The 57,671-nt window shown below is 52.6% G+C and carries 53 protein-coding genes (1 of these 53 only partly in view); 11 read left to right on the forward strand and 42 right to left on the reverse strand.

What is annotated here, in order from left to right; translation table 11 throughout:
- The first annotated feature begins 230 nt into the window (after window positions 1-230).
- A complete protein-coding gene (locus tag H0248_RS08235) occupies window positions 231-1,127 on the forward strand; it encodes a PhzF family phenazine biosynthesis protein (protein WP_180785515.1) in 897 nt (298 codons plus the stop codon).
- A 13-nt stretch (window positions 1,128-1,140) separates the two neighbouring features.
- On the forward strand, window positions 1,141-1,701 hold the full coding sequence (locus H0248_RS08240) for a GNAT family N-acetyltransferase (protein ID WP_180785516.1): 561 nt from the start codon (window positions 1,141-1,143) through the stop codon (window positions 1,699-1,701).
- A 616-nt stretch (window positions 1,702-2,317) separates the two neighbouring features.
- On the opposite strand, the gene elaB is transcribed toward H0248_RS08240, so the two are convergent.
- From elaB to lrhA, 15 genes are all read right to left on the reverse strand, one after another.
- The gene (gene elaB, locus H0248_RS08245) at window positions 2,318-2,629 is read right to left on the reverse strand and encodes a stress response protein ElaB (protein WP_010295366.1); all 312 of its coding nucleotides are present in this window, start codon (window positions 2,627-2,629) and stop codon (window positions 2,318-2,320) included.
- Window positions 2,630-2,875: 246 nt separating this feature from the next.
- Entirely contained in the window at window positions 2,876-4,333 is a 1,458-nt protein-coding gene (gene nuoN, locus H0248_RS08250) for an NADH-quinone oxidoreductase subunit NuoN (protein ID WP_180785517.1), read from the reverse strand.
- Between the two features lie 6 nt (window positions 4,334-4,339).
- Entirely contained in the window at window positions 4,340-5,875 is a 1,536-nt protein-coding gene (gene nuoM / locus H0248_RS08255; protein ID WP_180785519.1) for an NADH-quinone oxidoreductase subunit M, read from the reverse strand.
- 100 nt (window positions 5,876-5,975) lie between these two features.
- On the reverse strand, window positions 5,976-7,823 hold the full coding sequence (nuoL, locus tag H0248_RS08260; protein WP_180785521.1) for an NADH-quinone oxidoreductase subunit L: 1,848 nt from the start codon (window positions 7,821-7,823) through the stop codon (window positions 5,976-5,978).
- On the reverse strand, window positions 7,820-8,122 hold the full coding sequence (gene nuoK, locus H0248_RS08265; RefSeq protein ID WP_005969835.1) for an NADH-quinone oxidoreductase subunit NuoK: 303 nt from the start codon (window positions 8,120-8,122) through the stop codon (window positions 7,820-7,822). The genes nuoL and nuoK overlap by 4 nt, the downstream gene beginning before the upstream one ends.
- Complete coding sequence (gene nuoJ / locus H0248_RS08270) at window positions 8,119-8,679, reverse strand: NADH-quinone oxidoreductase subunit J (protein WP_010278881.1); 561 nt, start codon at window positions 8,677-8,679, stop codon at window positions 8,119-8,121. Before nuoJ ends, nuoK begins: the two co-directional genes overlap by 4 nt.
- Before the next feature lie 9 nt (window positions 8,680-8,688).
- Entirely contained in the window at window positions 8,689-9,231 is a 543-nt protein-coding gene (gene nuoI / locus H0248_RS08275; protein WP_010278884.1) for an NADH-quinone oxidoreductase subunit NuoI, read from the reverse strand.
- 17 nt (window positions 9,232-9,248) lie between these two features.
- Entirely contained in the window at window positions 9,249-10,223 is a 975-nt protein-coding gene (nuoH, locus tag H0248_RS08280) for an NADH-quinone oxidoreductase subunit NuoH (RefSeq protein WP_010278889.1), read from the reverse strand.
- Window positions 10,220-12,946, reverse strand: a complete 2,727-nt coding sequence (gene nuoG, locus H0248_RS08285; protein WP_180785523.1) for an NADH-quinone oxidoreductase subunit NuoG — start codon at window positions 12,944-12,946, stop codon at window positions 10,220-10,222. Before nuoG ends, nuoH begins: the two co-directional genes overlap by 4 nt.
- Before the next feature lie 186 nt (window positions 12,947-13,132).
- Window positions 13,133-14,482, reverse strand: a complete 1,350-nt coding sequence (gene nuoF, locus H0248_RS08290) for an NADH-quinone oxidoreductase subunit NuoF (protein ID WP_138255989.1) — start codon at window positions 14,480-14,482, stop codon at window positions 13,133-13,135.
- Window positions 14,479-15,024 carry an NADH-quinone oxidoreductase subunit NuoE gene (gene nuoE / locus H0248_RS08295; RefSeq protein WP_102117725.1) on the reverse strand — a complete coding sequence of 182 codons (546 nt, stop codon included), beginning with the start codon at window positions 15,022-15,024 and terminating at the stop codon, window positions 14,479-14,481. Before nuoE ends, nuoF begins: the two co-directional genes overlap by 4 nt.
- Window positions 15,025-15,026: 2 nt before the next feature.
- A complete protein-coding gene (nuoC, locus tag H0248_RS08300) occupies window positions 15,027-16,826 on the reverse strand; it encodes an NADH-quinone oxidoreductase subunit C/D (protein ID WP_039484051.1) in 1,800 nt (599 codons plus the stop codon).
- Between the two features lie 98 nt (window positions 16,827-16,924).
- A complete protein-coding gene (locus tag H0248_RS08305; protein WP_005969846.1) occupies window positions 16,925-17,599 on the reverse strand; it encodes a NuoB/complex I 20 kDa subunit family protein in 675 nt (224 codons plus the stop codon).
- 17 nt (window positions 17,600-17,616) lie between these two features.
- Entirely contained in the window at window positions 17,617-18,057 is a 441-nt protein-coding gene (locus H0248_RS08310) for an NADH-quinone oxidoreductase subunit A (protein ID WP_010278904.1), read from the reverse strand.
- A gap of 677 nt (window positions 18,058-18,734) precedes the next feature.
- The gene (gene lrhA / locus H0248_RS08315; protein WP_102117791.1) at window positions 18,735-19,685 is read right to left on the reverse strand and encodes a transcriptional regulator LrhA; all 951 of its coding nucleotides are present in this window, start codon (window positions 19,683-19,685) and stop codon (window positions 18,735-18,737) included.
- 501 nt (window positions 19,686-20,186) lie between these two features.
- On the opposite strand from lrhA, the gene H0248_RS08320 reads away from it, so the two are divergent.
- A complete protein-coding gene (locus H0248_RS08320) occupies window positions 20,187-21,401 on the forward strand; it encodes a pyridoxal phosphate-dependent aminotransferase (protein WP_102117723.1) in 1,215 nt (404 codons plus the stop codon).
- A 142-nt stretch (window positions 21,402-21,543) separates the two neighbouring features.
- Complete coding sequence (gene yfbR / locus H0248_RS08325; protein ID WP_116156196.1) at window positions 21,544-22,143, forward strand: 5'-deoxynucleotidase; 600 nt, start codon at window positions 21,544-21,546, stop codon at window positions 22,141-22,143.
- A gap of 29 nt (window positions 22,144-22,172) precedes the next feature.
- Here yfbR and H0248_RS08330 read toward each other — a convergent pair whose 3' ends face one another.
- The 4 genes from H0248_RS08330 to yfbV all read right to left on the reverse strand — a co-directional run bounded on the left by H0248_RS08330 (window position 22,173) and on the right by yfbV (window position 26,120).
- Window positions 22,173-24,005, reverse strand: coding sequence for an SLC13 family permease (locus H0248_RS08330; RefSeq protein WP_102117721.1), 1,833 nt, complete (start codon window positions 24,003-24,005; stop codon window positions 22,173-22,175).
- A gap of 321 nt (window positions 24,006-24,326) precedes the next feature.
- The gene (locus tag H0248_RS08335; RefSeq protein WP_102117720.1) at window positions 24,327-24,983 is read right to left on the reverse strand and encodes a sugar phosphatase; all 657 of its coding nucleotides are present in this window, start codon (window positions 24,981-24,983) and stop codon (window positions 24,327-24,329) included.
- Between the two features lie 21 nt (window positions 24,984-25,004).
- Window positions 25,005-25,499, reverse strand: coding sequence for a YfbU family protein (locus tag H0248_RS08340; RefSeq protein ID WP_010295396.1), 495 nt, complete (start codon window positions 25,497-25,499; stop codon window positions 25,005-25,007).
- Window positions 25,500-25,664: 165 nt separating this feature from the next.
- A complete protein-coding gene (gene yfbV, locus H0248_RS08345) occupies window positions 25,665-26,120 on the reverse strand; it encodes a terminus macrodomain insulation protein YfbV (protein WP_116162631.1) in 456 nt (151 codons plus the stop codon).
- Between the two features lie 458 nt (window positions 26,121-26,578).
- Between yfbV and ackA the strand changes: the two genes are divergently transcribed.
- A complete protein-coding gene (gene ackA, locus H0248_RS08350) occupies window positions 26,579-27,781 on the forward strand; it encodes an acetate kinase (RefSeq protein WP_116166183.1) in 1,203 nt (400 codons plus the stop codon).
- Window positions 27,782-27,860: 79 nt separating this feature from the next.
- Window positions 27,861-29,999 carry a phosphate acetyltransferase gene (gene pta / locus H0248_RS08355; protein WP_180785525.1) on the forward strand — a complete coding sequence of 713 codons (2,139 nt, stop codon included), beginning with the start codon at window positions 27,861-27,863 and terminating at the stop codon, window positions 29,997-29,999.
- Window positions 30,000-30,106: 107 nt separating this feature from the next.
- Here pta and yfcD read toward each other — a convergent pair whose 3' ends face one another.
- Complete coding sequence (gene yfcD, locus H0248_RS08360; RefSeq protein WP_180785527.1) at window positions 30,107-30,775, reverse strand: NUDIX hydrolase YfcD; 669 nt, start codon at window positions 30,773-30,775, stop codon at window positions 30,107-30,109.
- Between the two features lie 123 nt (window positions 30,776-30,898).
- Complete coding sequence (gene yfcE, locus H0248_RS08365; protein WP_180785529.1) at window positions 30,899-31,450, reverse strand: phosphodiesterase; 552 nt, start codon at window positions 31,448-31,450, stop codon at window positions 30,899-30,901.
- 262 nt (window positions 31,451-31,712) lie between these two features.
- Between yfcE and yfcG the strand changes: the two genes are divergently transcribed.
- The 3 genes from yfcG (at window position 31,713) to H0248_RS08380 (ending at window position 33,761) form a co-directional block, all read left to right on the forward strand.
- Window positions 31,713-32,339, forward strand: a complete 627-nt coding sequence (yfcG, locus tag H0248_RS08370; protein WP_039503743.1) for a GSH-dependent disulfide bond oxidoreductase — start codon at window positions 31,713-31,715, stop codon at window positions 32,337-32,339.
- 125 nt (window positions 32,340-32,464) lie between these two features.
- On the forward strand, window positions 32,465-32,836 hold the full coding sequence (folX, locus tag H0248_RS08375; RefSeq protein WP_010278945.1) for a dihydroneopterin triphosphate 2'-epimerase: 372 nt from the start codon (window positions 32,465-32,467) through the stop codon (window positions 32,834-32,836).
- Between the two features lie 19 nt (window positions 32,837-32,855).
- The gene (locus H0248_RS08380) at window positions 32,856-33,761 is read left to right on the forward strand and encodes a TIGR01777 family oxidoreductase (protein WP_180785531.1); all 906 of its coding nucleotides are present in this window, start codon (window positions 32,856-32,858) and stop codon (window positions 33,759-33,761) included.
- Between the two features lie 178 nt (window positions 33,762-33,939).
- Here the strand turns inward: H0248_RS08380 and hisP are convergent, their stop codons facing one another.
- The 14 genes from hisP to pdxB form a co-directional block, all read right to left on the reverse strand.
- Complete coding sequence (hisP, locus tag H0248_RS08385; RefSeq protein ID WP_010278951.1) at window positions 33,940-34,713, reverse strand: histidine ABC transporter ATP-binding protein HisP; 774 nt, start codon at window positions 34,711-34,713, stop codon at window positions 33,940-33,942.
- 16 nt (window positions 34,714-34,729) lie between these two features.
- Window positions 34,730-35,446 (reverse strand): ABC transporter permease, encoded by a 717-nt coding sequence (locus H0248_RS08390; protein WP_014916041.1) that lies wholly within the window; start codon window positions 35,444-35,446, stop codon window positions 34,730-34,732.
- The gene (locus tag H0248_RS08395) at window positions 35,439-36,128 is read right to left on the reverse strand and encodes a histidine ABC transporter permease HisQ (protein ID WP_180785533.1); all 690 of its coding nucleotides are present in this window, start codon (window positions 36,126-36,128) and stop codon (window positions 35,439-35,441) included. The genes H0248_RS08390 and H0248_RS08395 overlap by 8 nt, the downstream gene beginning before the upstream one ends.
- Before the next feature lie 140 nt (window positions 36,129-36,268).
- Window positions 36,269-37,048: a lysine/arginine/ornithine ABC transporter substrate-binding protein gene (locus H0248_RS08400; protein ID WP_180785535.1), complete on the reverse strand. Its 780-nt coding sequence runs from the start codon at window positions 37,046-37,048 to the stop codon at window positions 36,269-36,271.
- A 413-nt stretch (window positions 37,049-37,461) separates the two neighbouring features.
- Window positions 37,462-38,034 carry a UbiX family flavin prenyltransferase gene (locus H0248_RS08405; RefSeq protein ID WP_010285043.1) on the reverse strand — a complete coding sequence of 191 codons (573 nt, stop codon included), beginning with the start codon at window positions 38,032-38,034 and terminating at the stop codon, window positions 37,462-37,464.
- Between the two features lie 215 nt (window positions 38,035-38,249).
- Window positions 38,250-39,767: an amidophosphoribosyltransferase gene (gene purF, locus H0248_RS08410; RefSeq protein ID WP_010285044.1), complete on the reverse strand. Its 1,518-nt coding sequence runs from the start codon at window positions 39,765-39,767 to the stop codon at window positions 38,250-38,252.
- Between the two features lie 21 nt (window positions 39,768-39,788).
- A complete protein-coding gene (cvpA, locus tag H0248_RS08415) occupies window positions 39,789-40,289 on the reverse strand; it encodes a colicin V production protein (RefSeq protein ID WP_180785537.1) in 501 nt (166 codons plus the stop codon).
- A gap of 315 nt (window positions 40,290-40,604) precedes the next feature.
- On the reverse strand, window positions 40,605-41,384 hold the full coding sequence (gene dedD / locus H0248_RS08420) for a cell division protein DedD (protein ID WP_180785539.1): 780 nt from the start codon (window positions 41,382-41,384) through the stop codon (window positions 40,605-40,607).
- The gene (gene folC, locus H0248_RS08425; RefSeq protein ID WP_180785541.1) at window positions 41,374-42,642 is read right to left on the reverse strand and encodes a bifunctional tetrahydrofolate synthase/dihydrofolate synthase; all 1,269 of its coding nucleotides are present in this window, start codon (window positions 42,640-42,642) and stop codon (window positions 41,374-41,376) included. Before folC ends, dedD begins: the two co-directional genes overlap by 11 nt.
- 104 nt (window positions 42,643-42,746) lie before the next feature.
- Window positions 42,747-43,664, reverse strand: a complete 918-nt coding sequence (accD, locus tag H0248_RS08430; protein ID WP_039471294.1) for an acetyl-CoA carboxylase, carboxyltransferase subunit beta — start codon at window positions 43,662-43,664, stop codon at window positions 42,747-42,749.
- A gap of 224 nt (window positions 43,665-43,888) precedes the next feature.
- Entirely contained in the window at window positions 43,889-44,551 is a 663-nt protein-coding gene (locus H0248_RS08435) for a DedA family protein (RefSeq protein ID WP_180785754.1), read from the reverse strand.
- Between the two features lie 210 nt (window positions 44,552-44,761).
- Window positions 44,762-45,613 (reverse strand): tRNA pseudouridine(38-40) synthase TruA, encoded by an 852-nt coding sequence (truA, locus tag H0248_RS08440; RefSeq protein ID WP_180785543.1) that lies wholly within the window; start codon window positions 45,611-45,613, stop codon window positions 44,762-44,764.
- The gene (locus tag H0248_RS08445; protein ID WP_180785544.1) at window positions 45,613-46,623 is read right to left on the reverse strand and encodes an aspartate-semialdehyde dehydrogenase; all 1,011 of its coding nucleotides are present in this window, start codon (window positions 46,621-46,623) and stop codon (window positions 45,613-45,615) included. The genes truA and H0248_RS08445 overlap by 1 nt, the downstream gene beginning before the upstream one ends.
- A 112-nt stretch (window positions 46,624-46,735) precedes the next feature.
- Window positions 46,736-47,872 carry a 4-phosphoerythronate dehydrogenase PdxB gene (gene pdxB / locus H0248_RS08450; RefSeq protein ID WP_180785545.1) on the reverse strand — a complete coding sequence of 379 codons (1,137 nt, stop codon included), beginning with the start codon at window positions 47,870-47,872 and terminating at the stop codon, window positions 46,736-46,738.
- A gap of 313 nt (window positions 47,873-48,185) precedes the next feature.
- Between pdxB and flk the strand changes: the two genes are divergently transcribed.
- Window positions 48,186-49,445 (forward strand): flagella biosynthesis regulator Flk, encoded by a 1,260-nt coding sequence (gene flk, locus H0248_RS08455; protein ID WP_180785546.1) that lies wholly within the window; start codon window positions 48,186-48,188, stop codon window positions 49,443-49,445.
- A 159-nt stretch (window positions 49,446-49,604) separates the two neighbouring features.
- Here flk and fabB read toward each other — a convergent pair whose 3' ends face one another.
- Window positions 49,605-50,822, reverse strand: coding sequence for a beta-ketoacyl-ACP synthase I (gene fabB / locus H0248_RS08460; protein WP_039532308.1), 1,218 nt, complete (start codon window positions 50,820-50,822; stop codon window positions 49,605-49,607).
- Between the two features lie 173 nt (window positions 50,823-50,995).
- On the opposite strand from fabB, the gene mnmC reads away from it, so the two are divergent.
- Complete coding sequence (gene mnmC, locus H0248_RS08465; protein WP_180785548.1) at window positions 50,996-53,023, forward strand: bifunctional tRNA (5-methylaminomethyl-2-thiouridine)(34)-methyltransferase MnmD/FAD-dependent 5-carboxymethylaminomethyl-2-thiouridine(34) oxidoreductase MnmC; 2,028 nt, start codon at window positions 50,996-50,998, stop codon at window positions 53,021-53,023.
- A gap of 88 nt (window positions 53,024-53,111) precedes the next feature.
- Here the strand turns inward: mnmC and H0248_RS08470 are convergent, their stop codons facing one another.
- The 6 genes from H0248_RS08470 to prmB form a co-directional block, all read right to left on the reverse strand.
- Entirely contained in the window at window positions 53,112-53,396 is a 285-nt protein-coding gene (locus H0248_RS08470) for a YfcL family protein (RefSeq protein WP_014916053.1), read from the reverse strand.
- 33 nt (window positions 53,397-53,429) lie between these two features.
- Window positions 53,430-53,975 (reverse strand): elongation factor P hydroxylase, encoded by a 546-nt coding sequence (locus H0248_RS08475; RefSeq protein WP_180785755.1) that lies wholly within the window; start codon window positions 53,973-53,975, stop codon window positions 53,430-53,432.
- A gap of 27 nt (window positions 53,976-54,002) precedes the next feature.
- On the reverse strand, window positions 54,003-54,803 hold the full coding sequence (locus tag H0248_RS08480) for a sulfite exporter TauE/SafE family protein (RefSeq protein WP_039465019.1): 801 nt from the start codon (window positions 54,801-54,803) through the stop codon (window positions 54,003-54,005).
- 32 nt (window positions 54,804-54,835) lie between these two features.
- Window positions 54,836-55,681: a penicillin-insensitive murein endopeptidase gene (gene mepA / locus H0248_RS08485; RefSeq protein ID WP_039284826.1), complete on the reverse strand. Its 846-nt coding sequence runs from the start codon at window positions 55,679-55,681 to the stop codon at window positions 54,836-54,838.
- Window positions 55,682-55,687: 6 nt separating this feature from the next.
- Complete coding sequence (gene aroC, locus H0248_RS08490; RefSeq protein WP_180785550.1) at window positions 55,688-56,773, reverse strand: chorismate synthase; 1,086 nt, start codon at window positions 56,771-56,773, stop codon at window positions 55,688-55,690.
- A gap of 75 nt (window positions 56,774-56,848) precedes the next feature.
- On the reverse strand, window positions 56,849-57,671 hold the 3' portion of the coding sequence (gene prmB, locus H0248_RS08495; RefSeq protein WP_102117696.1) for a 50S ribosomal protein L3 N(5)-glutamine methyltransferase. It continues 110 nt past the right edge of the window; only the last 823 of its 933 coding nucleotides appear in the window; its start codon lies beyond the right edge, outside the window; its stop codon occupies window positions 56,849-56,851.

Raw genomic sequence — 57,671 nt, forward strand, 5'->3', positions numbered from 1 at the left:
TGAAGGTATGAAGGTATGAAGGTAAAGTCTTACCGCAACAATCACCAACAAAGTAGAGTAAAAAGAAATTATTATATATGAAACTGCATGGTGATATTGTTGGTACTTAACACAGCACTTATACTCGAGTCGGAATGTGATTTGGCGCGCATTATGCCACAAGCGCGCGATAGGATCGCGGTTAGTTTTGAGTAATATTTAAGCGATAGCGCATACAGGAGAGAAATGCGATGCCGATAGTACGTCGTTTCAAACAGGTCGACGTTTTCACCCAGCAGTCTTTCAAGGGCAATCCGCTTGCCGTCATTATGGAGGCGAAGGGATTAACCGATGCGCAAATGCAGGAGATCGCTCGCTGGACAAACCTGTCAGAAACCACGTTTGTCCTGCCAGCCACCGATCCTTTAGCGGATTACCATGTTCGTATTTTTACGCCAGAATCGGAAATGCCGTTTGCCGGACACCCTACGCTAGGCACCGCGCATTCCCTGCTGGAAGAAGGGTTGCGCCCTAAATCCCCAGGTCAGTTAGTGCAACAGTGCGGCGTTGGCTTAGTGCCAATTAATATTAATGATGACGGCAGTCTGGCTTTTCACGCGCCGCAGGCCACCATGGTTCCGTTTGGTGATGAGCATGCGCCACTGCTGGAAAAAACGCTGGGCATTACTGGTTTGGGTAGTGCCGCTATCGATAACCGCTACCCGCCCACCGCGGTACACATGGGCATTCGCTGGCTTGTGATTCGCGTCGACAGCGCCGACACTTGCCTGAACATCACACCGGATGCTGAAGCACTCTCAACCTTGCAAAACCTCAGCCAGACCAACGGCATCGCCATCTATGGCCCCCACGATAATGCGACGCCAGCCGATTATGAAGTTCGTGCGTTCTACATTGAACGTGGCCATCTCAAAGAAGATCCGGTTACCGGCAGTGCCAACGCCTGTCTGGCAGCGCTGCTTCGCCAACAGCATTCTATCAATAACGTCACCGCGCCACTCAGCTACCTTGCGCGACAGGGCACCATGCTGCAACGCGATGGCCGCATTACTGTCACTTACCTGAACGATGAACCGTGGATCGGCGGGCACAGCGTCACGATCGTTGACGGTACGTTGCAGCGGTAAAGGGAGCGATTTTATGGAAGCGCCATTTGTCGATACGTCATTTACAGATGCACTGTATGAATTGCGTCATCAGCCCCACCTGCGCCTAGCGATCCAGGAAGAACGCGATGCAGATACGCTTTTTACCCTGATTCAGCAGGAAAAGGCGCGCTTACGGCGTACTTTACCCTGGCCGGATTCCGTCAAAAGCGTCGATGACACGCGTGAAACCATTCGCGCCAACCGAAAGGCCTTCTTCTATAAAACGGCCGCCGTGTACATTATTCGCTGGGACGACGCGCTGGCTGGCATCGTCTCCTTCAACACGATTCAGGATAAAGAAGGCGTCATCGGCTATTGGATCGCCGAAACCTTTGAAGGCAAAGGCATCGTTTCTCAGGCTGTCAGTACACTGATAGCCGCCTATACCGATGCAAACCTCGTTGAGCGCAGCGTCATCAGAGCCTCAGCCGCCAACACGCGTAGCAACGCTGTCGCTCAACGGCTTGGCTTCCGCTTTCACCACACGGAGAAAGACGCTGAGCAGATTGGCGAGCAGTGGTTCGATCACAATATTTATCACTATCCCGCCTGATATGACCTCGCATGCTTTCTACTACCTGATGCGCTGACCTTCCTGCTGCGTATCAGGTTCTTTCGCTCCACGACGTGTTTCATTTATCGTGTCGTTATGTTTTTGTGACTAACGTCACAAAAATGTTGAAATCCGATCTCATCTTCGCTACCATTAAAAACGTGATGAACATCACATTTAACTAACCCGTTAGAGGAGTCTGATAATGAAAACTTTTCGCAAAATCAGCAAATTCTTTAAAAGAATGGGAGATGTTTATGTCAGTTACTGCGAACGTATTGGGTCAATCATCAGCCCGTTCTGATTGTGATATAAACAATCTCTAAAGCCGCCTCCTACAGGCGGCTTTTGTTTTTTCAGCTTCTCTTTCACCATGCTCATCCTCCTTTCCTTTTTGTCTACCTACACGTCGCAGATTGGTGCAGCACGCCGCATGCCTGAACATTCTCTTTTAAAAACAGCTCAATGCATTTTCCTTTCACGGCAAAACCATCTATTGGGTACAAGGAATACCGGACAAAGAGGATAAGATTCAGGACTAAGGGAAATCGAGAGATGTAGCGGGTAACCCCGCTACATTATTCCCAGAAATTCAATTACCAGAAACTAGAAGGAACTAGCGCTTAGCCAGCAGTAACCCTAATACCAGCCCCACGGTGGCACCAATACCGATACCGTGCCAGGGTTTGTCATGCACATAGACGTCGGCTTTGTCGGCCACCTGCTTGGCGCGGGCATAATAACTGTCAGTTACGCCAATACGGGCTTTGACTTCCAGCAGCGCTTTTTCAGCGCCCTTCTTCAAATCAAGGTAGGCTTGGTCTGCCTGATCGCCCGTATAGCGCAATACCTCATCCAGCGTTTCAGACAGAAGTTTTAAATCATCATCGACACGAATTTCTTCAGGCTGTTTTTTGGTCGCTGCCATAAAGTGCTCCCTTCTGTTATGAAAAGTCATGAGTTATAAATCGTTGCCTGATTAACTATAGACAATTTTGCGCCGTTCCTACGGTTTCAACAGACCAGATCATTCCTAAAACGTATTTGGCTTCCATAAAAAAATGCACGTCGCTTGCGACGGCCCGAAGGGTGGCGAGCAGGAAGCTCGCCATAAAAAAACGCCGTTGATTCTCATCAACGGCGCTTCATTACTCAAGCAGACTCTCGTCAGTGGTTACATCATTGGCTGCGCCAATTGCACCAGAGAAATAAGCGGCTGCGGATACAAACCAAAGAACAGTACTGCGATGGAGGAGATCAATACGACTACACCACCAGCAGTTAAAGCCCAGTTGTTTGGCGTATCACGCTGCAACACCTGCGGCGCATTCAGGAACAAACTGACCATCACGCGCAGATAGTAGTACAGGCCAATGGCGCTACCCAGCACGACCGCACCAGTCAGCCACCACAGCTCAGCGTTAACACCGACAGCCAGTACGTAGAATTTACCGAAGAAGCCCAGCGTCATCGGAATACCCGCCAGAGACAGCATCATCACCGTCATCACCGCAGACAGAATCGGTTTATGCCAGAACAAGCCACGGTAAGAGAACAGTGAGTCGGCATCTGGGCCACGGTACGGGCTGGACATCAGGCTAACCACACCAAACGCGCCCAGGCTGCTGAACAGGTAACCCACCAGATACACGCCTACGGTTTCCAGTGCCAGTTGATGACTCTGAACCGCAATCAGGGCAACCAGCAAATAGCCCAAATGCGCGATGGAAGAGTAGCCGAGCAGACGTTTGATGTTGGTTTGCGATACCGCCATCACGTTACCGAACAGGATCGACGCGAATGCGATGACGCCCAGCACGATTCTGACAGATTCGCTGTCAGCCATCGGCGCATACAGGAACAAACGCATGACTGCACCGAAAACGGCAATTTTACCGGCCGTCGCCAGAAACGTAGACACAGGTGCAGGCGCGCCCTGATACACATCAGGCGTCCAAAGCTGGAACGGAACCAGAGACAGTTTGAAGCCCAGACCGACAATCATCATCCCCAAGCCTGCCAGCAACAGCGGCTCATGGATTTGGTGATCGCTCAGGCTCTTACCGAGGCTGGCAAAGCTCATATCGCCTGATTCAGCATAAATCAGCGCCATACCAAACAGCAGGAAGGAAGACGCCGCCGCCGACAGCAGCATGTATTTAATACTGGCTTCCAGCGAACGTTTCAGGCGGAAGGCATAACCGACCAGACCAAACAGCGGGAGAGAAAGCAGTTCAATCCCGATGAACAGCGATGCCAGATGGTTAGCGCTCGCCAGCAGGATCCCACCTAACGCAGCAATCAGAACCAGCAGGTAGAACTCATCACGGTTGTCTGGGTAGCCTTGCAGCCACGGATAGGCAAACGTGCTGGTTGCCAGACTGGCAACCAGAACCAGTCCGGTATAGAACATCGAGAAGCCATCAACACGCAGCAGCGGCGTCACGTCCGTTGGGCCAACCTGGCCGACAAAGTACAGTGACAGCAACGCAATATTCAGGCCGATAACCGTCATGGTTGCGTTGACAAAATGGTTGCGTCGCCACGCAATGCACAGCATCACAACCACTACCGTCAATCCGACGATCAACAGCGGCGATAGCGCAATTAGTTGTTGAAGAGTTATTGTCATGGCGAATTACGGCCTTGTTGTTGAAATAATTGAATCTGGAGCAGACGACATAAACCACTGCTGGATATTTGACATCGCGGCACTGGAGGTATCCAGAATCGGTTGCGGGTAAACCCCTAACAACACCAGTAATACCACCAACAGCATCACGATAGACAATTCGCGGAGCGACATACTCTTCAATGGTTCATCAGATTTAGGCGTACCGTAATAAGCACGCTGAATCATGATCAGTGAGTAGACCGACGCGAATACCAGACCGAAGGTTGAGATCACCGTAATCACCGGCACAACCTGATAGCTGCCGAACAGAATCATGAATTCGCCGACAAAGTTACCCGTGCCCGGCATACCCAAGGTTGCCACAGCAAAGAACAAAGACAGCGCAGGCAGGAACTTCAGACGCGACCACAGGCCGCCCATTTCACGCATGTCACGGGTATGCAGACGCTCGTACAGCTGACCACACAGAATGAACAGACCGGCAGCGGACAAGCCGTGCGCAATCATCTGGATCACCGCGCCCTGATAAGCCAGTTGATTACCGGAATAGATGGCAATCATCACGAAGCCCATGTGGGACACAGAGGTATAAGCAATCAGACGCTTGATATCCGTCTGTTTAAACGCCAGCCAGGCACCGTAGAAGATACCAATCACGCCCAGCCACATGGCAATCGGTGCAAAGGCATGGGAAGCATTCGGGAACAGCGGCAGGCTGAAACGCAGCAGACCATAGGCCGCCGTTTTCAACAGTATCCCTGCCAGGTCAACAGAACCCGCCGTTGGCGCCTGACTGTGTGCATCCGGCAACCAACCGTGCAACGGCACGACAGGCATTTTTACAGCAAATGCGATGAAGAAGCCCAGCATCAGCAGATATTCAACACCGTATGACATCGGCGTCTTCAGCAGGTCTTCATAGTTGAACGTCCACACGCCGGTGGCATTGTGATGCACAAAGACCAGCGCCAGAATCGCGATCAACATGATCAGGCCACTTGCCTGGGTATAAATGAAGAACTTGGTTGCCGCCGTAATTCTGGTTTTACCGTCGGAGCCTTTATGCCCCCACAGTGCAATCAGGAAGTACATCGGTACCAGCATCATCTCCCAGAAGAAGAAGAACAGGAACATGTCGATGGCAAGGAACACACCGATAACGCCGCCCAGAATCCACAGCAGGTTCAGGTGGAAGAAACCCTGATAGCGCTGAATTTCATTCCAGGAACAGAGGATTGCCAACACGCCCAGCAGCCCCGTCAGCACGACCATCAGCAGCGACAGGCCATCCAGCGCAAGATGGATACCGATGCCGAAGCGTGGAATCCATGGCACATAAAACTCGGATTGCCATTGTGGCACGCCTGTCGGCGCCGTCAGAGAGTAACCGCCTTGCAACCACAGTTGCAGAGACAGTGCGAGTGTCAGCCCCATTGCAATCAACGCTATCCAGCGCGGTACTTTCGTACCAAAACGCTCTAACTGCCAGCACAGCAGACCGCCGATAAAGGGGAGAAGAATTAGCCAAGGTAGTAGCATGGCGTTTTGTGTCCCTAAATTAAAGAAATCTGAAAACTTGCCGTGGCGGGCATCCCTATCTGCGGAATGCCCTACCTTTTATACGTTACCGGATACTGCCTTAGACCAGCAGTAACAAGGCCAGCACCAGCACGGCACCAAAGCCCATAGAAGCAACGTACCAGCGCAACTGACCATTCGCACTGAGCGCCAGCCCACGGTTACCCCAACGGGTGATCGTAGCCGGAAGCGTCATCAATGCATTTAACGGATCACGCTGCAACAGCTTCGCGATAGCCAGATACGGTTTCACAAAGACATGGTCGTACAACCAGTCGAAGCCCCACGCGTGGAACCACCAGGTCGAGAAGAAACGACCTGGAGCACTCTTCGCGATGCTGCTCACCGCCTGACGTTTACCCAGCCACAGCACAGCAGCAAGCAGAATACCGGCAATCGCCACCATGCCAGAGGTAATTTCCAGCGTCATCAACTGGCCGTGTTCAAGCTCTGTCGTCGCTGGTAATACACCGTGCAACGGCGGAACAATCATCGCACCAATAAAGGTGGACAGAATCATCAGCACAACCAGCGGTAAGTGGTGAGAAATGCCTTTTCCTGCATGCGCTTTGGTTTTCTCTTCACCGTGGAACACGATGAAAATCATACGGAACGTATACAGCGAGGTCATGAAGGCACCGGCCAATCCAGCCACCATCAGATTGACGTGACCATTTGCCCATGCGCCAGCCAGAATCTCGTCTTTACTGAAGAAGCCTGCGGTAACCAACGGCAGTGCAGCCAACGCCGCGCCCCCGACCAAGAAGCAAACATAAACCAGCGGAATCGTTTTACGCAGGCCGCCCATCTTGAAGATGTTCTGCTCGTGGTGGCAGGCCAGAATCACCGAACCAGACGAGAGGAACAGCAGCGCTTTAAAGAACGCGTGCGTCATCAGGTGGAAAATCGCGGCATCCCATGCCTGAACGCCCAGCGCCAGGAACATGTAACCAATCTGACTCATGGTAGAGTAAGCCAAGACGCGCTTGATGTCGGTTTGAACCAGAGCGGCAAAACCCGCCAGCACCAGCGTTACTGCACCCACAATCCCTACCAGATGCAGAACATCCGGTGCCATCAGGAAGAGGCCGTTTGTACGCGCAATCAGGTAAACACCCGCGGTAACCATCGTCGCGGCGTGGATCAGTGCAGATACCGGAGTTGGACCGGCCATTGCATCCGCCAGCCAGGTTTGCAGCGGAAGCTGTGCCGATTTACCGACCGCACCACCCAGCAACATCAGCGTAGCCCAGGTGATTTCCGGTGAACCCTCAGCCAGTTTCTGCGGTGCCAATACCATCAGCTCGCGGAAGTTAAGCGTACCCAGTTCTTTGTAAAGGATGAACAGGGCAAAGGCGAGGAAGACGTCACCCACACGCGTAACGATGAAAGCTTTCATCGCCGCCGCGCCGTTCTTCGGATTGGTGTAGTAGAAACCGATCAGCAGGTAACTGCACAGCCCCACCCCTTCCCAACCGAGGTACATCAACAACAGGTTATCCGCCAGTACCAGAATGACCATACTCGCGATGAACAGGTTGGTGTAGGCGAAGAAGCGGGAATATCCCTCTTCCCCACGCATGTACCAGGAGGCAAACAGGTGGATAAAGAAACCAACGCCCGTTACAACGGACAGCATCGTCACCGAAAGGCCATCGAGCGTCAACGTTACGCTGATGTCGAAGTTGCCAACGGCCATCCATGTCCACAAATGCTGATTAAAGAAGGTCACGCCACCGTGCTGTTGGCCCATGAAATCGACCACAACCCAAGCGGTAACCAACGCTGCCAGACCAATCGAGCCAACACCGACAGTCGCGGACGTATTTTCCGACCAGCGACCGCGAGAAAATGCCAGCAACAGAAAGCCGAGCAGCGGGAAGAGTATTGTTAAATAGAGTAAGTTCATCCGCGCATCTCACTGACTGTATCAATATTCAGGGTCTGACGACGACGATACATTTGCAGCAACAGTGCCAGACCAATACTGGCCTCAGCCGCTGCCAACGTAATCGCCAGAATGTACATCACCTGACCATCCGGCTGCTGCCAGTAACTGCCTGCGACGACAAAAGCCAGCGCGGCAGCATTGATCATAATTTCGAGACTGATCAACATAAACAGCAGGTTACGGCGAATCAACAGACCAGTCAGCCCCAGAACAAACAGGATAGCGGCTAAAATTAACCCATGTTGTAACGGAATCATGCGCGTTCCCCCGTTATTTTCTTCTCAACGTCCTGGTTCGCGCCTTCTTTACTGACAACGTCACCACGTTTATCTTCACGACCAATGTGGAAAGCGACAACCAATCCCGCCAGCAGCAGCATTGATGCCAATTCAACAGCCAGAACATAAGGACCAAACAGGCTGATACCCACGGCTTTCGCCTCAACTGGCGTACCCGTTATGCCCTGCTCTTTCAGGCTAAGGATGGCATTGACGACAATCACCAGTAACGCCAGTGAAAGAATGCTCGGACCGATCCAGACGCTAGGCTTCAGCCAATTCCGCTCTTGTTCTTCTACGGAATTACCGAGGTTGAGCATCATGACCACGAATACGAACAGCACCATGATGGCACCTGCATACACGATGATGCTCAGCGCGCCGGCAAAATTAGCCCCCAGCGAGAAAAATACGCCCGCAATCGCCATAAGCGAGGTGACCATATACAACAATGCATGCACAGGATTGGTATGCGTAATGACGCGCAATGTCGCCAGTATCGCAATCAAGCCTGTGGTATAAAAAGCGAATTCCATGCTAGCTCCTTAGGGCAACAGGCCTTTGACATCAATGGGTTTGGCTTCGTTTTCAGCTTCGCCTTTGTCTTTCCCATCGATTGCCATACCAGCCATCCGGTAGAAATTGTATTCCGGATATTTACCCGGCCCCGATATCAGCAAATCTTCTTTCTCGTACACCAGATCCTGACGTTTGTAGTCGCCCATCTCGAAATCCGGCGTCAGTTGGATAGCGGTTGTAGGGCACGCTTCTTCGCAGAAGCCACAGAAAATGCAGCGCGAGAAGTTGACGCGGAAGAACTCCGGATACCAGCGACCATCTTTGGTTTCCGCTTTCTGCAATGAGATACAGCCGACCGGACAGGCCACCGCACACAGGTTGCAGGCAACGCAACGCTCTTCACCATCAGGATCACGCGTCAGCACGATACGACCACGATAGCGCGGCGGTGGATTCACAGGCTCTTCTGGATACATTCTGGTTTCGCGCTTCTTAAAAGCATTCGATCCCACCATACAGATACTGCGTATCTGGGTGCCGAAACCAACCACTAACTCTTTCAATGTCATGGTTTATTCACCCCTTCTTAAGCGTTGTACAAAATGACGGCCGCTGTCGCCAGCAGATTCAAAAGCGTTATCGGCAGACAGACTTTCCAACCGAAAGACATCACCTGGTCATAACGCGGACGGGGTAACGAAGCACGAATCAGGATGAACATCATCATGAAAAAGCCTGTTTTCAGCGCAAACCAGACAAACGGAGGCAGGATTGGACCATGCCAGCCACCGAAAAATAAGGTCACCATCAGCGCGGAAACAGTCACGATCCCGATATATTCCCCGACAAAGAACAGACCGAATTTCATACCGGAGTATTCAATGTGGTAACCATCTGCCAGTTCCTGTTCAGCTTCAGGCTGGTCAAACGGGTGACGGTGACACACCGCCACGCCTGCGATGGCAAACGTAATAAAGCCGAAGAACTGCGGAATCACGTTCCACAGGTGTTCCTGAGAATCGACGATGTCACGCATGTTGAACGAGCCCGCTTGCGCGACAACCCCCATCAACGACAGGCCGATGAACACTTCGTAGCTTACGGTTTGAGCAGAAGCACGCACCGCACCCAGCAGCGAGTATTTGTTGTTACTTGCCCAGCCAGCAAACAGCACCGCGTAAACGGCCAAACCCGCCATCATCAGGAAGAACAGGATACCGATGTTCAGATCGGCGACACCCCAGGTTGGCGTGATCGGCACAATCGCAAAGGCAATCAGCATTGACGTAAACGCGATCATCGGTGCCAGCGTGAAGATCACCTTATCGGTGAAATTCGGCACCCAGTCTTCTTTGAAGAACATTTTGATCATGTCAGCGACAAGCTGCAATGAACCGCCCCAACCTACCCGGTTCGGTCCATAACGTCCCTGGAAGAGGCCGAGCAGTCGACGTTCACCCATACTCATGAATGCGCCACAGGTCACCACAACCAGCAGAATCACGATCGCTTTTCCGACGGAGATCAGAATTTCGATTAATTCCGGTGTTAACCAACTCATTGTGCGGCCTCCCGCAGATTTTCAACGGTTGCACCCGCCAGCACCGGTGCAATACCCGGTAAGCCCAGCGGTAAACCAACCTGTCCCTGACTCAATGCCGCACTTAAGCGCAGTGGCAGACGTAACGTTTGTCCTGCACAGGTCAACTCCAGCAACGCACCGGCGTTAACGCCCAGCGTTGCCGCATCAGCAGGGTTCACCATCACGTAAGGCTCTGGCATACGCTGCTGAATCACGTCAGAACGCTGTGACATTTCATCACTACCAAACAGGTGATAATACGGCGCAACGCGCCATTGACCCTCTTGTGGGACGAAAGCCGCAGGAATGTTATCGAAATACGCCAGCGAACCTTCTCCGGCTTCGATCATACGCACACCCGGATCGCCATGACGCAAATGTCCGCCCACTTCGTCCTGGAATTTGTTCCAGGCTTGCGGTGAGTTCCAGCCTGGTGCCCAGGCAAACGGAATCTGCTGACGATTAGCTGTCGGGCTGTTGTTCCCTTCCATTGAGAAGGCAAACATAGTGTCTTTATCGACGGGCTGACGCGGTTCATGCACGCTGATATTGGCACGCATCGCAGTACGGCCGCTGGAGCGAATCGGTGAACGCGACAGTTTCTGACCACGAATACGGAACGAGGCGTCAGGCGCAGCATCTTTAATTGCAGCCAGTTGCGGCAATTCAGCAACACACGCATCAATCACGTTATCCAACTGCGTCCAGTCAACCTGACGGCTGTTATAGGTGATATACAGCGAGTGCAGCCAGCGCCAGCTTTCCAGCATCACTATCTTATCGTTGTAGTACGTTGGGTCATAAACCTGGAAGAAACGCTGAGCGCGGCCTTCCTGATTGACCAACGTACCATCGCTTTCAGCAAAGCTGGCGGCAGACAGAATGATACTGGCCTTATCCATGATGCGAGTACGCTGATGGTCAACCACAATCAGGTTCTCCGCTTTTTCCAGCGCGGCATCAACGCGAGCGATGGGGGCATGACGGTAGAGATCGTTCTCCAGCACCACCACGCTGTCGGCGTCACCGTTTTCCAACTGCGCCAGCGCGTCATCCAGCGAACCGCCACCCATGATTGACAGCCCGATGCTGTTAGCAGCAGAAGCAACAAAGGTGATACCGACGTCAGAACCGCGATTTTTCAGCGCCTTGGCAACGTTTGCCGCCGCAGAGATCACTTCCTCGCTACCTGAATTGGTACCGGAGATGATGAGTGGTTTTTTCGCACCGGCCAGCGCCTGTACGATGATATCGACTTTCTGGTCGAGGCCCGCAGCCAGATCGGTAACTGCTGGCGCGCTGCTATCCAGACCGTGTGCAATGGCGAAGCCAAGACGAGCCTGATCGGCAACCGGCGCACGGTAGTTCCATGCGGCGATGTCGTCCAGACGGGTGTTGTCAACGTTGGTGACAAACAGCGGATGCTTGGCATGCTGACCGATGTTCATGATTGCCGCAATCTGCCAGTCAGCCACTTTCTGTGCGGCTGCCATTTCGCGAGCTTTACCTTTAACGGCCTGGCGAACAGCCAGTGCGATACGCGCACCCGTCTGCGTCAAGTCTTCACCCAGAATCAGAACCGCATCGTAGCCTTCGATCTCACGCAGCGCCGGTGTTCTCACACCGCTTTCGCGCAGCACTTTCAGGATCAGTTGCAGACGATTTTGTTCTTCCTGCGCGATACCGGTGTAGAAGTTTTCAGCACCAACTAACTCACGCAACGCGAAGTTGCTTTCAATGCTGGCACGCGGTGAACCGATACCGATCGTTTTCTTCGCCTGACGCAGCACATCCGCCGCACCTTGCAATGCCTGATCGGCATTCAGCGCGATCCAGTCATCACCACGACGTTGCAGCGGCTGGTTCGGACGGTCTTTCTGGTTGACATAGCCGTAACCAAAACGGCCGCGGTCACACAGGAAATAGTGGTTTACGCTACCGTTGAAACGGTTTTCGATACGACGCAGTTCGCCATAGCGTTCACCGGGGCTGGTATTACAGCCGATGCTGCACTGCTGGCAGACGCTCGGTGCAAACTGCATATCCCATTTACGGTTATAGCGCTCAGAGTGCGTTTTATCGGTGAATACACCGGTAGGACACACTTCAACCAGGTTACCGGAGAACTCGCTTTCCAGCGTGCCATCTTCTGGGCGACCGAAGTAGACGTTGTCGTGAGCACCGTAAACGCCGAGATCTTTGCCATCCGCGTAATCTTTGTAGTAACGCACGCAGCGATAGCACGCGATACAGCGGTTCATCTCATGAGAAATGAACGGCCCGAGATCCTGATTGCGATGGGTACGTTTGGTGAAGCGATAGCGACGGAAGTTCTGCCCCGTCATCACCGTCATATCCTGCAAATGACAGTTACCGCCTTCCTCACATACCGGACAATCGTGCGGGTGGTTGGTCATCAGAAACTCAACTATCGTCTTACGGAATAGCTTCGCTTCTTCATCTTCAATCGCGATGAACGTTCCTTCGGTTGCTGGTGTCATACAAGACATCACCAGACGACCGCGGGTGTCTTCCGCGTTTTGGTACTGTTTTACCGCACAGAGGCGGCAGGATCCGACGCTCCCGAGCGCGGGGTGCCAGCAAAAGTAAGGAATATCAAGTCCCAGAGTCAGGCAAGCTTCCAGAAGGTTGTCTGCTCCGTTTACTTCATACTCTTTGCCGTCTACATGAATAGTAGCCATAGTCAGCATGCTTCCATAATGGCCCGTGTTACCACGAGCGCTAATCAAAAATTCTGTATACCCTCACTTTCAAATCGCAAATGCGTTGGCTACCTGCGTCTTGAAATCTATTGGGTTTATGAGGGGGGCTTATTTGCGCCACCCTGCGGATACATTCACTGCATCTCGCACGTGTTGAGCGATATCTTACCAGCGCTCTTTCAACAGGTTAGGCTGAATACCGCCAATCGCTTTGACATTGCCTAAATACTGTTTAGAGATACCCGCTTCGAATTCTTCCCGGAAATACTTGATGGCGCTTTGCAAAGGTTCGACCGCACCCGGCGCATGCGCACAGAAGGTGTTACCCGGTCCGAGGAAACGGCAAAGTTGCTCCAGCGTTTCGATATCGCCAGGCTGGCCTTCTCCCTTCTCCAACGCACGCAGAATCTTCACACTCCACGGCAGACCATCGCGGCACGGCGTACACCAGCCACAAGATTCACGGGCGAAGAATTCTTCGAGATTGCGGGTCAGCGAAACCATATTGATTTCGTGATCGACGGCCATCGCCAGCGCGGTCCCCATACGGCTACCCGCTTTCGCAATGTGCTCAAAATCCATCGGCAGATCGAGATGACTTTCCGTCAAGAAATCCGTACCGGCACCACCCGGTTGCCAGGCTTTCAGCTTCAGACCATCGCGCATACCGCCCGCGTAGTCTTCCAGAATTTCACGCGCAGTCGTACCGAACGGCAGTTCCCACAGGCCCGGATTCTTGACGCGGCCGGAGAAGCCCATCAGTTTCGTGCCTGCATCTTTACTTTTACCCGCAGACAGCCCTTGATACCACGCCGCACCGTGCTCAATAATTGCCGGTACGTTACACAGCGTTTCCACGTTGTTGACGCAGGTCGGTTTGCCCCACACACCCGCAGACGCCGGGAACGGCGGCTTAGAGCGAGGGTTAGCACGACGGCCTTCCAGCGAGTTAATCAGTGCTGTTTCTTCACCGCAGATATAACGCCCAGCACCGGTATGCACGAACAGCTCGAAATCAAACCCGCTGCCCAGAATATTTTTACCCAGCAGGCCAGCCGCTTTCGCTTCTTCGATTGCGCGACGCAGGTGAACGGCAGCTTCGATGTATTCACCGCGCAGGAAGATGTAGCCGCGGTAGGCTTTCAGCGCAAAGGCGCTGATCAGCATGCCTTCAACCAGCAGATGAGGCTCTTGCTCCATCAGCAGGCGGTCTTTATAAGTACCAGGCTCCATCTCATCCGCGTTACATAGCAGGTAGCGGATATTCATGCTTTCGTCTTTCGGCATCAAGCTCCACTTCAAGCCTGTCGAAAAACCCGCGCCGCCACGCCCTTTCAGGCCAGCGTCTTTAACCAGTGAGACCACTTCATCCTGCGCCATGCCGGTTAACGCTTTTTGCGCGGCGACATAGCCGTTTTTGCTGCGATATTCATCCAGCCATACTGGCTGTTTGTCTGCACGTAAACGCCAGGTCAGAGGATGCTGCTCAGCAGTCAGAACAATGTCTTTACTCATTGATACTGCTCCAATAACGATTCAATACCTTCCGGCGTCACATGGCTGTGGGTATCATCGTCAATCATCATTGACGGCCCCTTGTCGCAGTTCCCCAGGCAGCAGGTCGGCAACAGCGTGAAACGTCCATCGAACGTTGTCTGTCCCGGTTTGATGCTGAGCTTACGCTCAAGCGCAGCCTGAACGCCCTGATAGCCATTGATGTGGCACACGACGCTGTCGCAATAGCGAATAACATGACGCCCGACAGGCTGACGGAAAATCTGGCTATAGAACGTTGCCACGCCTTCCACGTCACTGGCCGGGATACCCAGCAGATCGGCAATCGCGTGGATAGCCCCATCCGGCACCCAGCCACGTTCTTTTTGCACAATTTTCAGTGCTTCGATTGACGCGGCGCGTGCATCTTCGTAGTGATGTTTTTCGTGCTCAATAGCGTCACGTTCGGCGTCAGTCAATACAAAAGCAGTGTCTTTTGTCAGCGAATCGGCAGCAGGCTGTCCCTGAGCGTCAATATGATCGTGATTGTTGTGATCATGCATAATTAGCGGTCCACATCTGACATTACGAAATCAATACTGCCGAGGTAAACGATCAGGTCGGATACCAAACATCCGCGAATGACAGAAGGAATCTGTTGCAGATGCGCATAGCTCGGCGTGCGAATACGGGTACGATAGCTCATCGTGCCGCCGTCACTGGTCAGGTAATAGCTGTTGATGCCTTTCGTTGCCTCGACCATCTGGAATGATTCATTGGCAGGCATAACCGGTCCCCAAGAAACCTGAAGAAAGTGGTTGATCAGCGTATCGATATGCTGCAACGTGCGCTCTTTTGGCGGCGGCGTCGTCAGCGGGTGATCTGCTTTGAACGGGCCTTCAGGCATGTTCTTGAGGCACTGATCCAGAATACGTAAGCTCTGGCGCAGTTCTTCAACTTTCAGCATCACGCGGCTATAGCAATCGCTGATGCCGTCGCCTACTGGCACTTCAAAGTCAAAGTTTTCATAGCCGGAATACGGACGCCATTTACGTACGTCGAAACCGATACCAGTAGCACGCAGACCTGCACCCGTTACGCCCCATTCCAATGCTTCTTTCGCATTGTAGGCAGCAACGCCCTGAGTACGGCCTTTTAGAATGGTGTTCTGCAATGCAGATTTGACATAGGTATCCAAACGCGCTGGCATCCAATCAAGGAATTCACGCAGCAGACGTTCCCAACCGCGTGGTAGATCGTGTGCCACACCGCCAATACGGAACCACGCTGGGTGCATACGGAAGCCGGTAATCGCTTCAACCAAATCGTAAATTTTCTGGCGGTCTGTAAACGCAAAGAACACCGGTGTCATCGCACCGACGTCCTGAATATAGGTACTGATGTACAGCAGGTGGCTATTAATACGGAACAACTCAGACAGCATGACGCGAATCGTTTTGACGCGATCCGGCACCTCAATACCTGCCAGTTTTTCCACGGCCAGTACGTACGGCATTTCGTTAACGCAGCCGCCGAGGTATTCAATACGGTCAGTATAAGGAATGTAGCTGTGCCAGGATTGGCGCTCGCCCATTTTCTCCGCACCGCGATGGTGGTAACCCACATCAGGCACGCAGTCGACGATTTCTTCGCCGTCCAATTGCAGGATAATACGGAAGGCACCGTGTGAAGACGGGTGGTTCGGACCGAGGTTGAGGAACATGAAGTCCTCGTTTTCAGTACCGCGCTTCATTCCCCACTCTTCCGGTTTGAACGTCAGCGATTCCATCTCCAGATCTTCTTTCTGCTTGGTCAGCTCGAAAGGATCGAATTCGGTCGCACGCGCCGGATAATCTTTACGCAACGGATGCCCTTCCCACGTCTGCGGCATCATGATGCGCGTCAGGTGCGGGTGACCATCAAAGGTCATACCGAACATCTCCCACGTTTCCCGTTCATACCAGTTGGCATTCGGGAACAGTTTGGTCACGGTCGGCAAATGCATATCATTTTCAGCCAACGCGACTTTCAGCATGATATCGCGGTTACGCTCAATGGAAATGAGGTGATAAAAGACGGAGTAGTCGGCGGCAGGTAAACCCTCACGATGGGTGCGCAGGCGCTCATCCATACCGTGCAGGTCAAACAGCATGACATAAGGCTTCGGCTGTTTTTTCAGGAATGCGACAACATCCAGTAATTGCTCACGTTTGACCCACACAACAGGGATACCTGTGCGGGTTGCCTGTACAGTAAATGCATCTGGTCCAAAACGGTTACACAGTTCGCCAACGACCGGATCGTTAAGATGATCGCGGGTTTGCCAGCCTGGCTGAGCGAGATCGTGTGTCGTTAAATCTGTCATAAATATGTCACCACATTAAATGTGCTATTTCTGTAGCTGATAATGACCGCACACTATTATCGAGGTATTACACGGCCACCGGGTTTATCATCTACAGGTCAAATCTCATCAGGCGAACGCAGGTTGGTCACAGCGATTCGCTCGCCGCGTTTGCGCTCACGCTCAGATTGCATGTTGGCGCGGTAAACGCCCTGTTCACCCACCACCCATGACAGAGGGCGGCGTTCTTTACCGATGGATTCTTTCAGCAGCAACAGCGCTTGCATGTAGGCTTCAGGACGCGGAGGGCAGCCCGGAATATACACATCAACAGGCAGGAATTTATCTACGCCCTGAACGACGGAATAAATATCGTACATACCGCCGGAGTTAGCACATGCGCCCATGGAGATAACCCACTTAGGTTCCAGCATTTGCTCGTACAGACGCTGAATCACAGGGGCCATTTTGGTAAAACAGGTTCCCGCGACTACCATGAAGTCAGCCTGACGTGGCGACGCACGCAGAACCTCAGCACCAAAACGCGCGACGTCATGGACGGCGGTAAATGATGTCACCATTTCTACGTAGCAACAGGACAGGCCAAAGTTGTACGGCCACAGGGAGTTCTGACGACCCCAGTTCACCGTATCGTGTAATGCATGTTCCAGTTTGCCCATGTAGACACTGCGGTGAACATGTTGCTCCAGAGGGTCGGAAACGATCTCCTGACGTTGCAGGGGATAACGGTCATTCTCACCGTCCGGCTCTATGCGGGTGAGCGTATAGTCCATCTTAAAATGCCTCGCTGTTACTGCGGATGATTGTTGGTAGTGTTGATGATGTCTGATTTAACGACTTGTCTCTTGGAACGTACTGGGGTCCAGTCAAGTGCCCCAACGCGAACCAAGTAAATCAAACCAGCCAACAGCACCAAAATGAAAATGGTTGCTTCAATGAAGCCAATCCAGCCGCTTTCTTTGATAGACACAGCCCAAGCGTAGAGATAGAGGGCTTCAACGTCGAAGATAACGAAGAACATAGCGACAAGATAAAATTTAGCAGACAGGCGTAACCGTGCTGAACCTACGGAGTCGATACCGGATTCATAAGGTACGTTTTTGGCCCTGCCTTTTGCTCTTCCCCCCAGCAAGAACCCACCGGTCAGCATAAAGACACAAAGGCCTACGGCAATGATAAGGAATAGCCCAAATGCCCAATGATGGGCGAGGATTTCAGTAGTTGTTGACATTCTCTTTGCTTACTCATCAAAAGTGGCGGGTAACATCTCTGCTCTATTATCGGCAGTTAATGCGCCACATCGATTAAAAGGAAGGATTAATAACCACAAAAAAGCACGGAAACGTATCAGGTAAGCCTTGCTTGGTATGGTTGAGCCCCTAAATTTGTAACCTTTTTTTCAACCTTACTAAAAATAACAGTACATTACTTTACATGCACGCTGTTTTGTTAACATTTTGTGTTCTCATCCGCAGCTAAATCGAATCAGTACTTTTGTCAGTTAACCAGTGTGCAGCAGCACAGGAAGCAAGTTCACTACGTCACTATACCATTTTCACAGAAAATGCCTGTTCCCCCATGTGGTTATTAGGGGTATTTTTTGATCCAGCACACATTTTTACCAATTTAGTTAGTAAAAAAATCAAGCTGATGCTGAACAAGGTTTGATGCTATTTTCCATAACATTATTTTAAAAAAATAGAACCGGTGTTTTATAAACTGGAAGGGATCATTAATCTCCGCACACCTAGCCTATTGATGTGAAATGGGAAACGCAAAGTGGGATCGGCGTGAAGAAATCAGGCCAAGAAGGCGCTGCCGATTTCGGTTTAACACGTTAGTCATAAATCATCATCATTCGGGGTGCATCCCTACCCTCCCCGAATGATAGTTAACTTCCCATTACGATTAGATCGCGTCCTTCAGTGACGGATCAGAAGACAGTTTTGCATTCGCGCTGTTTGCTAACAGGCTGACAGGCGTAATGTGAGAGGGCTTCCCTGATTCAATCACATTGAAAATTGCCGTCGCCAGTTCGTTCTCCTGGTTAGGGTTCTGGCAGAGGAAATAACGTGTTTCAGGCAATCTCGGCAACCCCTCCTCTTCACCCAACACCCGCAGTTCTGGGCTCATCATTTCTACTGAACGTACGGTGATACCCATGCCAGCCTTCACCGCAGCACGTACCGCAGACAGCGTTGAAGCCACATAAGCAATTCGCCAAGGGATCCCCGCAGCCGTCAGTTGCTGCATAGCCAGCGTACGGAAAGGGCTCGGTTCATCCAGAACAACCAGAGGCACGGGTTCTTGCGCTCGGAACTGATAATCCGCGGCGCAGTACCATAGCGTCGGAGAACTACGCAATAACACATGAGGAAACACCACACCGTTCATTGTGGTAATGACCAGATCTATTTTTCCCTCATTCAGCATCTCCATCATTTCAGCGCTACGCTTTACGCTGACATTGACGGAGAGTTTAGGAAATACAGATGTCACTCGGTGTAAAATATAAGGAAGGATAGTGTCTGCAGTATCATCAGACGCTCCAATGGTCAACATACCCTGAATATCGCTGTACATTAATGAAATACAGGCTTCATCATTGAATTGTAATATTTTTCTGGCATAACCCAGAAACTGAACACCATGTTCGGTCAGCAATTTATTGCGCCCGTGCCGAGCAAATAGCTCCTTTCCGATGAGTTGCTCCAGCCTCTGCATCTGCTGGCTGACAGCCGATTGAGTTCGATTAACTGCGGCCGCCGCAGCTGCAAACGTATTTAAATCTGCAACGGCGACAAACGTCCTCAGTAAATCAAGATCGAGATTAAGTACTGGTCGATTTGCACTGGTCATACGATTTTTCACTTATCTATTTTAATTTTAACAAAATATTCCTGGTGTTTTATTACATGTACAGGTAATGACCGATACATTTAAAGACACTATCGCAGACGCACGATAAGGGCAAAAAAATACTTATATTTCGTTACCCCTATCGCCTTTCCATTGGTAAGACATCATATAATTAAATGGCTCACCAGCCTTAATCCTTAATTCAATAAAAACGGCACCTTCCCTTTATTTCACCTTGCGAAATAAATACGCTCCACACTTAAATAAACGCGATCTCCCTGTCACCCTATTTTGGCGCTAAAAAAGTGCGACATGAACAGTCGTCCGCCCCCTACCATATCGCACCATCCAACGAGTACACAACCATATAGTGCAGATGCGCAATCATTTGCAGCGAAAGCGATAATCATTCTTCAAAAGGTACTATAGGAGGAGTACATTAAGCAGGTTATGCTATTCCGTCTGGGAATATGCGCTCTCTGCAAAAGGTTCGTACTATTTATGTCTCCGATTGAAAAATCCAAGAAGCTGGAGAACGTATGCTATGACATCCGTGGCCCAGTCTTAAAGGAAGCCAAGCGGCTTGAAGAAGAAGGTAATAAAGTCCTTAAACTGAATATTGGCAACCCTGCCCCTTTCGGCTTCGAGGCACCGGACGAAATTCTGGTCGATGTCATCCGTAACCTGCCAACGGCACAGGGCTACTGTGATTCCAAAGGCCTCTATTCCGCTCGCAAAGCCATTGTTCAGCACTATCAGGCGCGGGATATGCGCGATATGACGGTTGAAGACGTCTATATCGGTAACGGTGTTTCCGAACTCATCGTGCAATCCATGCAGGCTCTGCTTAACCCAGGCGATGAAATGCTGGTACCTGCACCGGACTACCCGCTTTGGACCGCGGCAGTTTCCCTGTCTAACGGCAATGCCGTTCACTATCTCTGCGATGAATCCTCCGATTGGTTCCCCGATCTGGATGATATCCGTAAAAAAATCACGGCCAATACGCGCGGTATTGTCATCATTAACCCTAATAATCCAACGGGTGCGGTCTACAGCAAAGCGCTGCTGCTGGATATCGTGGCAATTGCACGCGAACACAACCTGATCATTTTCGCCGACGAAATTTACGACAAAATTCTGTATGACGATGCGCAGCACCACTCGATTGCAGCACTCGCCCCAGATCTGCTGACCGTCACGTTTAATGGCCTGTCCAAGACGTATCGTGTGGCAGGTTTCCGTCAAGGTTGGATGGTACTGAACGGTCCGAAAAAACACGCCAAAGGGTATATTGAAGGGCTGGAAATGCTGGCTTCCATGCGTTTGTGTGCCAACGTGCCAATGCAGCATGCGATTCAAACCGCCTTGGGCGGCTATCAAAGCATCAGTGAGTTTATTCAACCCGGTGGACGCCTGTACGAACAGCGCAACCGCTCTTGGGAATTGATCAATCAGATCCCTGGCGTGTCATGCGTAAAACCACGTGGCGCGCTTTATATGTTCCCACGCATTGATGCCAAACGCTTTAATATCCACGACGACCAAAAACTGGTGCTGGATCTCCTGTTACAGGAAAAAGTGTTGCTGGTTCAGGGAACTGCATTTAACTGGCCTTACCCAGACCATGTACGTATCGTCACGCTACCGCGTATTGATGAACTGGACATGGCGATCCACAAATTAGGGCGTTTCCTTGGGCACTATCACCAATAGCCCAGCAGTCATCGCGCCTATCCTCGCCGGGCAATCACCGCCCGGCGAAAACCTGACCTTCGTTTGCATAACCCCCAGCAAGTGCCCACAATAGACGCCCACGATATCGTTATTTCACCGTGCTGTTGTCTGAGAGATCGCCATGAATCAGAGCCACTTTTTCGCCCATTTATCTCGTCTAAAACTCATCAGCCGTTGGCCGCTCATGCGCAACGTGCGCACGGAAAACGTCTCCGAGCACAGTCTTCAGGTCGCCTTCGTCGCGCATGCACTGGCGGTCATCAAAAACCGCAAGTTCGACGGTAACCTGAACGCAGAACGCATCGCGCTGCTGGCGATGTACCATGATGCCAGCGAGGTGCTGACCGGTGACATGCCGACGCCCATCAAGTACTACAACGCGCAGATCGCACATGAGTACAAGAAGATAGAGAAGATTGCACAGCAGAAACTGATTGAGATGTTGCCGGAAGAGTTGCAGCAGGATTATCGCATGCTGCTGGATGATAACTACACCAGCGAAGAAGAACGCCTCATCGTTAAACAGGCAGACGCCCTGTGCGCCTACCTGAAATGTCTGGAAGAATTATCGGCAGGCAACGCAGAATTCACGCTTGCCAAAGCGCGGTTAGAAAAAACATTGCAGTTGCGCCACAGCCCGGAAATGGACTATTTCATGACGGTGTTCGTTCCCAGTTTCAGCCTGTCGCTCGACGAAATCAGCCAGGATTCGCCGCTATAGCGGGCGTCCGCTATAACGGAAAAACACCGTCAGAATGGATACAGCCACGGCACCATCACCACGCTGACTAACATCACCAGCACGGTAAAAGGGACGCCAATGCGCACAAAGTCCCCGAATTTATAGCCGCCCGGCCCCAGAACCAACGTATTCACTGGTGACGACACCGGGGTCATAAAGGCGGCAGAAGCTGCAATTGCGATGATCATCGCAAAGGGATAAGGCGACACCCCCATCTGTTTCGCTGCGGCAATCGCAATCGGTGCCATCAGCACCGCCGTCGCCGTGTTGGAAATAAACAGGCCGATCACGGCACACAGTATGAACAAGCACACCAGCATCACATGCGGCCCAGCGTTCCCGGCAACATCCATCAACCCGTTAACAATGAGTGCGACACCACCCGTTTGCTGCAACGCCAGCGCAAACGGCATCATCCCGACGATAAGAATAATACTCGGCCAATGAATGGCTCGATAAGCACTTTCCATGTCGATGCAGCGGAATTTCCCCATCAGCAAACAAGCAATCAGCGCGGCAATCGCATTCGGTATTTCATCCGTCAGCATCATCGCCACCATCAGTGCCAGACAAAACAGCGCATGGGGTGCCTGACTCACCGCAGGCGCAACATCATCCACTTCGGCAGGGAGATTAAGCAAAAGGAAATCGTTTTTCTGCGTGTGCAGTTGTCGAATCATGCGCCAGTCACCCATCACCAGCAGAATATCACCGAGTTGGAGCCGTTCATCGGCAAGGATACCGTCCATTGCTTCACCTGACCGGCGAATCCCCACGACACTTAGGCCATAGCGGCTTCGAAACCCGACGTCGTACAGCGTTTTCCCCAACAATTCGGAATCAGGGATCAACGAGACTTCCGCCATTCCCACATCACGCGCCTGCTCAGAAAAATACTCACCGCGCAGCACCATCGGTTCAAGGCGCTGCGTGGTGAAAAATTCGCGTAAGTCCACCTCAGAGGCCGACATGTCGATCAGTAAGACATCATTCAGGCGAAGTTCGGTATTGCCCGCCACGCTGATCATCACACGGCGAAATTTACGCCAGCGCTCAATTCCCACCACGTTCGCCCCGAAGCGCTGACGCAGGCGTAAATCATCAAGACGATGGCCGATAAAAGGCGATCCTGGGCGAATCGCCAGCCGACGTGCCCTGCCCGTCAGCCGGTAATCACGAATCAGATCGCGAAACGTTCTTCTCTTCCACATCTCTTTTGCTGTTGCCGTCTCGGCATTGCCAAGCCAGTAACGCGCCACCATCATATACGCCACGCCCAGCAGCAATACCACCATCCCTATCGGCGTCACGCTGAAAAAACCAAAGCCCGCAACACCGTCACGCATCAGCTCACTGCTCACCACCATATTCGGCGGCGTTGCGACCAACGTCATCATGCCGCTAATCAATCCGGCAAAACTCAGCGGCATCATCAGCCTTCCGGGGGAAATTTTCATCCGAGAGGAAACACTCAGTACCACGGGAATAAAAATCGCGACAACGCCGGTGGAGCTCATAAAAGCCCCTAGCAACGCAACGGTAACCATCAGTAAGATCAACATCTTCATCTCACTGCTGCCCGCCACCCGAACCAGCCAATCACCGACTTGATAAGCCACGCCAGTACGAACCAACCCTTCACCAATCACAAACAGGGCAGCAATCAATATCACGTTAGGATCGCTGAACCCCAACAACGCTTCAGATAGCGTCAGTGTGCCACTCAGTACAAACGCAATAATGACCAACAGCGCGACGACGTCCATGCGTAATTTATTGGTGGTAAACAACACAATGGCGATCAGCAACAGGGATAAAACCCAGAGAAGTTCGCTATTCAAAACGGTTCCCCTGACAGAAAAATGCATATTGAGAGGTGGTGGTTCAGCATGCCATAAAAAATGCAGGCGCATTTTTCAACACCGCGCAGCGGTGGCCCAAAGGGTGGCAGACGTTGGTATCCCCTAAATAATTCGAGTTGCAGGAAGGCGGCAATCGCACGAATCCCCAGGAGCTTACACAAGTAAGTGACTGGGGTGAGTAAGAAAAGCCAACGCACATGCAGCTTGAAGTATGACGGGTATAGTCTGCCATAAAAAAACCTCGCGGATGCGAGGTCTGATCATATTTATTTACAATTTTGTCATGATGTTACAGACCACCTACTGGCGCAGAAGCACCTCAACGCCGTTCGGTAATGGTTCTATTTCTATCTGCTCCAACGAATCAAGGATCAGATCGACCTGATCCAGTTTCGGCGTATCCGCAGGTGCCTTCACCGCAATGACCTTGCAGCCAGCAGCTAGGCCAGATAACACACCCGCTGGTGCATCCTCAACGACGACACACTCTTCCGGCTTCAGCCCTAGCTGCTGTGCGCCAAGTAAATAGGCATCAGGGTGAGGTTTACCTTTGGCAACCTGCTCCGCGGTAATAAAGGCACGAGGAGCGGGCAGTTCTCCATGATGATGACGGGCGCTAGCAATCGGCACCGTGCCGGATGTCACAATCGCCCAGGGAATCTCCAGTGCATCCAAACGTTCCAACAGCACCTTCGCCCCTGGCATGGCAACAATGCCCTGCGTATCAGAGGCTTCTGTTTTCTCCAGTGCATCAAACTCTTGTTGAATCGTTTCTTCGCTCTGTCCCTGAAGAAAGTGACGCAGGGAGGTGATTGCCTGCTTGCCATGAATAAAATCTAGCACTTCCTGTGGTTCAATATCGTGATTTTTTGCCCAGTTAATCCACGCACGTTCTACGGCAGGCAGTGAATCAACCAGCGTACCATCGAGGTCGAACAGAAAACCTTTACACTCCACAGAAAGCCCCTTTGTCATTAATCAGGCGTTGATGATCTGTGCGATCTCAACCGCACTTAAGTGATACTGGCGCGGGCAGGATTGCCAGACAGCCAGCATTCTGTTGTATTTTTCCCACATTTTTGTCTGAGCGTTAAACCCATGCGTACCTGCATCAAAGTGGGGATAGCGACCTTCGACATGTACCATAAAGCGTACAAAGCCGAGGTAACGCGCTTCCGTTGCGGCATCAAAGCCTAGGAAGGTCAGGCGACGCTCATCCAAATCCTGCTTATCTTTCAGATTGGTCCACGACACCTGCAAGGCATGATGCATTTCCATGATGTTAATAATGGTGCGGCAAACCTCTTCAGTCAGCTCACCAAACTCACGGTCCAGTTCGCGCATCTGCAAACCATAACCACGCTCGATAATGGTTTGTAACCGGCGATAGCGCTCAGCATTGTCGGGATCGAGCATCGTCATCATTTTATATTGATTTGAAAGGATCAATCTCTGGGCATTTGTCATTTCCATGTTGCTCTCCTGAACCCTTTTTGGGGTAAGCCAATATCGCTAAATAGGTATTTACCCCAGAATCGCATACTGAATCGTGTCACGGTAGCGGTAGCCACCGCTTCTTTGATTTGAAACAGGGGAAAGAACAAAATAGCCATCAACCCGCACACAGCCTGACGCCGATCACAAATCATCCAGGAAGGTTTTATCAAGCTGGTTAAACGCACGTTTCAGCACATCCGCCAACGCTTGGTAAGTTGGCGCTTCTTCCAAGGGTGCTAATGCCAGTCCTGACTCCAATAGCTTATGGCGAATCTCATGGAACCACTGTGCCAGCGTCGGCGGCAAAGGCGTCACAGAACGGCGACCCAGCCACCAGAGCCCCTGTAACGGCAGGCTACAGGCAAACAGCGCGGTGGCGATGGCTGGGCCGAGCTGCCCATCGAGCGCAATCTGCCACGTTAAGGTAAACACCGCCAGCGGCGGCATAATGCGGATACCGAACCGCGTCGCTCGCGCCACGCGATTTTCAGGAAATACGGTCGCCAGCCGCTTATCTGCTGGCCACGTTTTCATGTAATGCTGCCCACATTGGAGTAGCTGTAGCCAACTAATTCTACTGTCTGGTTTCGTCGCCATAGCCACACCTCAACTTTACAGATAAAAAATAAAACTTTTGCACAAATCAACAACTCAAGTTGATAAGGTTAAAATATATTTTGTGTTTAGCCTGCGCTATCGGTATCCTAGATCGGCCTTTTGGCCGCTGTATACCTAAAGTAGTATGACTACACGCAGGGAGTATAATTCCTTCGCGACATAAGCGCAGCCAACGGCCATAACGCGGTTATCCATCGCTTTAAAAGCTGCGGTTTACATCAGGTCGATGTCACGTTGTTGTAGAGATTAGTTATATCGATTAATTGTTGTATCGATTATCCGATATAACCTACGGCATCATATCGACCCTATTTCATCATCGTGTCTGGTGTATCACACCAAGGTATGATGTTAATCATAAATGCCAGCGGCGGCATGCGATACGCTATATGCCCTGATGACATTTTTTTAACCATGTATAACAAGTAGGTACTTCCATGTCGAGTAAGTTAGTACTGGTTCTTAACTGCGGTAGTTCATCACTGAAATTCGCGATCATCGATGCGATTAACGGAGAAGAGTACCTGTCTGGTTTAGCCGAATGTTTCAACCTGCCTGAAGCCCGCATCAAATGGAAAATGGACGGCGGTAAACACGACGCCGAACTGGGTGCCGGTGCAGCTCACAGCGAAGCGCTGAACTTCATCGTCAATACCATTCTGTCTCAGAAACCGGAGTTGTCAGCTCAACTGGTTGCTATTGGTCACCGTATCGTTCACGGCGGTGAGAAGTTCACCCAATCCGCGATCATCACTGATGATGTTCTTCAGGGTATCAAAGATTCCGTACCTTTTGCACCTCTGCACAACCCAGCTCACCTGATCGGTATCGACGAAGCACTGAAATCTTTCCCGCACCTGGCTGATAAGAACGTCGCTGTTTTCGACACCGCATTCCACCAGAGCATGCCGGAAGAATCCTACCTTTATGCACTGCCGTACAAATTGTATAAAGAAAACCACATCCGCCGTTATGGCGCACACGGTACTAGCCACTACTTTGTTTCTCGTGAAGCCGCTAAAGTGCTGAACAAACCTGTAGAAGAGCTGAACGTCATCACTTGCCATCTCGGCAACGGCGGTTCCGTTACTGCAATCCGTAACGGCCAATGCGTTGACACCTCTATGGGTCTGACGCCGCTGGAAGGTCTGGTGATGGGTACGCGTAGTGGCGATATCGATCCGGCGATCATTTTCCACCTGCATGACTCAATGGGCATGAGTGTTGATGCTATCAACAAAATGCTGACCAAAGAATCTGGTCTGTTGGGCCTGACTGAAGTGACCAGCGACTGCCGCTACGTTGAAGATAACTACGAGACGAAAGCAGACGCTAAACGTGCAATGGACGTTTACTGCCACCGTCTGGCTAAGTACATCGGTTCTTACACTGCCCTGATGGAAGGTCGTCTGGACGCAGTGATTTTCACCGGTGGTATCGGTGAAAACGCAGCGATGGTGCGCGAACTGACGCTGAAAAAACTGGGTCTGCTGGGCTTTGACGTCGACCACGAGCGCAACCTGGCCGCACGCTTCGGTAAAGGTGGCAACATCGCTAAAGATGGCACCCGCGCGGCGCTGGTTATCCCGACCAATGAAGAGTTGGTCATCGCCGAAGACGCTTACCGTCTGACCGCGTAAAACACGTAACTCCCAACACCGTCAGCCAAGGCTGACGGTGTTGTTTTTGACTAACGAGCAACCGTAAAGAGGTTCGGCCGTGTCCCGTATAATCATGTTGATCCCAACTGGCACCAGCGTTGGTCTGACAAGCGTCAGCCTGGGTGTCATCCGCTCCATGGAACAGAAAGGCGTTCGCCTGAGCGTGTTCAAACCTATCGCCCAGCCGCGCAGTGGCGACAATACGCCAGATCAAACGACTACCATTATTCGTGCTAATTCCGCCATCAGCGCAGCCGAGCCGCTGGCGATGAGCCGCGTTGAAGCGCTGCTGAGCTCCAACCAACAAGACGTGCTGATGGAAGAGATCATCGCGCGCTACCACGAAAATACCAAAGACGCTGAAGTCGTTCTGGTTGAAGGTCTGGTTCCTACCCGTAAGCATCAGTTTGCTAACGCACTGAACTATGAAATCGCCAAAACGTTGAACGCAGAAATCGTCTTCGTACTGGCGCTGGGTAACGATTCCCCAGCACAGTTGAAAGACCGTATCGAACTGGCGCGTTCCAGCTTCGGCGGCAGCAAAAACAAGAACATCACTGGCGTGATCATCAACAAACTGAATGCGCCAGTAGACGAACAGGGACGCACTCGCCCTGATCTGTCTGAAATTTTTGATGATTCCACGAAAGCCAGCGTCGCCAACATCGATCCGAAGCAGCTGTTTGCTAACAGCCCGCTGCCGGTTCTGGGCTGCATCCCGTGGAGCTTTGACCTGATTGCTACGCGTGCCATCGATATGGCGAAGCACCTGAATGCGCGTATCGTCAACGAAGGTGACATTCAGACGCGCCGCGTTAAGTCTGTCACCTTCTGCGCACGCAGCATCCCTCACATGTTGGAACATTTCCGTCCAGGCTCACTGCTGGTGACGTCCGCTGACCGCCCTGATGTTCTGGTTGCTGCCTGTCTGGCTGCCATGAATGGCGTGGAAATCGGCGCCCTGCTGCTGACTGGCGGCTATGAAATGGATCCAAGCATTGCCAAATTGTGCGAACGTGCCTTCCAAACTGGCCTGCCGGTATTTATGGTCGACACCAATACCTGGCAGACGTCACTCAGCCTGCAAAGCTTCAACCTTGAAGTACCGCCTGATGACCGTCAACGTGTTGAGAAAGTGCAGGAATATGTTGCACGCCACATCGACACCCAGTGGATTGATTCACTGAGCGCAGAATCTGAGCGTTCACGTCGTCTGTCTCCACCAGCATTCCGCTATCAGCTTACCGAGCTGGCGCGTAAAGCAGGCAAACGTATCGTCCTGCCAGAAGGTGATGAACCACGTACCGTTAAAGCCGCATCTATCTGTGCTGAACGCGGTATTGCTCACTGTGTGCTGATCGGTAACCCAGAAGAAATCCAGCGTGTTGCTGCTGCTCAGGGCGTAGAACTGGGCAAAGGCATCGAAATCGTCGATCCGATTGTCGTGCGTGAGCGCTATGTTGCGCGTCTGGTTGAGCTGCGTAAGAGCAAGGGCATGACCGAAGTGGTTGCGCGCGAGCAGCTCGAAGACAACGTGGTGCTGGGTACGCTGATGCTGGAACAGGGTGAAGTTGATGGTCTGGTTTCTGGTGCCGTTCACACCACCGCTAACACCATCCGTCCGCCATTGCAGTTGATCAAAACCGCGCCGGGCAGCTCGCTGGTGTCGTCTGTGTTCTTCATGCTGCTGCCTGAGCAGGTTCTGGTTTACGGCGACTGCGCCATCAACCCAGATCCAACGGCAGAGCAATTGGCTGAAATCGCTATCCAGTCTGCTGATTCCGCTATCGCCTTCGGTATCGACCCACGCGTTGCGATGATCTCTTACTCTACCGGTAACTCCGGTGCGGGTAGCGATGTTGAGAAAGTGCGTGAAGCGACTCGTCTGGCACAGGAAAAACGCCCTGATCTGGTTATCGATGGTCCGCTGCAATACGACGCCGCAATCATGGCTGACGTGGCACAGTCCAAAGCGCCGAACTCGCCAGTTGCGGGTAAAGCTACCGTGTTCATCTTCCCTGACCTGAACACCGGTAACACCACGTACAAAGCGGTACAGCGTTCTGCCGACCTGATCTCCATCGGGCCAATGCTGCAAGGCATGCGCAAACCGGTTAACGACCTGTCTCGCGGCGCGCTGGTAGACGACATCGTTTACACCGTTGCCCTGACCGCCATTCAGGCTACACAGCTCTAATCATCTTCATGATGACGTAAATGCCAGCCTTCGGGCTGGCATTTTTATTTGAAAGGAGAGCAAGGAAAGATGCCGCAGAAAGAAAGTAACGGCAAAGCGGACGCGGATTATTGCTGCGAATCCGTCGCCGATGGAGCAACGACATTGCTGTCGTTTTCATCATGAGCATTTCCATCATGACTGTTTTTATTATTAACAGCAGGTGTTGCAGCAACTTCGACTGCCTCGTTCAGCTTACGTGAAATCGGCTTACCATATTCCTGATCGCTATAACGCGTCAGCCACAGCGACAGGGCTTTCAGCGAATCTGGCGTAAACTCATCGCAGCGGGCGGTGATCTCTTGCGGCGTCAGCCAACTGACCTCATCGACCTCTTCCTCCTGTAGCGCAAACGGCCCGTGGGTGACGCAGCTAAACAACCCGCCCCACACTCGGCACTTATCGCCTTCGTAATAAAACAAGCCGTGTTCTGCAAACGGCACGCCCGCAATGCCAAGTTCCTCTTCCGCTTCACGACGTGCGGATTCCAGCATTTGCTCACCGCTTTGCACTACGCCACCGGCGGTTGCGTCCAGCAAGCCTGGATAGAAATCTTTGATTTTCGTCCGACGCTGCACCAGAATTTTACCCATTCCATCATGCACAACAATGTAAGTGGCACGATGACGAAGACTCTGCGCACGCATCTGCTGACGACTTGACTGAGCAATTACCTCGTTGTTTTCATTGACGATATCAACCCACTCTGTGCCTGCTGCCTGACTTTGTTCCGCCATCCTCTGAAACCCTTTAGTATTGGCACGTTGCTACGCGCGTCTGTTTTAAATGATCGAACTTTGCTGTGAATATTCCCTACTGCCTTGCCATTATTCAAGGTCAAAAGCAGGGTATACGCTAAATTAGTGCCTAATCGCGACCTGTGCAATAGGTTCGCCGCCGTGTAACGGCAGAACCCGTAGCGCGTCCTGCTCAAGCAAGCCGTAGCTCGCGGGGAATCCCCCTTTCGGCAAGCTCACTGAGCCGGGATTGAAAAAATAATATTCACCGTGTTGCTCAGCAACTGGGATATGGGTGTGACCATATACCAATACATCCCCCGCGTGTAGCGGCGGCATATTCTCTGGATGATAAAGATGACCGTGCGTCAGGAAAAGGCGATTCTGCGGCAATAGCACATGTTGCCAGGGTGCCATTATCGGAAAGGTCAACAGCATCTGATCCACCTCGCTGTCGCAGTTCCCTCGCACGGCAATGATGCGTGATGCATAGGCGTTCAGTCGGGCAGCCACTTCCGCAGGCTGATATGTTTCCGGCAGCGGGTTGCGCGGGCCATGATTGAGAAAATCACCCAGCAAGATAAGCCAGTCGGCATGACTCTGCTCAAAGATCTCCAGCACGCGATCCGTCGCACTAAGAGAACCGTGTATATCTGACGCAAACATCAACCTCATCGTTATCTCCACAACGTTTATATCAACCATGCTACACCTACAACACCCGCATCCTTTATCGGACCTAGTCTACCAAAATTGGCAATGTGCTTCCGGTAAAGATCACTCAATGGCGTGCGTCATCGCTTATTTTTCACTCGCAGAAGTGGTAGGGTAAGAGCCCGTTCCTCAATTCGTTATTCTGACAGCGCGTCGCTCTCTGAAGCGATTAACTGCCATACAGTCCATGATGTTTTTCTGAATTAAAACGGAGACTTGATTCATGATTGACCTGTATTACGCACCAACCCCTAACGGGCACAAGATCACCCTGTTTCTGGAAGAAGCTAATCTCCCCTACCAGCTCCACCGCGTGAATATCAGCAAAGGTGAACAGTTCAGACCGGAGTTTCTGGCTATCTCGCCTAATAATAAAATTCCCGCAATTGTTGATACGCAGCCTGCGGAAGGTGACACGCCGATTAGCCTGTTTGAGTCAGGCGCTATTCTGCTCTATCTGGCGGAAAAACACGGTGTGCTGCTGAGCACCTCATTACGTGAGCGCACCGCCACACTGCAATGGCTGTTCTGGCAGGTTGCTGGTTTCGGACCGATGCTGGGGCAGAATCATCATTTTAACCACTATGCGCCTCAGCCAGTACCTTACGCGATTGAACGCTATCAGCAGGAGACGCAGCGCCTGTACCGCGTGTTGGATAAACATCTTCAAGATAGCCCTTGGCTAGCAGGAGAAAATTACAGCATCGCTGATATCGCGACCTACCCGTGGGTGGTTTCTTATGCTCGCCAGCGCGTCGATCTTGATGACTACCCAGCGGTGAAGGCATGGTATACGCGTATCAGTGAACGCCCGGCGACGCAACGGGCTTACCAGCTCGCCGAGCAATAAAATTCTGGCATCATCTCATTCGGCCTTCGGGTATCTTCTGCTATGGTAATCAACATATTGTCGTTAACGATACCCCGTAACGCTGCGGCTTAGTCGCAGTAACAGAAGCAACCGAGGGCCGAGCAATGCCACATCACTATTCTGACGCCATTATTCGTATAAAAAATCTGCGGCTGCGCACCTTCATCGGTATCAAAGATGAGGAAATCACGAATAAGCAGGATGTGATCATCAACGTTGTGATTCACTACCCAGCAGAACAGGCACGCAACAGCGAGAATATCGCTGATGCACTGAACTACCGCACCATCACCAAGAGCATTATTCGCCACGTGGAAGATAACCGCTTCGCTTTGCTGGAAAAATTAACGCAGGATGTGCTCAATATCGCCAGCGATCACGAATGGATCACCTATGCTGAAGTAGAAGTCGATAAACCGTTTGCCCTGCGATACGCCGATTCGGTTTCCATGACCCTGCGTTATCACAAGGCATAAAGATAGGGAGAGGAGTGCGATGCAACTACTTATAACCGGCGGAACCGGCCTTATTGGTCGCCATCTTATCCAACAATTACAGCTGCTTTCCCATCACATCACGGTACTGACACGCGATCCGGAGCGCGCTCGAGGCGTTCTCGGCAATCAGGTGGAATACTGGTCCACGTTGAGTAATATCACCTCACTGAACGGCTTTGATGGTGTCATCAATCTGGCGGGTGAACCTATCGCCGACAAACGGTGGACACCACAGCAAAAGCAGCGTCTGGCAAAGAGCCGCTGGAATATCACCGAGCAACTTGCCGCGCTGATAAAAGCCAGCAGTGAGCCGCCGGCCGTTTTTATCTCGGGTTCCGCTGTCGGCTATTATGGCGATCAGGGGGAGGCGCTGGTCACAGAAGATGAATCTCCGGTCGATGAATTCACCCATCATCTGTGCGCCCGCTGGGAAGCGCTGGCCCAGTCCGCCGAAAGCGATAAAACCCGCGTCTGCCTGCTGCGCACTGGCATTGTTCTTTCAGCACAAGGTGGCGCGCTGGCAAAAATGCTGCCAATTTTCCGCCTCGGGATTGGCGGGCCGATGGGTTCCGGCAAGCAATATATGCCGTGGATTCACATTGATGATATGGTGAACGGCATTATTTATCTGCTGAACCAGCCGATACTGAGCGGCCCCTTCAATATGGTTTCGCCCTACCCAGTTCATAATGAACAATTTTCCGCCACGCTGGCACACATCTTGGATCGACCCGGTTTTCTGCGAGCACCCGCTTTTGCAATCAAACTACTGATGGGAGAAGCTTCGACGCTGGTACTGGGCGGACAGCGCGCCATGCCGCAGCGGTTAGAGGCCGCAGGCTTTAATTTCCGCTTCCTTGAGCTGGAAGAAGCCATGCAGGACATCATCAAGAAACCGAACTGATAACTATCCATTTCAGGTTGCTGGTAGCCTTTTCGCAGAACGGGAACGATGATAATGAGATAGAAGAGTAAAGCGTCCGCGCCAAGGATGGCGCGGCTCGAGCGTACAGGGATGTATTAACAGCGTCTTTACGATCTACCCATTATCATCGCTCAACGCACTCCATCAGCCCTAAAACCTACTTCAACGCACCTGACAAAAACTGCTGCAAACGTGCACTTTTCGGGCTACCGAACAGCTGATCAGGTGGGCCCTCTTCCTCGATCACACCCTGATGCAGGAAGATAACGTGGCTGGAGACATGGCGGGCAAACTCCATTTCATGCGTCACCACCACCATCGTTTTTCCTTCCTCCGCAAGCTGCTGCATGATGCGCAACACCTCGCCGACCAGTTCGGGATCGAGCGCTGACGTAGGTTCATCAAATAACAAGACTTCCGGCTCCATCGCCAGCGCCCGTGCAATGGAAACACGCTGCTGTTGGCCACCGGAAAGATCTGACGGATATTTCTGTTGAGCCGCATCCGTGATCCCGACCTTGTTCAGGTAGAACACCGCACGTTCACGCGCTTCCGCTTTACTGAGTCCTAACACCTGAACCGGCGCTTCCATCACGTTTTCCAACGCCGTCATGAAGCTCCACAGGTTAAAGTGCTGAAACACCATCGTCAGACGCGTCCGCAGCATCTGAAGCTGCTTTTTATCAAAAACTTTCAGCTGCCCGTCAGTATCACGCACCATGCGAATTTCCTGATCGCTGACGTAAATCGCCCCTTCACAGGGTTTTTCCAGAAAATTAATACAGCGCAGTAAGGTACTTTTCCCCGAACCGGACGATCCAATAATTGAAATAACGTCACCCGCTTTCGCCTGTAATGAGATCCCTTTCAGTACCTCATGCTGGCCATAGCGTTTACGCAGTTCCGTCACCATCAGTTTGTTATTCGACATGCTCTTTTTCCTGCGTTTAATGAGATGAACGGGTATAAAGATGACGTAACCAGCGCCGTTCCGCCCTTCTGAACAGCCCGATTAACACAAACGAAATCGCCAGATAGATAACCGCCGCGATGCCAAATGCATAAAACGGCTGGTAGGTTGCCGCGTTGATATCACGGGCAATCTTCAGAATATCCGGCACCGTTACGGTAAAGGCCAACGCCGTTGAATGCAGCATCAGAATCACTTCGTTGCTGTAGGCAGGCAGCGCAATACGCAGTGCACTTGGCAAAATAATGCAGCGATACTGCTTAAAGCGGGAGAAGCCGTATGCTCTGGCCGCTTCAATTTCCCCATGAGGTACTGAGCGGATTGCTCCCGCGAAAATCTCTGTCGTGTACGCACAGGTATTCAGCGCCAGCGCCAAAATGGCGCAGTTTAGCCCGCTGCGAAAAAAGGCATTCAGCATGTCGGTGCCGCGCACAATCTCCAGGCTATACACGCCAGAATAGAACACCAGAAGCTGTACGTAGAGCGGCGTGCCGCGGAACACATAGGTGAATAGCCAAACCGGAAAGCTGAACCGGCGTCGCGGCGACACACGGGCGATCGCCAGCGGCAGCGCCATCAGCCCGCCGATAACCACCGAAGAAATGAGCAGCCAGAGCGTCATCGCCAGCCCGGTCAGGCGGTAACCATCGCTCCACAATAGCGGCTGCCAATATTGTTGCAGGATCTCACTCATAGTTTACTTTTTTGACTCCCTGCGAATAGTGCCTTTCCAGCCACCACAACACGCCGTTAGAAACGGTGGTAAAAATCAGGTACATCGCCCCAGCAACCAGCGCAAAATAAAACGGTTCGTGTGTGCCCTTACCGGCCAATTGCGTCGCCTTAATCACATCGTTCAGGCCAAGCAGTGACACCAGCGCCGTCGCTTTCAGGATAACCTGCCAGTTGTTGCCGATGCCCGGCAGTGCGAAACGCATCATGGAAGGAAACAGAATACGGCGGAACACCTTCATCGGAGAGAAACCGAACGCAACGGCAGCTTCGATTTGCCCGCGCGGCACGGCAAGATAGGCACCACGAAAGGTTTCCGTGAAATACGCGCCGTAAATAAAGCCCAGTGTAATAATCCCGGCAGTCAACGGATCGATGTCTATCTGATCCAGACCGATCGATTCCGTCACGCCGTTTAAGGCAATTTGCAGACCATAGAAAATCAGCAGCATCAGTACCAGATCGGGAATGCCGCGAATCAGCGTGGTATAGCAGGAAAAGCACCCCGCCAGCAGACGGTTGGAAGACAGTTTCGCCGACGCGCCGATCAGGCCGATAGCCAACGCCAGCAGTAACGAACTTGCTGCCAGCTCCAGCGTCATGATGGCACCATCCAGAATTAGCGGGGAATAGCCATAGAGCATCAATGATATCCGTTGAAATAGCGGTTAATGGCACGCTGCGTCATCAGTCAGGAACACGACACGGGAGGAACGATCCCGTGCCGCATGCCCTACGATCCCGCTACACATGTGATAAAGCAATGAGCGTCATCTTGGCAACATTAGCCGCCGTAGACGTCAAAATCGAAGTATTTTTTCGCGAAGGTATCGTAGGTACCGTCTTTACGCATTTCGTCAAAAGCTTTATCCAGTGCGGCTTTCAGTTCGGTATCCGCTTTGCGCAAGCCCATACCCGTACCCACACCGAAGAATTTGTCATCTTTTACCGCTGGGCCGGCAAACTCATAGCCTTTACCTGCGTCCAATTTCAGGAAGCCTTCACTTGCTGCAACTTCATCCTGAAAGGCTGCATCAATACGGCCTGCGGCCAGATCGGCATAAATCAGATCCTGATTTTGGTAAGCGACAACGTCAACGCCTTTAGGCTGCCAGTTAGCATTAGCAAAGGCCTCCTGTGTCGATGCCTGCAATACGCCAACACGTTTGCCGCCCAGAGAAGCCAACGTGGGTTCAATGCTCGTCCCTTTCTTCGCAATCAGGCGTGAATTGGCCGCATACAGCTTCTCGGTGAAGGCAATTTCCTGCTGGCGTTTTTCGGTGATAGACAGAGAAGAGATGATGGCATCGATTTTTTTCGCTTTCAGGGACGGAATTAACGCATCAAAGTCACTTTCTACAAACGTGCAGTGAGTCTGAATACGCTTGCACAGCTCTTTCGCCAGATCGATATCAAATCCAACCAGTTCGCTGCTGGCATTTTTGGATTCAAAGGGAGCATAGGTAGGATCGGTACCAATTTTAATATTCTTAGGAATCTCCGCCATCGCGCTACCTGCGGCCAGAATGAGTGCCAATGGCAAGACTTTGATCAGTTTCTTCATATTGCTACCCTTATCATGAGTGATTGATGTCATGTGTCGTCAATGTCGGAATTATTTAGAGTGAATCGCTTTAAAAATGAACGATGTGAGTGCTATTTGTTTTCTGTGCCGACTATTACCGTTTTTGTAGCAGTTTTCATGCCACAATGCACGCAGGGATGTCGTAAAAATCCCATGAGCGAAGCCCGTAGAAAATAAGGGTTAACCCTTTGATTCTGAAATATTTTCAGAGGGGATTTTTGGCGCGTAACAATAAGGATAGATAACATTGTCATGAATACAAAAATTCAGACGCACCATTTTGATGCATTTACGCACAAAATTAGTGCAATGCAATAAAAATGCACAAAAAAAGGGCAGTGGAAATTTACCGCCCCGAGAGAAAAAATAGCGTGTCTGGGTCTTTTATCCTGCTAAGACGCACCTTGCCAGCGGATAAAGAGATCTTTTGGCAGGTCAATATCAAATTGGTCCAGAATACGATTCACCGTCTGATCGACAATATCCTGCACACTTTCTGGGCGATGATAAAATGCAGGCACCGGCGGCATGATTATCGCCCCCAGCTCAACGGCGGTAGTCATCAGCCGCAAATGCCCTAAATGTAGCGGCGTTTCACGCACCCCCAGCACCAGAGGACGACGCTCCTTCAGCACCACATCAGCCGCGCGGGTCAATAGATTGTCGCTGTAGCTGTGCACAATGCCGGAAAGGGTTTTTATCGAACAGGGTAAAATCACCATCCCCGCCGTTTTAAACGACCCCGAAGAGACGCTGGCAGCAATATCACGCGTGTCGTGTACCACATCGGCCAACGCCTGCACGTCACGCAGGCTAAAATCCGTTTCTAACGCCAGCGTCTGCCGAGCGGCCTGACTCATGATCAGATGCGTTTCGATACCTTCCAGCGTCTGTAAAACCTGTAGCAGCCGGATGCCGTAAATGACGCCGCTGGCACCGGAAATTCCTACAATGAGTCGCTTCATTCATACTGCCTCTGGCTGGCCGCGTAAGCAGAAACGCGGAAAAATCATCTGCACAAACTTTGCCGCATTGATTAGCGATAAGCAAGGGTAAGCACCGAAACCCTGTTTTCTCTATGCAATTTTTCTCTACATACAAAATTTTCTCTACATACAACAAGGGGGAGGACACTTTCGTGCCCTCCCCCTTCAACACAGCCTTCATGTGCGACTAGCTGTTAACCTTCGTTGTGCAATTCCAGATCTTCAACTTCATTCTGGCTACGCAGCGCTTTGGCATCGTCATTGCGCAAGACTTCCAGATAATCCAGATAACCTTGATCAACGTCCTTCGTCACATAAATCCCGTTGAACACCGAGCATTCAAACTGAGCGATATCCGGGTTATCTTCACGCGCGGCTTCAATCAGATCGTCGAGATCCTGGAATATCAGCTCATCGGCACCAATAATCTTACAGATTTCATCCACTTCACGACCGTGGGCAATCAGCTCATTGACGCTTGGCATATCAATGCCGTACACGTTAGGGAAGCGAATTTCCGGTGCCGCTGAGGCCAGATAAACACGCTTGGCTCCTGCTTCACGCGCCATCTCCACAATCTGTTCTGACGTTGTACCACGCACGATGGAGTCATCCACCAGCAGCACGTTCTTGTCACGGAACTCAGCACGGTTGGCGTTCAGCTTACGGCGTACCGATTTCTTACGCGCCTGCTGCCCCGGCATGATAAACGTGCGGCCAACATAGCGGTTTTTCACAAATCCCTGACGATACGGCTTGTTGATGATGCGCGCAATTTCCAGCGCGATATCACAAGAGGTTTCAGGAATCGGGATCACGACATCAATATCGAGATCTTCCCACTGACGCGCAATTTTCTCACCGAGCTTCTGGCCCATGCGAACGCGTGCGCTGTAGACCGAGATTTTATCAATGAAAGAGTCTGGGCGAGCGAAGTAAACATATTCGAACAGGCACGGATTGCTCTTTGGATTCTCTGCACACTGGCGGGTAAACAACTGCCCTTTTTCCGTAATGTAGATCGCTTCTCCCGGCGCCACATCGCGTAAAAATTCAAAGCCCAGCGTATCCAGTGCGACACTTTCTGACGCCACCATATACTCGCTGCGGCCATCTTCCAGATCGCGCTTACCGATCACCAGAGGACGAATCCCATTAGGATCGCGGAAAGCGACCATACCGTGACCGATAATCATGCCAACACAGGCATAGGCACCGCGAATTTGCTGGTGCGTTGCGGCAACGGCCGCAAAAATATTATCGGCTTCCAGTGGGTAGTGTTGGAAACGGTCCAGCTCTCTGGCGAAAATATTCAACAAAATTTCAGAATCAGACGTGGTGTTGACATGACGACGCTCCTGCTCGAACAGCTTTTTACGCAATTCGTGGGCGTTAGTCAGGTTACCGTTGTGAGCCAGCGTGATACCGAACGGAGAGTTCACATAGAAAGGCTGTGCTTCCGAGGCGCTGGAACTGCCTGCGGTAGGATAACGCACATGACCAAGCCCCATGTTTCCCTGTAGGCGCTGCATGTGCCGCGCTTCAAACACATCTTTCACCAGGCCATTGGCCTTACGCAGGCGAAAACAATTAAAGGCATCGATGGTCACAATACCCGCAGCATCCTGCCCACGGTGTTGCAACACCGTTAACGCGTCATAAATCGACTGGTTGACCGGTGTAAAACCGGCGATACCGACAATACCGCACATGGTGTCTTTTCCTCATCAGCGCTACCGCAGCGGTAAATGCTGCGGCAAGAAACTTGACGTGCTTTGCAGGTAGTCAAAAAACCACCTGATAATATAACTGAACTGCGGGATTAACTGGGACAGCTTCCAGTCATCACTTTGTGAAAAACCGGTGAACGTATCCAGAAAGAATAGCAGTGCGGAAACGATCAGCACCCCGCGCAGCGCACCAAAACAGATGCCCAGAACGCGATCGGTGCCGGATAATCCGGTACGTTCAACCAGTGAACTAATCACATAGTTGACGATAGCTCCCACAATCAACGTTGCAATAAACAGAATGGCAATCGCAATGCCGTTACGCACCAGCTCATCATCAAAACGGGTGAAGTAGACCGCGAGGTAAGCGTAGTAATGACTGGCAACAAAAAAAGCACATCCCCAGCTTACTAACGACAGCGCTTCGCGAACAAACCCCCGGATCAGGCTAACCAAAGCCGAAAATCCGATGATGCCAATAATGACGTAATCAACCCAAACCATGAACTATCCTAATAATGAACGATGCTACCGATAAGCCGCTACGTCATCCTGTTCGCGGCGCATTCTAACAGAAAAAGAAAACGTTTGCGTAGCGTATTTCCGCCGATTTCATCGATAGATAATCAGGCGAAAAAACCGACAATACGTCATGGCTGCTTCTATTCACTCTCGGCATCTCAAAACTCACAGCAAGCATCTTAAAACAGATGCGGGGCGAAGTATCACTGATGCGAACCTCATCCCCGCTGCCTGCTTTTGCTTATTTACGTGACCGGCTGCGAGCCAGCCATCACGTCATCATCACGCTCGACGACCTTAACGAACGGAATGTGCTCGCACCTGCCCGCTTAGCCCGCTGAGCTGTTTCAGCTCACCCAGTGAAGACTCTAGCTTCTGCTTCGACGCATCCGGCCCCACGTAAATACGGGTGATTTCGCCTGAAACCGGCGTTGATGGCACGGTATACGCGCGGTAACCAGAAAGACGAAGCTTGGCGACAATCTCGTTCACCTTATCCGCGTTTTTCAGCGCACCAAGCTGCACAATGTAGGCCTGCCCGACAGGCGCTTGCTGCGTCGGCTGCGTTTCAGGCTTCATTTCCGGTTTGGGTTCCGGTTTAGGTTCTGGCTTCGGTTTCACTTCTGGCTTCACCTCAGGCTTTGGCTGAGGTTTCGGCGTCACTGGTGCTGGCGTCTGAACCGGCGGGCGCTCAACCACCACTGGCGGTGCCATCATGGCTGGCGTATTCGTGCCAGAATGGGACGATGGCGGCGTCTGCGTCGTGGTTTCCGGTGCTGTCATTGTAGATGGCGTAGTTGCAGATGATGCAGACGATCTCGCTTCAGCGGCTTCGGCTTCCCCGCTGTTTTGCATCGCCGCTTCCGCCCCTTCCGGCGGCTGACTCGGCAGCGACGGGTTCAGCGCAGGCAGCGCTTCCATCTCATTGCTGTCAGCTGGATTAGGGATCAGCGGAATCGACGCAAATTCGTCTTCGTAGTGCTTTTTCTTGCCATCCAGCAGGCCAGGTAAAACGATCACGCCCAGCGCGACTAGAATAACCGTACCGACTAGTCGATTCTGAAATTTACTCGCCATTCGCCTTCTCCTCATCCAGCGCTTCCATCACATGCGCTACCGTATGAAAAGATCCACACACAATGACGATATCCTGCTCCGTTGCCTCGGACATGGCTTGCTTCCAGGCGGCAACGACATCGGAGAACGATTGGCTGCGCGTCAGGTGCTCGGCAATTTGCTGCGCTGTGGCACCACGCGGCCCTTCCAGCGGTGCGCAATACCACGCATCCACCAGCGGCGTTAAGTGAGCCAGCGTACCGGCAATGTCTTTATCAGACAGCATGCCGACGACGGCTCGCACTTTTCCGGTTTTCGGCAACTCAGCCAAGCGGTTTGCCAGATATGCCGCCGCATGAGGGTTGTGTGCAACATCAAGAATCAAACGCGGTGACGCCTGCACGGTCTGAAAACGGCCGGGTAATGCGGCGTGCTGCAAACCTTGTCGAATCGCTTCTTCACTCACGTTGAGTGAAGAATAGTGCAATGCAGCCAGTGCCGTAGCGGCATTGGCTAACGGGACGTTGGGTAACGGCAACCGTGACAGCTCGCGCTGTTTATCCTGCCAGCTCCACGTCTCACGCTGCATTGAATACTCCCAGTCGCGACCACGGCGGTGCAGCTGTGCGCCTTTCTCAGCGGCAACGTCGGCAATCGTTCCCGGCATATCTGGTTCACCAACAACGGCAGGTCTACCCTGTCGGAATATCCCGGCTTTCTCGCGGCCAATGCTTTCCCGATCGTTTCCTAACCAATCGGTATGGTCGATAGCAATGCTGGTGACCACGGATACATCCGCATCCACAATATTGGTGGCATCCAGACGCCCGCCTAGTCCTACTTCAAGAATGACGACATCCAGATTCGCCTGCTTGAAGAGTTGCAGCGCCGACAGCGTACCGAATTCAAAATAGGTGAGCGATACTGCCCCTCTCCCTGCTTCGATATCCGCAAACGCCTGCGTGTGCAGCGCTTCAGGCAATTCTTTGCCCTGAATACGTACTCGCTCGGTATAGCGAACAAGATGGGGAGAACTGTACACGCCCACCCGCAGCCCGGCGGCTAACAGAATGGATTCCAGCGTACAGCAGGTGGTTCCCTTGCCGTTCGTCCCCGCGACGGTGAAAACTGTTGGGGCAGGCTGGAGCAGTTGGAGATGTTCAGCCACCTGCTTAACGCGCTCCAGGCCTAAATCAATGGCCTGAGCGTGCAGGTGCTCAAGATAATGAAGCCACGTGACCAAAGGTGACGTGGCTTGAGGTGTTTGAAGTGTATCCATGAGTCCCGTTCACTGGCTTACGGTTCATTGCGGGCAGAGCGTGCATTGTGCACTCAGTCGAGAACGACGTGGTCGAGTACCACACGCCCTGCCCATCATGTCAATTATGCGTCATCCTGTGATGATTCAGACGGCGCATCGCTGCGGATTTCCACGTCATCGTTGCCCGGTTCTGGATGGTTCGTCAGTTTGGCAAGAATAGTGGCCAGCTTGTAGCGCATTTCCGGACGACGAACGATCATATCGATCGCCCCTTTCTCAATCAGGAATTCACTGCGCTGGAAGCCCGGCGGCAGTTTTTCACGCACGGTTTGTTCGATAACGCGTGGGCCGGCAAAACCGATCAACGCTTTCGGTTCGGCAATGTTCAGGTCGCCCAGCATCGCCAAACTCGCGGAAACACCACCCATGGTTGGGTCGGTCAGCACAGAAATGTAAGGCAAGCCGCGATCGCGCATTTTTGCCAAGGCCGCACTGGTTTTCGCCATTTGCATCAGCGACATCAGCGCTTCCTGCATACGCGCACCACCACTGGCGGAGAAACACACGAGCGGACAACCGTCTTCCAATGACTGCTCAACGGCACGCACAAAGCGCGCACCCACAACAGACGCCATTGAACCGCCCATGAAAGAGAATTCGAAGGACGCGACGACAATCGGCATGCCGTACAATGTGCCTTTCATCACGACCAGCGCATCTTTCTCATCGGACTGTTTCTGTGCAGAAACCAGACGATCTTTATATTTTTTGGAATCCCGGAATTTCAGGACATCCTTCGGTTCCAGTTCGCTTCCCAGCTCGACAGTGTTTTCTTTATCCAGAAAAGCCTGTAGACGGGCGCGCGCGGAAAGGCGCATATGGTGATCGCACTTCGGGCAGACACCCAGATTGCGCTCCAACTCAGCACGATAAAGAACCTGACCGCAGCTATCACATTTTGTCCAGACCCCTTCAGGGATGTTCGCTTTACGGGTCGGTGTAATATTGCTTTTGTTAAGAATTCGTTCAATCCAGCTCATTGATAACCTTTCTGCTTGAACCTGGCAAATGCCAGTCCGCTGTTCATGTTATTCCCTGACAACATTGCCAATGAAAAAATGCCTGAGACGCACGACAATCGCGGTACAAAGGCATCGGCACCAAGGGTGTTCCCAAGAACAGACCATAAATGCTGCCCATTAAACCATAACGTTCCGGTACTGTGGATAAAAAACTGGTCAAACCGGATGTTAAAATACTTCACTTATTTTACATTGCCGCGCGAGGCCGCTCTACGATGACGGGCAACCTCAATCATGCCCGGCAGGATAGAGACGAAAATAATCGCAACAATCAGTAATTTCAGATTTTCCTGAACCACAGGCAAATCGCCAAACAGGTAGCCCGCATAGGTGAATGACAACACCCACAGCAGCGCCCCAATGACATTATAGGCCGCAAAATGCCGATAGCTCATGTGTCCCATCCCAGCGACAAACGGCGCAAATGTTCTCACAATCGGGACAAAGCGCGCCAGAATTATCGTCTTGCCACCGTGACGTGTGTAAAACGCATGCGTTTTATCCAGATAGCGGCGGCGGAAAATCTTTGAGTTCGGGTTGCTAAACAGCTTCTCACCGAACAGTCGTCCAATCGTGTAGTTCACTGCATCGCCCGTAATCGCGGCAAGAATCATCAGGAACACCATCGTGTGCACATTCAGATCGTTCGACGGCAACGCTGCCAGTGCCCCTGCGACAAACAGCAGCGAATCCCCCGGCAGAAACGGCGTCACAACCAGCCCAGTCTCACAGAACAGAATCAGGAACAAAATGGCATAAACCCAGACACCATATTGCGCCACCAGTTCCGCCAGGTGAACGTCAATGTGCAGAATAAAATCAATAATAAACTGTATAAACTCCATCACAACATCTTCTCCCAAAATGTCTATCGAACGCACGCGGTCGATATACGCAAGGCAGCCGCACTAGCCGTGTTGCCTTGCGTATAGCAGGCTGAATAGCCTCGTCCTTAATACGCATCACACCCTGCCTTTTGGCCTGCGGCCAAAAGGCAGGGTGCAACAGGTAAAAAACGCACTCGTTATAATCAAAAACGTCAATCTGCTAAAACGTCAATCTGCTAAAAAGAGCGGCCCCATCGTAGGCTGCGGCAAAGCAAAACGCGCAGGATAATCTACCGCCACTAAATACAGCCCTTCGGCTCTGGCCGTCGCTGCAGCCAGCGTACGATCTTTGGCCGCCAGCAGCTCAGCAATCCACGACTCTGGACGATTGCCACAGCCGACCTCCATCAAGCTACCAACAATATTACGCACCATATGATGCACGAACGCATTGGCCTTAATATCTACCACGATATAGTCACCGTGACGTGTAACCTTTAAATGATTTACATAGCGCCACGGCGTGCGCGACTGGCACTGCACGGCACGAAAAGAGGTAAAATCATTCTCCCCCAACAGGCATTGCCCGGCTCGCTCCATGCGTTCCACGTCTAGCGGGTGATAAAAGTGCGTCATACCGCGCGAAAGCACTGCAGGACGATAGCGGTGATTGTAAATCACATAACGGTAGCGACGTGCCGTGGCGCTGAAGCGCGCATGGAAATCCTCATCCACCGTTTTCACCCAACGCACCGCGATATCCGGCGGTAAATTTGCATTCACGCCCATCGTCCAAGCGGCGTCTTTTCGGATCGCGTGTGTGGTGAAATGCACAACCTGCCCAGTGCCATGAACGCCAGCATCGGTTCGCCCGGCGCAAAACACCTCTATCGGCTCATCCGCCACTTTGCTCAGCGCCTTTTCAAGACAGGCCTGCACGCTAGCAACGTCAGATTGACGCTGCCAGCCATAATAGAGGCTACCGTCGTACTCAATGCCTAGCGCGATTTTCAGCGGGGCGCGTTCGTTTTCCGCAGCGGCATCGGCCTGAGTAGCCTCTGCCTGAGTGGTTTCCGACATTACCCGAGATACTCCCGCACCAGACATTCTGCCGTTTCCACCGCCATCAGTGCACCGCCAAAGCGAGCGTTATCGGCGACCGACCAGAATTGCAGTAGCTCAGGAATGCCGTAATCATTACGCAGACAGCCGACGCTCAGTTGTCCATTGCCGGACGCATCACCCACCTGCGTCGGGTAATCCTGCTCATCGCTTACCTCAATATTCCCTGCATTGAGCAGTTCATCGCGGGCTTCTTCCGCAGACAGCGGACGCAGTGATTCAAGATGCACAACCTGCGCGTGACCATAGAACACAGGAGACTGAATACAGGTCACTGAAATCGGCAATCCATCATCCTGCAAGACTTTACGCACCTGATCGACCAGACCGCGCTCTTCGCGCACACTACCTGCATCATCGGGCAGTAAAGGCAACAGATTGAATGCCAGCTGTTTCGGGAAAATCCCGGCCTCAGGCGGAACACCATTCAGCAGACGAGCGCTTTGCCCCGCCAGATCGTCTATCGCCGCTTTACCGAGTGCGGAAACGGACAACATATTGACGACATGCAGGCGCGAGAGCCCAGCCGCGTCGGTCAACGGCTTAATCGCCGTCAGCAGTTGGCTGGTCAGGCTGTCTGCCACCGCGACAATATTGCGGTTACGATAATCTGCCAGCGTATGCGTATTCACGCCGGGCACCACCAGCGGGACATCCGGCTCCAGCGCAAACAGACCGCTGCTGTCGATAACCAGACAGCCCGCGTCCCCCGCCTCTTCCGCATAGCGGGCGCTGACATCCTGACCGGCGACAAAAAACGCCAGCTGCGCCTGTGACCAGTCAAAATCCGCCACATCAGTAACCAGGCAAGATTTGCCGTTAAAACGTATGGTTTCACCCGCGCTACGTTCACTGGCCAGCGGATAGAATTCCCCCACTGGGAATTCGCGTTCCTGCAATAATTCCAGTAACGCCGTGCCTACTGCGCCCGTTGCGCCCAGCAGAGCAATATTCCAGCCGTCAGACATTTGGTTCTCTCCCAAATTTTGAATGAAACACAAATCATGAATGGAACCGGCAGACGGTAGCGACACCGTCTGTCAGTTCATGAATAAAAAAGTGTGCTCGCGCGAAACGCCGTTAGCGTGCGCCCCGCACTGACGCCGTGAATCCCAGCGCGTTCAGGCAATCTGCGCTGTCAGCATCGGCGCAGATAACATGGAGTGACGACCATTCGCGTCGTTCCTGATAATGTTTGCGCAGACGATCGAACTCGCCTTCCTGATGCGCAACATGACGCAACAGTGCATCGTCCCGGCGCACATCATACACCAGATGCACCAGACGTTTTAGCAACGCCTCATCCAGCGGCGCGGTCAATGTGACTTCGGCATACTCTGGGGCAGGCAAAAGCGACGAAAGCGCAACCTGCTGCGGGGTTCCGATAAACTCGCTCCACGCCTCAAACACCTGCGTGGTGCCGCGCGCTTTCCCTTCCAGCGTATAGCCAGCGATATGCGCCGTGCCAATGTCTACTCGCGCCAGCAGATCGGTCGATAAGGCAGGTTCTGGCTCCCAGACGTCAAGAATGACGCTGAGCTTTTTACCCTGTTGCAGCGCCTTAAGCAGTGCAGCATTGTCCACCACCGGGCCACGGCAGGCGTTAATCAGAATACGTCCGTCCGCAAACGCGTTCAGTACGGCGGCATCAACCAAATGATGAGTACGGTACGGGCCGTCGAGATACAGCGGCGTATGCAGCGTCAGAATGTCGGCATCACGCACCAGCGTTTCGAGCGGCAGGAAATCGCCCGCCTCACCGCGATCGGCACGCGGCGGATCGCACAGCAGCGTATTAACGCCCCAGGCTTTCAGACGTGCATCCAGACGTCTGCCAACATTGCCCACGCCGACAATCCCGACGGTTTTATCACGCAGTTGGAAGCCATCACGCTCGGCCAGCATCAGCAAAGAAGAAAAGACGTACTCCACTACCGCAATAGCATTGCAGCCGGGGGCAGCAGAAAACGCGATCCCGTTGGCGTTAAGCCAGGTGTCATCGACATGGTCGGTGCCTGCTGTCGCGCTGCCGACAAATTTTACAGCCGAACCAGACAGCAGATCCGCGTTCACCTTCGTGACCGAGCGCACCATCAACGCATCCGCGTCGGCCAGCAGCTCGCGCGGCAAAGGACGTCCCGGCACGGCCTGAACCTCGCCCAGACGGCTAAATAGCTCGCGGGCATACGGCATATTCTCATCAACCAGAATCTTCATTGTCTTCTCCGACATCGGTAGCCAGCCAAAAAAAGCGGGGGGATATTTTGCCACCGAATGGTGCAGAAACCCAAGGCAATTACACTGCGTAGCTTTTTCTTCACTGAGTTGTATCAATATCCCTCAATAGCTATTCCTGCATTAGCGATATAGGGTTGACGGTAGCCTAGCGAGTGTCTGCCTCCGGCATTAGTACGAATGTCATAGCACTCCCCCATAAGATTCGTACCGTTTTAAGTGACGTCTGACTATCGGCCGTCACGGGAGATTGCTATGATTCATCTCAATCATGACGGCAGTGAGGATAACCGATATGCAACCTGTAAGCGGCCCTGGTGCCCCGCTGCCCGGCGAACGTTCGGTGACGCCAACCACCACATCGTCAACCTCTACCTCATCCGCTAACGCTGCGGGTTCCTCCGCCAACGGCGATCGACCGCTGACGCTGGCGCAGCGCACGACGTTGGAAAATCTGGTGCTTAAAGTTGCCGCACTGACAACGTCAAAGGCAGCGGAAGTCTGGACAACGGTAAAACAGGGATTAGGGCTGGCAGAAAATAATGAACTGCTGTCCCGCCATTACCAACCTGCCGAGCAGATACTCCAGACGCGTTTAACGCAGGCGCAAGATAGCGGTGGACGTCAGCAACTGCTTCAGCGCCTGACAGATATGCTGTCTCAGGGAAATAATCGTCAGGCAGTCAGCAATTTCATCCAGCAACAGTTCGGTAGCACTACGCTAAGCGCACTGACTAAAACACAGCTACAGCAGGTGGTTACGCTGCTGCAAAACGGGCAAATTCCGCAGTCAACGGCATCAGCCAGCGCATCGCAAACCACTCAGGCCGCCAACTCGCCCGATCGTCCGCTCTCTCCTGCTGAACAGCGCGGCTTGAATCAGTTAGTCACCCGATTAGCGACAATGACCGGTGAACAGCCTGCAAGGGTGCTGAACACTCTTATGATGATGCAGAATCTTAGCCCGGGTGACGCCATCCCGTTAAAACATCTGCCGCTGATCACGCAGTTTCTGCAAGCACAGGTTGAGCTGCAACAGACACAAACATTGCTGCGCGCCACCCCGCCAACGCAGCAGGGAACACCGGTCAATACAGGCACGACAGGGGCAGCGTCAGAACCACGGGTAGCCAACACTACCAATACGGCTAACGCGAATTCGTCATCCGCCGCGAATCTATCATCACAGCCGCTACCGACACAGAACACGCTGCTTTCCCCGAATCTCGCCCCGTTACAGGCTTTGCTACAACAACCCATGACCGCGCAGGAACAGCAATTAGTGATGGATTACACGCAGAATCGCTTCAATATTGGGTTACAAACGCCGCTGACGCCGATGCAGGTCAGCGATCTGCTGACGTTCCTGTTTACACAGCGCATTCAGCGCTCACAGGAAACGGACTGGACAACCACGTCACAGCTGCTGCATCCGCTGTTTAACCCGCTGATTGCTTCGCTACCGCTCAGTTGGCAATCCCTGTTCCATAAGCCGATGTTTTTGGTGATTGTCAGCACCTGCGTGGCTGCCTTTCTACTTTGGGTATTGATCTAGCACTAATACCGTTAAGACCAAGCTTATCGCTCATGACTATCGCTAACTGATCATCATCAAGCAAACCAGTACAAACAAAAAACCCCGCGGCTTGCGCCAGTGGGGTTTTATTTATTTCGATGAGAACGTTTGAATGAAAATGTTCGAATGATAAACCGATTACTTATCGAGCTTTCTCATTACCAGCGCGGCGTTGGTGCCACCGAACCCGAAACCGTTAGACATCACCGTTTTCAGTTCGCGCTCGGTCATTTCAGTGATGACATTCATGCCTTCAGCACGTTCATCAAGTGTTTCCACGTTGATGCTCGGCGCAATAAACCCGTGTTCCAGCATCAACAGTGTATAGATGGCTTCCTGAACGCCAGCCGCGCCCAGAGAGTGGCCGGTCATCGCTTTGGTCGCAGAAATCGGCGGAACATTGTCACCGAAGACTTCGCGAATCGCCCACAGTTCCTTCACATCACCCACTGGCGTAGAGGTGCCGTGCGTGTTGATATAATCGATTGGTGTATCGATATCCTGCATCGCCATCTTCATGCAACGTACTGCGCCTTCACCTGACGGGGCAACCATATCCGCACCATCAGACGTCGCGCCGTAGCCGACTACTTCGGCATAGATGTGCGCGCCACGCGCCAGCGCGTGCTCCAGTTCTTCTACAACGACCATACCGCCGCCGCCAGCAATGACGAAACCATCACGGTCGGCGTCATAAGTACGGGATGCTTTCTCTGGTGTCTCATTGTATTTGGTTGACAGTGCGCCCATCGCATCAAATTCACAGGCCAATTCCCAGCACAGCTCCTCGCCACCACCAGCAAAAACGATGTCCTGTTTACCCATCTGGATTTGTTCAACCGCGTTACCGATGCAGTGTGCAGAGGTCGCACAGGCAGAGCTAATCGAGTAGTTCACACCGTGAATTTTGAATGGCGTTGCCAGACACGCAGATACCGCAGATCCCATGGATTTGGTTACCACATAAGGACCAACGGCTTTCAGGCCGCGCGGGCTACGCATCGCGTCAGCACCGAACACCTGATAGCGTGCAGAGCCGCCGGAACCGGCGATCAGGCCAACGCGTGGGTTATTCTGATAAACCTCATCAGACAGCCCGGAATCTTGAATCGCCTGCTCCATGGATAAGTAGGCATAAATCGATGCATCACTCATAAAACGCACAATTTTGCGATCGATGAGGCCAGTGGTGTCCAGTTTGACATTCCCCCAGACGTGACTACGCATGCCGGAATCTTTCAGCTCTTGAGAGAAGGTAATGCCCGAGCGGCCTTCTCGCAATGATGCCAGAACTTCCTGCTGGTTATTACCGATGCTTGATACGATCCCTAGGCCAGTAATCACTGCACGTTTCATTTAATACCTCGTCTTCCACTTGTAGAGTTTGGGATTTCGCTTCGCACTTTAGCGTACAGTTGTAAGCTGAACAAGTCCGATCAGCCAAACTATCGCGAAATCATTGCTAAATTTGCGCCACAATATTCAGCCCGATAGAATCTCATCATCACTTGAATAATGAGCTTTTTGTCGTGACCAACCTCCCCATCCAACACGCGTCGTTAAGTTGGAACGCTCAGGGTACACCTGTATCGCAACAATTTGATGACGTCTATTTTTCGAATCAGGATGGGTTGGCAGAAACCCGTTATGTGTTTTTAAAGGGTAATCAGTTTCCCGAGCGTTTCACCACGCACCCGCGCACTGCCTGCGTGATAGCAGAAACCGGCTTTGGTACGGGTCTGAATTTTCTGACGTTGTGGCAAGCGTTTGCCGACTTTCGTCAACAGCAGCCACAGGCGACATTGCGCCACCTGCATTTCATTAGCTTCGAGAAATTCCCCCTGCGCCGGCATGATTTGGCTGCGGCACACGCCCAGTGGCCGGAGCTAGCTGCATTCGCGGATGAACTACGAGAGCAATGGCCACGAGCGCTACCAGGCTGCCATCGTCTGATTCTGGCGCAAGGTACTATCACGCTCGATCTATGGTTCGGTGACGTTAACGTCTTACTGCCTGAGCTGGATGATACTCAGAATCATCAGGTCGACGCCTGGTTTCTGGATGGCTTTGCGCCGGCCAAAAACCCAGATATGTGGACGGATAATCTGTTTCAGGCAATGGCTCGTCTGTGCCGAAAAGAAGGGACGTTCGCCACCTTTACGGCCGCAGGCTTTGTGCGTCGCGGTCTGCAACAGGCGGGGTTTCAGGTCAGCAAAATTAAAGGATTCGGGCAGAAACGGGAAATGTTGAGCGGCATGCTTCCCGACGCGCTTCCCGCCACCTCACCAACACCGTGGTATGCACGCCCTGCCGCCAGCACGACTGACGATATTGCGATTATCGGCGGTGGCATCGCCAGCGTGCTCACCGCGCTGGCGCTGCAACGGCGCGGTGCAAACGCCACGCTCTACTGCGCGGAGGCACAGCCTGCCACGGGCGCATCCGGCAATCGTCAGGGGGCGCTGTATCCTCTGCTGAATAACCGGCACGATGCGGTATCCCGCTTTTTCTCGCTCGCCTTTGACTTTGCCCACCGCAGCTATACCGCGCTGGCACAGCAGGGTCTGGAGTTTGAGCACCAATGGTGTGGCGTCAGCCAGCTTGCTTGGGATGAAAAAAGTGCGCGTAAAATCGAACAGATTCTGCAAGGCGAATGGCCGGAAGAGCTGGTCGTTAACGTGGATGCGCAGCAACTGGAAACGCAAAGCGGCCTGAATATCGGCGTAAATGGCATCACTTATCCTGACGGCGGCTGGCTGTGTCCAGCGGAGCTGACGGCTTCTGCGCTGAAACTGGCACAGCAAAACGGTCTGTCGGTACAGATGAGCACCGCCGTTTCCGCACTGGAGAAAACGGACGGCGGCTGGGCGCTCACCCTGAGCACCGGCCAGCGGGTAAATCATGCCGTCGTGGTGCTGGCAAATGGTCATCACATTACCAACTGGCCACAGACATCCCATTTACCCGCTTACGCCGTGCGCGGGCAGGTCAGCCATGTTCCGACCAACTCTGTACTAGGCCAGCTCAAACAGGTGTTGTGCTACGACGGCTATCTGACGCCGGTGAGTCCGCAACATCAGACGCACTGCATCGGGGCGAGCTATTTACGGGGGGAAACACACTGTGATTATCGGGAAGACGAGCAGCAAGAAAACCGCCAGCGGCTGCTGAATTGTTTGCCTGACGCAGACTGGGCGAAAACGATCGATGTCAGCGATGCACTGGCGCGCCAAGGCGTCCGCTGTGCGCTGCGCGATCATCTGCCGCTATTAGGCGCGGTACCGGACTATGAGCAAACGCTGGCCGAGTATGAAGATCGGTTGCACCCTCAACACCGTGCCGACGCGGTGCCAAGCGCCCCCTATTGGCAGGATCTGTTTATTATCGGTGCGTTGGGCTCACGCGGGCTCTGCTCCGCCCCACTCGCAGCAGAAATTTTGGCATCACAGATGTATGGTGAACCGCTACCGCTGGACCGCGATACGCTCGCCGCACTCAACCCAAATCGTTTCTGGATAAGGAAACTGCTGAAAGGCAAACCCATCGCTCAGGATTAATTGAGAATAGCGAAGGATTAATGAGGAAGAAAACGTGCTGGCTTGACTGAGCCAGCACTGACAGAGTGGCAATTAGCCCACAGGGAAATCAGTGCGTACTATTCTGCGCCTGCTGGAACAGACGTTCCCACATCCCGTTAACCAGTACCTGATCCGGCGGTGACAGTTCACCGTTTTTGATGGCGTTATTAATGCTGTCGCTAACGCGCAAATGCAGTGCTTCAAGCGTGTGTTCCCCATGCTCTTCCGCTTCTGCCACCGACACCGTCAGATGACCACGCAAATAGCCGCCGGCAAACAGTTCATCGTCGCTGGCATGCTCTACCATGTCATCAATCAGCGCCAGAATGCGCGTTTCAAATTCTGCGATCATTTCTTATCCTCAAATTTTTGCGGTTCCCGTGCATCACAGATCGGCTGGATACGGGAAGCTCGCCGCCGTCAGCGGTGGCGTATTGTAAAACGATTGTAATGCACGAATAAAGCTGGCAGGACGCGCGGGAATCCCCTCTTCCAGATATTGCATCACTTGCGCATGCACGCGTCGCTGGAAATCAATGCGGTCCGGCTCACAGTCGCCGTTCAGGTTGTCGCAGCTGACGTTAAACGGAAAGCCCGAGGCGACACAGAACAGCCAGTCGAAGGCCTGCGGTTTGATCTCCACCACCTCGAACTGGCTTTGCGTCGCCGCATCGCGGCCATCCGGGCAGTACCAGTAGCCAAAATCGACCTGCAAGCGCCGCTGGGCACCAGCAATGCACCAGTGAGAAATCTCGTGTAGCGCGCTGGCATAAAAGCCATGGGCAAACACAATCCGGTGATACGGAATGTCATCATCCGCTGGCAGATAAATCGGCTCATCATCGCCTTTTACCAGACGGGTATTGTATTCATCGCCAAAGCAATCATTAAAAATATCAATCAGCTGTTGATAGTAGTGCGTCGTAGTCATGTTATCGGTTGTTATCATAATGTGTTGTCATAGAAACTGTCCCAGCCAAACGGCAATCTCATGCCCGTGGCTGTCATAAATCAGCTTGCCACTCATGATGGCGGAAACCAACACCAGCATAGGACGAATCAGCTTTTGCCCTTTCGTCATCACCATTTTGGCTCCCAGCCGCGCACCGAGGATCTGCCCGATCAGCATGACGCCGCCGACCACCCAGACAACCTGACCGCCCAGAATGAAAAACAGTAGCCCGCCGAAGTTGGAGGTAAAGTTCAGGATCTTGGCATGCGCCGTCGCTTTTGCCAGATTGAAGCCATACAGGGTGACAAACGCCAGTGCGTAAAACGATCCGGCACCGGGGCCGAAGAAGCCGTCATAAAAACCGACACAACAGCCTGCCACAATCGCAAACGGAAGTGGCGACAGGCGACGCTGCCGATCTTCATCACCGATTTTGGGCGTTAATAAAAAGTAGAGGCCAATGCCAATGATCAGCACCGGCAGCAGTTGGCGTAGAAAATCGGCGTGAATTTGCTGGATCAGCCAGGCACCAAAGGTCGAACCGACAAAGGTCAGCGCAATCGCCAACTTCTGCTCACCCAGATTCACCGCGCGGCGGCGGATGAAATACAGGCTGGCGGAAAAAGATCCGCCAACGGCTTGAAGTTTATTCGTTGCCAGCGCCTGCGCCGGGGATAAACCCGCCGCTAGCAAAGCAGGGATCGTCAATAAACCGCCCCCGCCCGCAATCGAATCAATAAATCCAGCCAACGCCCCGACAAAAAACAGCACGGCCAGCATATCTGGCCCAAGAACTAACCAGTCCATAATTATTTTTTATCTCGCGACATAGTTATTCGTTATCTCGCGGCAAAATGTCTGTCGAGTAATGCCTGACAAGACGGAGGCAACGGCGGCGGCGTGGTTTTTTCCGGGGCTTCGGTACTCGGCTGTTTTGGCTGGAACCAGCTGGTTAACTCAGCACCGCATCCATCACCGACAGGGGGTTCGTCCTGATCCTGACACTCAAGGCTGTCCGCCGGGCAGCGCAGGCGCACATGCATATGCGCACGGTGTGCAAACCAAGGGCGAACTTTGCGCAGCCAGTCACGATCGTGGCCTGCTTCAACACACAGCTGTTTTTTAATCGCCGGATTAACGAAGATGCGCGTTACGTCGCTATCCAACGCAGCGGTTTTGATCAGGGTGGTGATTTCCGGTCGCCAAACGCGTGGGTTAACGTTCAGCCCGCTGGCGTTAACCAAATCGATAGGCTGCGGTTTCAGCAACTGCTGCTCGCTCCAGCGCTGTCTGGGCAATTGCAGCCAGATGTCAACATCCAGCCCGGATTGGTGACTGGCGTGGCCGCTGCTGAATCGTCCCCCAACAGGCATGCCCATATCCCCCACCAGCACATTACCGGAGGTCGTACGCTTAACCTCGTTGCTCAGGCGGTGAATAAACGCCAGAAGATCGGGGTGACCGAAATAGCGGCGCTGATCGATGCGCATCACCTGATAATCCAGCGACTGCAATGGCAGCGGCTGGGCACCGATGATACAGCCATTGGAAAAACTACCAATTGACTGCGGCGTACCCGCAACCGGATGCGCAATCTCCTGCCAGGGCGTTTTCGCCCACGCGGCGTTCGATAACAGCGGCGCGCTCAGTGCCAGCGCGAGAACCCCGATTAACCCTTGTTTCATTATTTTTTACCAGCGAGGAACCTGACTGTTCACATCCCCACACTGTGCGCGTTGGCGCAGCAGGTGATCCATTAACACAATCGCCATCATGGCTTCGGCAATCGGCACCGCACGGATGCCCACACACGGGTCGTGACGCCCGCGCGTCACCATTTCAGTCGCTTCGCCCTGGCGGTTGATCGTTTTCCCCGGCACCATAATGCTGGAGGTCGGCTTCAACGCCAGATGTGCAACGATGTTCTGACCGCTGCTGATCCCGCCCAAAATGCCGCCAGCGTGATTGCTTTGGAAACCGTCCGGCGTGATTTCGTCTCGGTTTTCACTGCCACGTTTGGTGACAACGGCAAAGCCATCGCCAATTTCGACGCCTTTCACGGCGTTGATGCTCATCAGTGCGTGAGCCAAATCGGCATCCAGACGGTCAAAGACCGGCTCGCCTAATCCGACAGGCACCGATTCCGCCACGACGCTGACCTTCGCGCCAATCGAGTCGCCCTCTTTTTTCAGCGCCCGCATCAGTTCATCCAGGGCTTCCAGCCTGTCGATATCCGGGCAGAAGAACGGGTTTTGCTCAACCTGTTCCCAATCTTTCAGCTCGCAGGTGACATCGCCAATCTGCGACAGATAGCCACGTACCTTCACACCATGTTGCTGTTGCAGGTATTTCTTCGCAATCGCACCCGCGGCAACGCGCATTGCGGTTTCACGCGCGGAAGAGCGGCCACCGCCACGGTAATCGCGCAGGCCATATTTTTGCTCGTAGGTGTAATCAGCATGACCGGGGCGGAAGACATCTTTAATCGCACCGTAATCCTGAGAACGCTGATCGGTGTTTTCAATCAACAGGCCAATACTGGTCCCCGTTGTCACACCTTCAAAAACGCCGGACAGAATCTTGACCTGATCGGGTTCACGGCGCTGCGTCGTATAGCGGGAGGTCCCCGGACGACGGCGATCCAAATCGTGTTGCAGATCCGCTTCCGTTAGCGGGATCCCCGGCGGTACGCCGTCAACAATACATCCCAGGGCAATACCGTGGGATTCACCAAATGTAGTGACGCGGAAAAATTGCCCAATACTGTTGCCTGCCATCACAACTCCTTCGCATGTTTTCTGTTTCTGCCTTACCGTCTACACGGTAAGGCGAATAAATATCGTTATGACCGCTTAATCACGGTAAGCGCTGAAATGCGCTTTGCAATCGACCAGTTGTGATTGCGTTAGCATAAACACACCGTCACCGCCATTATCAAACTCCAGCCAGGTGAACGGGATGTCTGGGTATTGATCGATAAGGTGCACCATACTGTTGCCCACTTCGCAAATCAGCACGCCGTCATCGCTCAGATAGTCTGGCGCACAAGCCAGAATACGGCGCACCAGATCCAAGCCGTCGTTGCCCGCCGCCAGCCCCAGCTCAGGCTCGAAACGGAACTCCTGCGGCAGATCGAACATATCTTCTTCATCCACATACGGTGGATTGGTCACGATTAGATCATAGCGAATCGCCGGTAAATCGCGGAACAGATCAGAGCGAATCGGCGTCACGCGGTATTCCAGACCGTGCTGCTGAATATTTTGCTCGGTTACCGCCAGCGCCTCGCTGGAGATATCGACCGCATCGACTTCCGCTTCTGGGAACGCCTGAGCGCAGGCAATAGCAATACAGCCGCTGCCCGTGCACAGATCCAGAATATGGTTTGGCGTTTTTGGCAGTTGCTCATCAAAATAGTTATTGATCAGCTCACCGATGGGAGAGCGCGGCACCAGCACGCGTTCGTCCACGTAGAATTCCAGGCCGCAGAACCAGGCCTTGTTGGTCAAATAGGCGACAGGAATACGCTCATTGACGCGGCGGATCACACGTTCAACAATGCGCTGCCGCTCGCTGGTGATCAAACGCGACGTGTACATATCTTCAGGAATATCGAGCGGCAGATACAGGCTAGGCAAGACGAGCTGTATGGCTTCATCCCAGGGATTATCCGTC

The organism is Pectobacterium brasiliense, assembly GCF_013449685.1.
Lineage (GTDB): Bacteria > Pseudomonadota > Gammaproteobacteria > Enterobacterales > Enterobacteriaceae > Pectobacterium > Pectobacterium brasiliense_A.

Bases quoted from the DNA above. Each gene is read 5' to 3' on its own strand.
- nuoL (WP_180785521.1), bottom strand. From the start codon at position 7,823: ATGAACTTACTCTATTTAACAATACTCTTCCCGCTGCTCGGCTTTCTG.
- H0248_RS08235 (WP_180785515.1), top strand. From the start codon at position 231: ATGCCGATAGTACGTCGTTTCAAACAGGTCGACGTTTTCACCCAGCAG.
- pdxB (WP_180785545.1), bottom strand. From the start codon at position 47,872: ATGAAGATTCTGGTTGATGAGAATATGCCGTATGCCCGCGAGCTATTT.
- flk (WP_180785546.1), top strand. From the start codon at position 48,186: ATGCAACCTGTAAGCGGCCCTGGTGCCCCGCTGCCCGGCGAACGTTCG.
- nuoI (WP_010278884.1), bottom strand. From the start codon at position 9,231: ATGACATTGAAAGAGTTAGTGGTTGGTTTCGGCACCCAGATACGCAGT.
- H0248_RS08475 (WP_180785755.1), bottom strand. From the start codon at position 53,975: ATGACTACGACGCACTACTATCAACAGCTGATTGATATTTTTAATGAT.
- lrhA (WP_102117791.1), bottom strand. From the start codon at position 19,685: ATGACCAGTGCAAATCGACCAGTACTTAATCTCGATCTTGATTTACTG.
- elaB (WP_010295366.1), bottom strand. From the start codon at position 2,629: ATGGCAGCGACCAAAAAACAGCCTGAAGAAATTCGTGTCGATGATGAT.
- yfbR (WP_116156196.1), top strand. From the start codon at position 21,544: ATGAATCAGAGCCACTTTTTCGCCCATTTATCTCGTCTAAAACTCATC.
- nuoF (WP_138255989.1), bottom strand. From the start codon at position 14,482: ATGAGTAAAGACATTGTTCTGACTGCTGAGCAGCATCCTCTGACCTGG.
- H0248_RS08400 (WP_180785535.1), bottom strand. From the start codon at position 37,048: ATGAAGAAACTGATCAAAGTCTTGCCATTGGCACTCATTCTGGCCGCA.
- H0248_RS08435 (WP_180785754.1), bottom strand. From the start codon at position 44,551: ATGGAGTTTATACAGTTTATTATTGATTTTATTCTGCACATTGACGTT.
- folX (WP_010278945.1), top strand. From the start codon at position 32,465: ATGCCACATCACTATTCTGACGCCATTATTCGTATAAAAAATCTGCGG.
- H0248_RS08405 (WP_010285043.1), bottom strand. From the start codon at position 38,034: ATGAAGCGACTCATTGTAGGAATTTCCGGTGCCAGCGGCGTCATTTAC.
- nuoG (WP_180785523.1), bottom strand. From the start codon at position 12,946: ATGGCTACTATTCATGTAGACGGCAAAGAGTATGAAGTAAACGGAGCA.
- folC (WP_180785541.1), bottom strand. From the start codon at position 42,642: ATGGATACACTTCAAACACCTCAAGCCACGTCACCTTTGGTCACGTGG.
- nuoJ (WP_010278881.1), bottom strand. From the start codon at position 8,679: ATGGAATTCGCTTTTTATACCACAGGCTTGATTGCGATACTGGCGACA.
- H0248_RS08445 (WP_180785544.1), bottom strand. From the start codon at position 46,623: ATGTCTGACGGCTGGAATATTGCTCTGCTGGGCGCAACGGGCGCAGTA.
- H0248_RS08390 (WP_014916041.1), bottom strand. From the start codon at position 35,446: ATGAGTGAGATCCTGCAACAATATTGGCAGCCGCTATTGTGGAGCGAT.
- H0248_RS08480 (WP_039465019.1), bottom strand. From the start codon at position 54,803: ATGGACTGGTTAGTTCTTGGGCCAGATATGCTGGCCGTGCTGTTTTTT.
- H0248_RS08340 (WP_010295396.1), bottom strand. From the start codon at position 25,499: ATGGAAATGACAAATGCCCAGAGATTGATCCTTTCAAATCAATATAAA.
- aroC (WP_180785550.1), bottom strand. From the start codon at position 56,773: ATGGCAGGCAACAGTATTGGGCAATTTTTCCGCGTCACTACATTTGGT.
- nuoH (WP_010278889.1), bottom strand. From the start codon at position 10,223: ATGAGTTGGTTAACACCGGAATTAATCGAAATTCTGATCTCCGTCGGA.
- H0248_RS08395 (WP_180785533.1), bottom strand. From the start codon at position 36,128: ATGCTCTATGGCTATTCCCCGCTAATTCTGGATGGTGCCATCATGACG.
- ackA (WP_116166183.1), top strand. From the start codon at position 26,579: ATGTCGAGTAAGTTAGTACTGGTTCTTAACTGCGGTAGTTCATCACTG.
- H0248_RS08240 (WP_180785516.1), top strand. From the start codon at position 1,141: ATGGAAGCGCCATTTGTCGATACGTCATTTACAGATGCACTGTATGAA.
- nuoK (WP_005969835.1), bottom strand. From the start codon at position 8,122: ATGATTCCGTTACAACATGGGTTAATTTTAGCCGCTATCCTGTTTGTT.
- H0248_RS08470 (WP_014916053.1), bottom strand. From the start codon at position 53,396: ATGATCGCAGAATTTGAAACGCGCATTCTGGCGCTGATTGATGACATG.
- H0248_RS08305 (WP_005969846.1), bottom strand. From the start codon at position 17,599: ATGGACTATACGCTCACCCGCATAGAGCCGGACGGTGAGAATGACCGT.
- H0248_RS08380 (WP_180785531.1), top strand. From the start codon at position 32,856: ATGCAACTACTTATAACCGGCGGAACCGGCCTTATTGGTCGCCATCTT.
- yfcE (WP_180785529.1), bottom strand. From the start codon at position 31,450: ATGAGGTTGATGTTTGCGTCAGATATACACGGTTCTCTTAGTGCGACG.
- nuoM (WP_180785519.1), bottom strand. From the start codon at position 5,875: ATGCTACTACCTTGGCTAATTCTTCTCCCCTTTATCGGCGGTCTGCTG.
- yfcD (WP_180785527.1), bottom strand. From the start codon at position 30,775: ATGGCGGAACAAAGTCAGGCAGCAGGCACAGAGTGGGTTGATATCGTC.
- mepA (WP_039284826.1), bottom strand. From the start codon at position 55,681: ATGAAACAAGGGTTAATCGGGGTTCTCGCGCTGGCACTGAGCGCGCCG.
- H0248_RS08310 (WP_010278904.1), bottom strand. From the start codon at position 18,057: ATGTCAACAACTACTGAAATCCTCGCCCATCATTGGGCATTTGGGCTA.
- nuoE (WP_102117725.1), bottom strand. From the start codon at position 15,024: ATGCATGATCACAACAATCACGATCATATTGACGCTCAGGGACAGCCT.
- yfcG (WP_039503743.1), top strand. From the start codon at position 31,713: ATGATTGACCTGTATTACGCACCAACCCCTAACGGGCACAAGATCACC.
- accD (WP_039471294.1), bottom strand. From the start codon at position 43,664: ATGAGCTGGATTGAACGAATTCTTAACAAAAGCAATATTACACCGACC.
- hisP (WP_010278951.1), bottom strand. From the start codon at position 34,713: ATGTCGAATAACAAACTGATGGTGACGGAACTGCGTAAACGCTATGGC.
- cvpA (WP_180785537.1), bottom strand. From the start codon at position 40,289: ATGGTTTGGGTTGATTACGTCATTATTGGCATCATCGGATTTTCGGCT.
- nuoN (WP_180785517.1), bottom strand. From the start codon at position 4,333: ATGACAATAACTCTTCAACAACTAATTGCGCTATCGCCGCTGTTGATC.
- purF (WP_010285044.1), bottom strand. From the start codon at position 39,767: ATGTGCGGTATTGTCGGTATCGCCGGTTTTACACCGGTCAACCAGTCG.
- dedD (WP_180785539.1), bottom strand. From the start codon at position 41,384: ATGGCGAGTAAATTTCAGAATCGACTAGTCGGTACGGTTATTCTAGTC.
- yfbV (WP_116162631.1), bottom strand. From the start codon at position 26,120: ATGGCGACGAAACCAGACAGTAGAATTAGTTGGCTACAGCTACTCCAA.
- fabB (WP_039532308.1), bottom strand. From the start codon at position 50,822: ATGAAACGTGCAGTGATTACTGGCCTAGGGATCGTATCAAGCATCGGT.
- truA (WP_180785543.1), bottom strand. From the start codon at position 45,613: ATGTCGGAAACCACTCAGGCAGAGGCTACTCAGGCCGATGCCGCTGCG.
- nuoC (WP_039484051.1), bottom strand. From the start codon at position 16,826: ATGACAGATTTAACGACACACGATCTCGCTCAGCCAGGCTGGCAAACC.
- H0248_RS08320 (WP_102117723.1), top strand. From the start codon at position 20,187: ATGTCTCCGATTGAAAAATCCAAGAAGCTGGAGAACGTATGCTATGAC.